Genomic DNA, 57,671 nt, shown 5'->3' on the forward strand with positions numbered 1-57,671 from the left:
TAATGAATAGTGAATTGGCAATTGTGAATTTTTACCACACCGGTAATTGACCATTAACTTGCGTAGCAAAATTGACCTTTCACAATTAAAAGTTTAGTGAATAGTGAATTGGCAATTGTGAACCTTATAACAGTCGTTAATTGACTATTGAATTGCACAGCAAAATTGACCATTCACAATCAATCAGCGTCTCTATTTTCTGCCTTAATGTCCATTTTTTGTATTTGGCAGGTTCTTTGTCAATCAATTCTTTAAATAAATATTGAATTATGGAAAACCAGGATATTAACGAAGAAAGCATCAATAATCAGGAAATAAACAACATTCAGGACGAAGCAGTATCTGAGGACAATGTGACAGCTAAACCTTCTGCAGAAGAACTTTTGGCAGAAGAAAAGGACCGTTATATCAGATTGTACGCTGAATTCGAAAATTATAAAAAAAGAACATCCAAAGAGAAAATGGAATTCTTCCAGTATGCCAACCAGGATATGATGGTTTCTATGCTGGGTGTTTTGGATGACTTTGAAAGGGCTTTAAAAGAAATTGCTAAAAACGGAAATCCATCTGACCTTCAAGGTGTTGAGCTGATCTATCAGAAGTTTAAAAACAAACTCACGGAAAAAGGCTTAAAAGCTATGGAAGTTAATGCAGGTGATACGTTCAACGTAGATTTCCATGAAGCCATTACTCAGATTCCTGCTCCATCTGAAGATCTGAAAGGCAAAATCGTAGATGTTATTGAAACAGGATATACTTTAGGTGATAAAGTGATCCGTTTTGCAAAAGTAGTAACAGGAAACTAATATTAAAATAAATGATAAATGATGATAGATAATTGATTGGCAGCAGGCTTTAAACCATATGCAATAAACATCAGTTATCATTTATCAGTAATCAATTATAATCAACATGTCAAAAAGAGATTATTACGAAGTTCTTGAGATCAGTAAATCTGCATCAGCTGACGAGATAAAGAAAGCATACCGAAAAATGGCCATCAAATATCACCCGGATAAGAATCCAGGAGATAAGGAGGCTGAAGAAAAATTCAAGGAAGCTGCAGAAGCTTATGAAGTACTGAGCGACGACCAGAAACGTGCCAGATATGACCAGTTCGGCCATGCCGGAATGGGCGGTAATGGAGGTTTCGGAGGCGGAGGCTTCGGCGGAGGGATGAACATGGAGGATATTTTCAGCCAGTTTGGAGATATTTTTGGTGGTGGCTTTGGCGGCTTTAGTGGAAACGGCGGAGGACGTCAGCAGGTGAAGGGGTCTAATTTAAGGATCAGAATCAAACTGAATCTTGAAGAAATGGTGAACGGAACACAAAAAACCATCAAAGTAAAAAAAATGAAGATGGCGGAAGGTGCCACCTCAAAAGTATGCCCTACCTGTAACGGTTCCGGTGTTCAGCTTAAAGTGATGAACACCATGTTCGGACAGATGCAGACACAGACTACCTGCAGTACCTGTCAGGGAATCGGTAAAGTGGCAGATAAAATTCCAGCAGGAGCCAATGCACAGGGATTAATAAAAGATGAGGAAGAAATTTCCATCAATATTCCGGCAGGGGCAAGAGATGGCATCCAGCTTAATGTAAGAGGAAAAGGAAATGATGCTCCTTTCGGCGGAATCCCGGGAGATCTTTTAGTGATCATTGAAGAGGAAGTAGATAAAACAATTAAGAGAGAGGGAGATAATCTTCACCAGGAATTATATGTTTCATTTGCAGAAGCAGCTTTGGGAACTAAGAAAGAAGTTCCTACGGTAGGCGGTAAAGTGAAAATTACTGTTGATCCGGGTACACAGTCCGGAAAGATCCTTAGACTGGCAGGAAAAGGCCTTCCAAGCATCGACAGCTATGGAAAAGGTGATATGTTCATTCACATTAATGTATGGACCCCACAAAAACTGACTAAAGAACAGAAAGATTTCTTTGAAAAGCAGATGTCAAGTGGAGAAATGGTTGCAGAACCTTCCGGAAAGGAGAAGACTTTTTTTGACAAAGTAAAAGATTTATTCAATTAATCCGGAGAGGCTTACAAGGCCTCTTTTTATTCAAATATAAAAAAAACTCAGCAGTACTGTATTGCTGAGTTTTTTTGTTGTTATATCTGTAAACAATTATTTTTTAAATGCCAGTGAGTAGATTTTCTTCCCTGCCGTAAAAATAGCTACAGCACCTAATCCTCCTATAAGACCAAGAATAATTTCCTTTAAAATAGTCAGAAATTCATTAGAAGACCAGGAAGGTAAAACATGGTGAAGAAATTCAATTCTATGGGCAAAAATACCACCAGCTACCATAATTAAGGCAATTGTCCCGATAACTCCCAAAGCCTTAATAACGATAGGGAGAGCTTTTACCAACACATGTCCAAGCTTTCCAAAAAATCCTTTATCATTACTTTTTTTGATTAGCTTAAATCCTGCATCATCCATTCTTACGATTAAAGCAACAATTCCGTAAACTCCCACAGTCGCAATAAATGCTACCAAACTGGTTACTAAAATCTGAGTAATGAAAGGATGATTTTCTTCCAAAACTGTTCCTAAAGCAATAATTACAATCTCAATTGATAAAATAAAATCTGTAGTAATTGCCGATTTTACCTTTGCTTTTTCTATCTCTTCATCACTTTTTTCATCCTCAATTATTTCTTCCACAACTTCATGACCTTCTTTTTCGCGGTGAAAAAGAAATTCTATAATTTTTTCAACCCCTTCAAAAGCTAAATATAATCCTCCGAGAATCAATACGTAATTAATTGCAGGTGCATACAGCCAGTTGAGCAAAAATACAACGGGCAGAATGATCAATTTGTTGATAAATGAGCCTTTTGTAATTGCCCACAAAACCGGAATTTCCCGTGAAGAAAGGAAACCTGTGGCCTTCTCTGCATTCACAGCCAGATCATCGCCAAGGATACCCGCTGTTTTCTGTGTGGCTATTTTACTTGTCACCGCTACATCATCCATCAGTGCCGCGATATCATCTAAAATTGCAAAAAAACCAGATGCCATATTATTTTAATGTTTTTTTAATATATGTTAAGTCGAGCAAAAATAATTATTAAAATCTATTTTCAATTTGTTTCTGGATATTAATTTTAAATATTTTCTGATGAGGAGCGGTTTAATTGAAAAAACTCTGCTTACTTTTACCCTGTTAAAAAAAACGGCAATACCATGAACTGTAAACATTATATTTTCTTTTTAGGGTGTATAACTTTTATATCCAGTACATTCTGTTCTCCATTCAAGGCCCAAAATACAACGGATGTTCCCGTGGATAACTTAGAAAAGAAAAAAAAGGAAATAGATGGGATTATCAGGGCTTATTCTGCAATTAATAAATTTAATGGAACAGCACTGATCCATTATCAAAATAAAACCATCTTTGAAAAATCTTATGGCTGGCAGAACGCAGAAAAGAAAATTCCTAATCAAAACAACAGCATTTACCAGATTGCTTCTTTAACGAAATCTTTTACTGCATTAACTATCATAAAGCTAAGCGAAGAAGGAAAACTTTCCGTAAAGGACCCTATTTCTAAATTTATTGCAGGTTATCCCAGAGGAAATGAAATTACAGTCGAGCATCTCCTCACCCACACTTCAGGAATTTATGAACCATTGCGAAACAAGGAATATTTCCGTCTTCTTCATACGGGAGAAAGCATCAGCCCAAATAAGGAAATTTCCTTTTTCAAGGATGAGCCTTTAGATTTTGAACCGGGAAGCCAGTTTTCATATACCAATTCGGGATATATTCTGCTTGGAGTTATTATTGAAAAAATTACAGGCCTTTCTTATGAAGATGCTGTGAGAAAATTCATCTTAGATCCCCTGAAAATGAATCATACGGGCTTTGATTACCCAGCTTTGAAAAGTCCGGACAAAACCGTTCCTTACGCTTACCTTTCAAAAACAAGACAGGAAAAAACAGAAATATGGAATCCTGAATTAACAGCCTCTGCAGGGCAGATTTACAGCACAGCTGAAGATCTTTACAAATACTATAAAGGACTCAGAGATTATAAGATTGTTTCTAAAGAAACGTTCAGGAAAGCAACAACACCTTTTCTAAGCGGTTACGGCTACGGCTGGTTTATTGATGATCTTTACGGAAAGAAAGTGATTAATCACGGAGGAAATATTGAAGGTGCGACAAGTTATTTGGCGATGATTCCTGATGATGACATCTGCATTATACTGCTCAACAATATTACCAGTAAAAAGCTGGAGAAAGCGGGCAATACGATTCTGGGTGCGCTTTTAAATCAACCTTATGAGCTTCCAAAGCCAAAAAAAGAAATACTACCGGACGATTCCATTCTTAAAAAATATGCAGGTAATTATACATTGTCGGAAGATAATACAATCCATATTTTGTATGAAAATGGGCAGCTTTTTATTCAGAATAACAACGAACCAAAAGTAAGAATGCTGGCTGAAAATGACCATTCGTTTTTTCTGCAGGATGACGACAGTGAAATTACCTTTATTTTCAAAGAGGGCGAGAAAGGTGTAATTACCATCAAAAAAGGACTTTCATCAAAGACAGGAGAAAAGCTTTAAGCCTTAATTTTTCTCATCTCTGTGTATGAATATTGGATTCCTGCCTATCAAAAATCATTATCTAAAAACCTTACTTACTATAATTTTTCTGTAATTTTAATTAATGAAAAAGCTCATTCTGAGATACCATTTCTTTGTTGTAGGATGCCTTAGTTTCGTGCTGCAGTCATGCAATACAAAATTCAGGGTTTGGGTAGGCACCGGCGGACAGCAGAAAATATATAATTTAAAATACGGGGAGCATAAAAGGCAGAAAATGGACGTTTTCCTTCCTTTGGATTATGCACAAGATGTACCTGTAGTACTTATTGTACATGGCGGTGCCTGGACTCTGGGGAAAAAGGAACACATGATCCAGGTGCAGAAAATGCTTTTTGAACATAAGATTCCGAGCATCAATATGAATTACAGGCTTGTTTCAAAGCGTAAAAATATCACTTATAAGCAGCAGCTGGAGGATATTGGCGCTGCCATTGAAAAGTTTAATTCCCTGGCTGAAAAAGCAGAGCTTCAACCCAATAATTATATTCTGCTTGGGGAAAGTGCCGGCGGTCATCTTGCCCTACTCTACGGATACAAACATCCTGAACAGATCAAAAAAATTATTTCAATGAGCGGTCCGACGGATTTTTACAGCCCGGAATACCTGAAATCATTTTATTCAAAATATACTTCTCCAACCTTCCAGAAAGTGGTAGGAACAAAATTTGACCGGAAAAATATATCTGAAGCATTTAGAGAAGCGAGTCCGATTGCCAATATATCCAACGTTCCCACATTACTTTTTCAGGGTAATAATGACTTTCTGGTGAATCAGCATCAGGGATTGTCCATGGATTCTGTGCTTACCGAACAGAATGTACCCCATAAACTTGTTTTTATGAAAAGAACAGGTCATGCCCCGAGGTTTTTCAGCAAAATAAAAAGAGACAGCATTATCTATCCGAATATTCTGGAATGGATAAAAAAATAACCTGCCGAAAAGACAGGTTATCTATATTGTTTTATATTTTTTATTCAGGATCTTTGTCTTCGTATTTAGAGAAGTCTTCTTTCTTCCCAAAAACAAATTTGATGATTACCGGAAGTGTTGTTACTAACACGATGATGATGATAATCAGTTCCAGCTTCTCTTTTAAATTGATTCCGAACTGCTCCTGGAAAAGCTTGTCCAGATAATGTCCGGCAAAGATGAGGATGAATGACCAAAGAACTGCGCCGATAATATTATCTCTTAAAAATTCTTTTTTGTCCATTTTCACAATACCCGCAACAATTGGAGTAAAGGTTCTTACCACCGGTAAAAACCTGGCCATGATGATCGCCAGTGCTCCGTGCTTTTCAAAAAAATCGTGGGCCTGGTAAAGGTATTTCTTCTTAAACAGCATGGTATCCTGCTTTTTATATAAAGCGGGACCTGTTTTCACTCCAAAATAATATCCAACCTCATTCCCAATAATAGCAGCAAGTGCTACACAGGAAGCCAGAATAGTCGTGTCTAAAAAGTCGCTCCCAGTGGAGCCAAAAGTCTCTTTGATAATTTCAACAGCGTAAATTCCTGACACAAACAGTAATGAATCTCCGGGCAGGAAAAATCCTACAAAAAGACCTGTTTCAGCAAAAACAATAAATAAAATAAGCCAGAACCCACCCATTTTGATATAAAACTCGGGGTTCAGTAAATCTCTCCAGCTATTGAAATCTTCCATATATAACGATTAACAACAAAAGTAAGCGTAAAAAGTCTTAAACAAAAATTAATTATAAGATTTTAACTAAAATAAGGACATGATATTTTACAAGTCCATATCATCGTCTGAAACAGCGGTACCATCGGCCATGAGGTAAGCTTTCAGGAATGGCGTAAGATTTCCGTTCATGACGGAATCCACGTCTGAAGTTTCGTGACCGGAACGAACATCTTTCACCAGTTTATACGGATGCATCACGTAGTTTCTGATCTGGCTTCCCCATTCTATTTTCATTTTATTGGCCTCTATCTCGTTTCTTGCTTTCATACGCGCCTCAAGCTCCATTTCATAAAGTCTTGAACGAAGGAGCTGCATGGCTTTTTCTTTGTTCTGAAGCTGGGAACGCGACTCTGAGTTTTCAATAATAATTCCGGTTGGTGCATGGCGAAGACGTACGGCAGTTTCTACCTTGTTGACGTTCTGTCCCCCGGCTCCGGAAGACCTCATGGTTTCAAATGAAATATCGGCAGGATTAATGTTAATTTCAATGGTATCGTCCACTAAAGGGTAAACATATACTGAAACGAAACTGGTATGGCGTTTTGCATTGCTGTCGAAAGGGGAAATCCTTACCAGCCTGTGTACCCCGTTCTCGCCTTTCAGATATCCGAAGGCATATTCACCATCAATTTCCAGTGTAACGGTTTTTACTCCGGCTACCTCACCTTCCTGATAGTTAAGCTCACGGATTTTATAGCCTTGTTTTTCTGCCCACATGGTATACATTCTCATCAGCATCGAAGCCCAGTCGCAACTTTCCGTACCTCCGGCTCCTGCAGTAATCTGAAGAACAGCAGAAAGCTCATCTCCTTCATTGGAAAGCATATTTTTAAATTCCAGGTCTTCTATTTTTTCTACAAGCCGTGGAAATGTTTCATCCAGCTCTTTTTCAGAGTCCGGATCTTCTTTGGCAAATTCTGCAAGAACCTGCAGGTCCTCAAACTGGGTACTGATCTCTTCATAATCTTCTACCCATCTTTTTTTGGAACGGAGCTGCTTCAGAAATACTTCAGCTTCTTTTGGATTGTCCCAAAATTCGGGTGCAGCGGTTTTTTCATCATCATTCGCTATTTCTATCTTCTTTTTTTCGATCTGAAGGTATTTATATAAGTCGCCAATTCTGGACTGAACTTCTTTTATCTGGTCGTTGTTGATCACGAATTTGTTATTTTATGCAAAAATACGGAATTCTTTTAGAGTGACGAGATTTTGAATTTTGAGTTGATCGTTTTTTAAAACCCTATAGGTAATATTTATTCACTGATTATTTTAGCATCAAAATTCTTTTCGAAGTATTCTTTTGATTTTTTACTTTCACTTTTAAAACCATACATCGTTAAAGCATAAACAAATAATAACATGAACATAGGCGAAAAAAATTCCAAAGATTTCAAATCTTCCATGACTAGGATGCCTATTAAAAACAATACAACAAATCCACACCAGAAAATTAAGAAAACAAATACAATCCAATGCAATTGCATGGTAATCTTTATCTGTGTTTCACCATTGTTTTTCTGAATGGTTCCGCTTATTTGAGGAAGGAAAGAATTTCTGTTTTTGATAACTCTTTGGATTTCAAAACTGTTATTATTCACAGATCCTTCATATTCCTTTATTGGGTTCCTTCCAAAACCAAATTTTCTGGGTTCAACAAAACTTGAAAGCCTTGTTATTACTTCCTGTTCGGACAAATTTGTTCTATAAATGATCCGTTCAAAAGGTAAATATTTCATTCGTCATAATTTTATATTTAAATCATTTCAGCCATTATTTCTCCTATTTTCGGGGCCAGCGCCACTCCCATTCCTGAAAGTCTTACGGCACAGTACTGTTTTTCTGAAAGCTGTTTTACAATCGGTATTTTTTCTGAACCCATAGCCATAATTCCAGACCAGCGGAGCGCAATCTTAAAGTCTTGCCCTGGTAAAATAACTTCTTTTAAAAAGTTTTCCAAATGTTTCTGTAGAAATTCTGTGGTTTCAAAAGCGGTTGTTTCTTCGGTTTTAAAATCCTGATTTCTTCCGCCGCCTAAGAGAACCCTGTTTCCAAGGTTTCTGAAATAATAAAATCCTTCGTCATAATGGAATGTCCCTCTGAGCTTTAATCCATCAATTGGCTCGGTTAAAAGAATCTGTCCCCGTGCCGGGATAATTTCCTCTTTTTCAAGAAACTTTGCACTGAAAGCATTCGTGCAGTAAATAATCTGATCCGACTTTACAGAAAGATTCTCCGAAAGACATATCTCGATTTCTCCTGTATTCTCATCAATGTTTTTCACTTCTGTTCCAAACAAGAATTCGACTTTCAGTTCATTACATTTTTCTAAAAGCTTCTGCAATAATTTTCCGGAATGCAGACTTCCTTCGCAGGGATTTTCTACCAAAAACTTAGATTTCCCAAGACCGAATTCTTCGATCTTCTTCTGGTTAAGAAAATAGGTTTTTTCGAGACCGGTTATCTCTTTCAGCTTTTCATTGACCGTATCTAATTGTTGTAAAGATTCATCATTATTTAGAATTTCATAGCCTCCATTGAGCTCAAAATCTATTTCGCTGTCCTTAAAATATTTTCTGATCTTCTGGAGCCCTTCAAACCTCATCTTAACAAGAGCAAGGGTTTTTTCCCAGCCCATGTTGCCGGAATCGGCAATGACTTCCGTTAAGCTTCCAAAGCAGGCAAAACCTGCGTTTCTAGTTGAAGCTCCGAGCGGAACGGTATTTCTTTCAATAATTAAAACAGATTTTTCAGGATATTTTTCCTTAGTGGATATAGCAGTCCAAAGCCCGGAAAATCCTGATCCGATGATGACGATATCTCTTTTTCTGTAAAAGGTTTCCAGTTCCCAGATGCTGTTCATTTTTTGTACAATGTAGAATGTATGTATGTTAAAAGAATTTGAACCAAGAGTCAAGAATCAAGAGTCGAGAGTCAAGAGCCAAGATATCAGATTTCAAATTTCAGATTAAAGATTTCCATCCTCAAACGTTATCGCGTTCAAGCTCTCTTACTCTAAAACTCTCCCACACTAAAAACTCTCAAACCCGAATCCCGCATTACCCTTTTTCAGGATCATGTCCCTCTTCACCATTATGCTGAAAACCGATTGCTCTTCTTGGCTCTTCAACGGCTTTATAAGTATCCAGTTCTTTTTTCAGAGCCTGAATCCTGAATTTAAATTCGTCGAAATTATTGATCACAGCATCTGCCAGGAATCTTGCAACCTGATCCAGATACTCCCCGGTCAGCTTTCCGGCAGCATCTCTCAGTGCCGCTTCCAAAAGTTTCTGATCGATCTTAAAATTTTCATTTTTGGTCTGCTGATATCGGTTTTTAAGACGTTTCTTCAGACTCTGCGTAAAATCAATGAGCATTGTATTGCTGAATGCCTTCATTTTAGATGAAATCTCATGCCAGAACGGAACTTTATCGGCTTTGTTATTTTTAAGAATTTTATACAAAAGAGAATCTTCTTCAAGCTCTCTTGTCATCGCATACAGAATAATCTCTGAACGCTCTGCAGCATTGGGAGGGAATATAGGAATCATCACATCAAATCTTCCCGGAGCGAGAATTTCTTCATCAATCTCCGAAACAGAATTGGCGGACCCCACCATCAACAGCTCTTCTTTTTCAAATTTCCCGATATAATGCAGGATTAATTCCTGGGTTTCCAGATTACAGGAAGCAAGGTTTGTTTCCGCTTTTCTCTCCATCATAATCTCATCAAAATCGTCAAGAAAAAGCAGAACTTTTTCTTCTTTCATCATGGTGAGCAGAAAATCATTGAAGTTGGTTTTATTTCCGTCTATGAAAGAGGTTCCCAAATAATGTTTTTTGACTTCTTTAAATTGATATCCGATAATCTCGGAGATTTTGGTCGCCCAGAATATTTTCCCACTGCCGGGAGGCCCGTACAGAATAATGCCTGCCGGTTTGTGAATGCCCCAATCTTTGATCTGCTGAGGATTTAAGAATGGTTCTAAAACAGCCGATATATAAAAGAATAAGTCTCTGTATCCGATAAAATCTCTATGTTGAAGAGTCGTTTTTTGCCCGAAATAATCATAGACAAACTGATAATTGCCACCCAATTTATTATCTATACCATAACTTGAGATTGAGGAACGGAAGAAGCCGTTATCAAAAATATTGGGATTTCCTTCTTTAATCGCTTCTTCGATCTTTTCTTTGGGCTGATTGATCACCTCAGCGATCTGCTCCAGGGTTTTATTTTTGTCCAGATCTTTTTCATAAAGCTTTAAAAAGTCCAGGTTTTCACGGGCAAACTTTTCGAAATCTTTCTTTACTTCAAAGTTTGTACTGATGCATACACCCAGCTCAAGATCAAAATCCTGGATAAACTGTTTGATGGCTTCTGCTGAAACATTAAGCTCCTTAGCTAACTCAATTAACTTCATAAACTACCGATTAATTCTATCAAATTTAATATTTTAATCTTAAAATCTATGGGAAAATATATTAAAGTTTAACATAAACCCACCCTGGTCTTATGAAGAAGAAAAACAGGAAAGCAAGAGCCTTTTACTTAACCGTAACTTTTTTAACCATATCGTTTACAGCTTCTTCTATGATCTTCGGCTGGTCCTGATTAATATAGTGTCCACTTTTTGGTACAATGATCTGTTTACTGTTGGTAGATAAATTCAGCAAATCTTTCTGCATTTTATCCCACGCTTGAAGCATTTCGTTTTTTAATTTCTGATCTTTAATAAAGGTATTATATCTTGTCTTATCACCTGCTGTAATTACACACAAAGGAATTGAGCCAAAAGAATTGATGGCAGCAGCTTCAGCTTTAATAGATTTCATATGATCCTGTTCTTCCAGGGTAGCATCAGCACTTTTGTAAAGCAGCGCAGGCATCACAGAGTTTTGGAATTTATACTCAGTCGTGGCCGGAAACATATTTTCAAACATCAGTCTTGCCATACCGAAAGTATTTGCAAACTGGAGAAATCCTCCCGGAAGCCCTTGATTTACCATTTTATGCATTTCAGGTGACAGGTATTTTTCATCTGCCGGATATTGGCTGTCTACCAATATCACTCCTGCTACATCCGCCGGATATTTTTGTACGAAGAACCGGGTAAGCATTCCCCCGAAGGAATGTCCGACAAGGATATAGGGCTTCGGGGCTTTTGATTTTTCGAGAAGCGTATGAAGTTCTTCTGCCATTTTTTCGCCTGTTTTAGGGTTTGTTCCCCGCTCACTCCACAGAATCCCGGATCTGTCATAAGAAAATGTAGTATAGGTTTTCGGAAGATTTTTCTGGATATGATACCACTGCAGATGACCCGCTGGATCGAAAGCTGTTTCGAAAACGACTGTAGGTCCGCCCTTTCCTTCCTGTAAATAGTGTATTTTATGGTTTTCAACTTCTGCAAACTGGCCATCCGGCTGGATTTTTTCAGCTATTGAACGGGATATTTTTTCAAAAATAAATCCGGTAATTAGTAATAGGATGACGATTAAAAGCAAGGCCATTAACAGTCTTTTTATCCATTTCATAATATTCATAGTTTGTTTTTTTTGTTGTGATAGTTTCCTCAATAGGTCTGTACTCCATAAAAATAGTTACATCTATAAAACAATAAGACCGTGAATCTTGTTACAGTGAGTTTTGGTATTTGGCAAAAATATTATCTAAAAAAACAATAACGCTGTAACAATCCCTTAATTACATAGACTACTACTATGTAAAACAAATTACATGGAAAAAATTTTATCAGTAAAGAATTTAACCAAGAAATTCAAGAGAACTGTTGTCAACAATATCTCTTTTGATGTAGAAAGAGGAAATGTTTATGGCTTATTAGGACCAAACGGGAGCGGAAAATCCACGACATTCGGAATGCTGTTATCTACGATCAATCCAACCAGCGGAGATTGGTATTGGTTTGGGCAGAAAGGAACGGATCCGGATACCTTGAAAAAGATTGGAGCTATTATAGAACAGCCTAATTTTTATCCGTATCTGGATGCTGAAACGAATCTGAAGATCGTCGCTGAAATTAAAGGAACTCCTCACACAAGAATTGATGAAGTCCTGAAAACCGTTGGTCTTTTGGAAAGGAAAAAAGATGCTTTCAAAACATATTCTTTGGGGATGAAGCAACGTCTGTCCATAGCATCAGCCATGCTGAATAATCCGGAGGTGATGATTCTTGACGAACCTACCAACGGACTGGATCCTGAAGGAATTATCCAGATCAGAGATATCATCAGCAAAATTGCCAAGCAGGGTATCACTATTATCATTGCCAGTCATCTTCTGGACGAAATTGAAAAGATCTGCAGCCACGTTATTGTTTTGAAGGAAGGAAATTCCATTTATTGCGGACGGGTGGATGAAATAACGGCTAACAACGGATATTTTGAGCTAAAGGCGGACAACAATACACTTCTTTTAAATGCCCTGGAGGAGCTTCAGTGGTTCAGTGCTGTAAAAGCAGACGGTGACATTATCAAGGCTCAGATTCGAGATGACGCCTCTATATCTGCCTCAACTTTAAATCAGAAGCTTGCCGAAAAAGGGATTTATCTTTCTCATTTAACGAAGAAAAAACTGTCTCTGGAGTCTCAATTCCTTGAACTCGTAAAAAACACGAATACCCATGCTTAAACTATTAAAATTAGAATATTATAAAAACCTGAATTACAAACCGTTCAAGGTTTTCACAATCTTATATTTCGCCATTCTCATCGCTCTTCTTTTCATCGGGCTGGTGGATCTGAATGTTTTCGGAGGAACTGTTAATTTAAAAGAAGAGGGCATTTATAATTTCCCGGAGATCTGGAATTTCACCACCTGGATTGTCGCTTTGCTAAAGATCTTTCTTGGATTAATTATTGTTTTTTCAATCTCCCAGGAATTCACCAACAGAATGTTTAAGCAAAATACGATCGACGGACTGAGCAGAAAGGAATTTATAAGTTCAAAGCTTTTAACAATTACCATCTTTACAACAGTTTCCACATTGATTGTGTTTATCATTACTATGTTTTTGGGACACCAGTATTCCAAGGTTACTGATGCTTCAAAAATTTATGCAGAGGTTTACTATATCGGAAATTATTTTGTAAAGCTGTTTACATTCTTCTCTTTCCTGATGTTCCTTTCTGTATTACTGAGAAAATCTATGTTTGTATTCCTGGGTTTCTTCGCATATTGGGTTGCTGAAAAGATTTTAGCAGGTTTGGAAGCTTACCAGAAACTAACAGGAATGCAGGGCGAACAGAGGAAAGCTGTGTTGGAAAATGATTTTTTCATCACCAGCATGTTACCCTTGGAAAGCATGTCAAATCTGATTCCTAATCCTTTGATGCGTTTGAATATGCTGAAAGTTATGGGTGTAAAATACGATGCTCATTATCCTACGGAAAGTATGATTGCCTGCATCATCTGGTCTGTGATCTTTATTGGGGGTTCTTACTGGATTCTGAGAAAGAGGGATTGGTAGACATTTGAGATTAAAAGATTAAATAATGAAGTGGTCCTTTGGATCACTTTTTATTTGGATAGTGTTAAAAAGTCAAGGGTAATCATCCAGATAATCAATTTTTTATTATTTTTATCAAAAGGACGAAAATGAAAAAGATTTATTATTTTCCGGGACTGATCAGCGCCATTATTATTCCGCTGCTGTTCTGGTATTATGGCAACCGGAAGTTTGAGGAAGTGAATTTTACTGCTATGGATATCTGGCTTCCTGCAAAAACAAAAGCTGGAGAGAAGCCATCCTTTTTAAGTTTTGAACCTTATAGAAACTGGAGTTATAAAAAAATAAAGGTAGCTCCAAATCAAGCAAAGAAAAACACAAAGCTTTACGTTGCTGAAATTAAGAATTTGCAGAAGAGAAATGAGAAAAATTCAGGTATTGAATTTATTCTTGATGACCGCAACACCTATAATGATCTGGTTGCCTTACTTAATGATGTAAAACTTGCGGGACAATTCAGCTACACTCTGGATGTGGAAAAAACATGGCACTTTTTTGTTACCCATCATTATGTTGGTTCGAATATTCAGATACTGGATGATTCTTCATTTACCCGATGTGGTACAGGACTTTTTGCTAATTACCAACCGAACAATGCATGGCTAAAAGAATTTCAAACATTTGAATCGCAGCTTATTCAACTTCCCAAACAATCGTTTTATCTCCTATTCGGATTTTTATTTCTGGTGAACATGTCGATGCTAAGCATTAAAGAGAGGTTTCAAGCTCATTTCTAGGTATTCAAATATCTGCGCTATCAGCGAGAGAACTTTTGCATTTGATCTAAATAAAAAAGACCGCCTTTCAGCGGTCTGTCTTCATATTACTTTTTATCCAGCAGAGAGAGATAATCTCCGTAGCCTTTTTTCTCCATGTCAGCTTTTGGAATAAACTTCAGCGAAGCACTGTTGATGCAGTATCTAAGACCGCCTTTATCTGCAGGACCGTCTGTGAAAACGTGTCCAAGGTGAGCGTCTCCTGTTTTACTTCTTACCTCCACCCTTACCATTCCGGCAGATTTGTCCATTTTCTCATCGATCAGTTTTTTGGTAATCGGTTTTGAAAAACTTGGCCATCCACAACCTGATTCAAACTTATCGGTTGAAATAAACAGGGGTTCTCCTGTGGTGATATCTACATAAATACCTTCACGCGTTTCGTCCCAGTATTCATTCTGGAAAGGTCTTTCCGTTGCGTTTTCCTGGGTTACTTTATACTGTTCTTCAGTCAGCTTTTCTTTCAAAACTTTTTTATCCTGCTTCTGGTATTTTACTTTGGGAAGCGGGTTGGCATTTTTAGCCATTTCAAAAAGGCCTGGTTCAATGTGACAGTAACCTCCCGGATTTTTGCCTAGATAATCCTGATGATAATCTTCCGCTTTATAGAAGTTTTTCAACGGAATTGTTTCTACTACAACCGGCTTGCTGAAATTCTTAGATAATTTCGTAACTTCTTCTTTTACAATAGCCTCTGTATCTTTATCTGTAGAATAAATCCCTGTCCTGTACTGATCTCCCCTATCATTTCCCTGTTGGTTTAAACTTGTCGGATCAATTGTTTTAAAATACAAATCAATCAGCAGCCTAAGATCAACCTGTTCAGGATCATATTTCACTTTTACCGTTTCAGCAAAACCTGTCGTATGACTTACCACCTGCTCATACGTCGGATTTTTAACATTTCCGTTTGCGTAGCCAACTTCAGTTCCTACAACGCCACGAATTTGTTGAAAAAAGTGTTCTGTTCCCCAGAAACATCCGCCTGCAAAATAAACTTCTTTTACATTTTTACTATCCATAATGGTCTCATTTTTTCTTTTAGTTTCAGTGGATTTCATTTTTTTTGAATCTCCACAACTCATTGCAAATACTCCTATTCCCAGAATCATTCCGAGTAATATTAATATATTTTTCATTTTTATCTTTTTATTTGTATTCATTTTTTTTGAAATATCATTAATCCAAATCCTAAAAGCATTAGATCTTTCAGAATAAAAAAATCTGTGACAGGAACTCCATCCACTATTTTCCAGATTCCGGGAGTGGTAAACAGATAGCTCAGTGTTACAAGAAATGTCATAATCATCCCGCCTCCGGCATACTTTCTTAGAGATGCAAATTTCACACTAAATATCAGTAATAAAGCAATGATAATTTCTATCACTCCGATAGCATTTGACACCATCTGGATGCCTGCTATTTTATATACGAAAAAAGTAAGGAAATGGTTTTCGACCAGAGGTTTAATGGCAGCAGCTTCTGTGGGTGTGAATTTAAATACGCCAATCCAGAGTAAAATAAACGCGGCACCAAAAAGCGAAATATAATATCCTGTTTTGTACGTCGGCGATTCTACGTTAAGTTGTAATGTTCCGTTCATGTCTTTAAGATTTTGAATGATCCTTTATTATTGTCAAAAGTATAGTCGGAAACATTTCAAAATCCTGACAGCATTTCTTCTAAAGATTTAATTTTTCTAAAACTTTATTTTTAACACCCTGAATATCAGAATCATTAATTTCAGTATTCTCTTTTTGAGACAGTTTACGTTTTAAAATATCATCCAAAATTTTAAGTTTCTCTTCATAAGCTCTGCACCATTTACAGATCTTTATGTGCATGGAAAGCTGCCAGTCTTCCTTTTGGGAGATCGCTTTGGCATTCCTTTTTTCCATCAGCATTGTGGCTTTGCTGCATGGCAGGAACAGAATATGAATAAATTTTCTCAACATTTTATGATATGGTTATAAGTTGGCAAACCAGTTGGCCTCAAGGCACTCCCTCAGCTGCATTCTGCTTCTCTGAAGAATCTTCCATAGATTGGTCGCAGAAATCTGCAATTCCTGACTCACTTCCGGTGCTTTTTTTTCCTGAAGATAATACATTTTCATCGGAATCTTCCATCTGGCGGGCAAATCCTCAATGCAATCTTCCAGCGTTTTATTGAAATCATTATTATCCAAAAGCTCCGGCTCTTTATCCGAAACATTCCAGTCATTCAAAACACTGTCATTCTTCCAGGAACCTGATTCATCAAAAAAATGATCCAGCCTGATCTCCGGTTCTGATTTATATTTTTTACGGTAAAAATCGGCAGCTTTTCTGTTTAAAATAGCCGTCAGCCAGGTTAGCGGCTGGCTTTTTTCTTCAAAAGAGTCATAAGACGAATAGGCCGCTAAAAACACATCCTGTACCAGATCTTCTGCTTCCACTTTATCTGAAAGCAGATAAGCTGCTCTTTTCAGAAGAGGCCCGGAATACTGTTCTACCCAGCTTTTCAGCACTTCATTTTTCGTCATTTTTTATTCTTTAATATCATAAAAACTCATTTTATCAATTGCGCAGAACATTATATATTGAACTTCGAAATCATAAAAATCTATCAAGGCTTTATTTAATATTAAAACGAATATAAAAAGTTAAATGATAATATACAAAGTTTTATTACGATCGTCATTGCAACTACAGGTAAAGCAATCTCAAAATATAAACACTTCCCGTCCTACACCATTCAAAACATAGCATAAAATTATTTACAAATCGCTTAAAAACATTAAATTTGCATCTTATCAAAAATTTGATAGTTTTAAAAGCAAAGCAATACTATGACATCACAAGAGATACGTCAAAAATTTTTAGATTATTTTAAAAGTAAAGACCACCTTATCGTTCCTTCAGCACCTATCGTTCTGAAAGACGACCCTACCCTTATGTTTTCCAACTCAGGAATGACACAGTTCAAAGATTTCTTCTTAGGCTACAAAACGCCTACGGCACCAAGAATTGCAGATACACAGAAATGCCTTAGAGTTTCCGGAAAGCATAATGACTTAGATGATGTGGGAAGAGATACATACCACCACACCATGTTTGAAATGTTGGGAAACTGGTCTTTTGGTGATTATTTCAAAAAAGATGCTATTGCTTTTGCCTGGGAACTATTGACTGAAGTATTCGGAATTCCAAAAGAAAATTTATACGTAACTATTTTCGAAGGAGATACTTCTGAGAATTTGGAAAGAGATCAGGATGCTTACAATTTCTGGAAATCACACATTTCGGAAGACAGAATTATCAATGGAAACAAAAAAGATAATTTTTGGGAAATGGGAGAAAGCGGACCGTGCGGACCGTGTTCAGAAATCCACGTTGACCTTAGAACTGAGGAAGAAAAAGCTAAAGTTTCAGGACTTGATCTGGTAAATAACGACCATCCTCAGGTAGTGGAAGTATGGAACCTGGTATTCATGGAATTCAACAGAAAGGCAGATAAAAGTTTGGAAAAACTTCCTCAGCAGCATGTGGATACAGGAATGGGCTTCGAGCGTCTGTGTATGGCACTTCAGGGCAAATCTTCAAATTATGATACCGACGTTTTCACTCCGCTTATTGCTAAAGTGGAAGAACTTTCAGGTAAAAAATATACGGGAATTTTAGAAGACGAAAAAGATATTGCAATCCGTGTTGTGGTAGACCACATCAGAGCGGTTGCTTTTGCAATTGCTGACGGACAGCTTCCTTCCAATGGAGGTGCAGGGTATGTAATCCGAAGAATTTTAAGAAGAGCAATCTCTTATTCTTACCGATTCCTAGGAATGAAAGAACCTTTCCTTTACAAACTTGTTGCTGTACTTCAAGAGCAAATGGGACCTTTCTTCCCTGAGATCGAAAAGCAGGGGAAACTGGTTTCCGAGGTGATCAAAAGTGAGGAAGATTCATTCTTAAAAACTATTGAAAACGGACTGATCAGAGTTGAAAAGTTGATTCAGCAGACTATTGCAGATAATTCAAAAGTATTACCAAGCGAAGAAGTTTTTGAATTATATGATACGTACGGGTTCCCGGATGATTTAACGAGAATTATTGCAGAAGAAAAAGGACTTACCATTGATGAAGCGGGATTCAAAGTTGAAATGGAAAAGCAAAAACTCCGTTCCAAAGCTGATTCTGCTCAGAAAGTGTATGACTGGGTAACTTTAGAAACAAAACCTGAAAACTTTGTAGGATATGATCAGATCGAGTCTGAAACCTATATTACCCGATACAGAAAAGTAGAAAACAAAGACGGAGAATTTTATCAGGTAGTACTGAGCAGTTCTCCATTCTATCCAGAAGGCGGTGGCCAGGTGGGAGACAAAGGTATTCTGGAAAATGCCGTTGAAAGCTTTGAAGTTTTAGAAACCAAAAAAGAAAACGGACTGATCATTTCCCTGATCAATGGTCTTCCGAAAGATGCCGGAGCTGTTTTCTATGCTAAAGTTGATGCAACCGACAGGAAAAATTCTCAAGCGAATCACTCGGTAACTCACCTTTTACATGAGGCATTAAGAGAGGTTTTAGGAACACACGTGGAACAGAAAGGTTCTTACGTAGGTCCTGATTATCTTCGTTTCGACTTCTCTCATTTCAATAAAATGACGGAAGAAGAACTGGCATTGGTAGAAGAAAAAGTAAACCACAAGATCAAAGAAAGCATTGCTTTACAGGAGTTCAGAAGCATTCCTATTCAGGAGGCTTTGGATAAAGGAGCTATGGCTTTATTCGGTGAAAAATACGGTGACAATGTGAGAATGATCCAGTTTGGAAGTTCTAAGGAGCTCTGCGGGGGAACTCACGTAAAAAATACAATCGAAATCGGTCATTTCAAAATTACTTCCGAAGGTTCTGCTGCTGCAGGGATCAGAAGAATTGAAGCCATTTCAGGAGATAAATCTGAGGAATACTTCAAAAATCTGGAAAATCAGATTCATGAGCTTTCTCAACTATTGAAGTCTAAAGATGTTGTAAGATCTATCGAAAAACTGATTGAAGAAAATATATCTTTAAAATCTGAAGTGGAAGCCCTTAAAAAAGAAAAAGCAAAAGGCGAGATCGGTGAATGGAAAAATGCTTACGAGCAGAAAGGCAACAAGCAGCTGTTGGTGAAGAAAACTTCCCTGGATGCAGGTTCTGTGAAAGACATTGTATTCCAGCTGAAGAGAGAAATCCCATCTTCGGTAACGATTATTCTTTCCGATGCAGACGGAAAACCAATGATCACCGTTGGAGTTTCTGATGATCTGGCAGCAGATTATCAGGCAGGAGCTATCGTAAAAGACCTGGCAAAAGAGATCCAGGGAGGCGGAGGCGGAAATCCGGGCTTTGCAACAGCGGGAGGTAAAAACCTTGACGGCCTGGAAAATGCTTACCAAAAAGCTTTGAATATTTAGGAATAATCCTTTTATCATAAAACATCAAAACTCCTGAAAATCTCAGGAGTTTTTTTTCTCTATTTTTTCTATCTGAACCTTAGATGAAATCAATGTATTAACAAATCATAAAAACTTTCTCAACACAAGAAATATTACTACTTTTGACCTAATTCTTGCATGAAAAGGTTTTTAGTTTTATTGTTTTTGATGATCAGCTTCTTTGGTTTTACCCAATCAAGGATTAAGGTCATTGATGAAACCGACCAGAAACCAATATCCAACGCCAAAATATCCTGTGATGGAAAGGTTTTAGGCTTTACAGATATCCAGGGCACCCTGGAATTTAAGTCCTCCTGCAGTACCCTTGAAATCCAGGCAGAAAAATATCAAAATCAGACAGCATCTGTTGAAGCAGACATGGAAGTTTTGATGATGAAAAAAATATCAAAAACAACGGATATTGAAACTGTAATCATTGAAGACCGAAGCGATCCCCGGGCTTTGGAAATCCTTAAAAAGGTGAACAGGCTGTTCAGGGAGAATTCGCCAAAAAGTTTAGGCTCCTACTCTTTTAAATCTTACGAGAAAATATCCCTGGATATCGATCAGGACAGTATTTCGCAGTTTAATCAGTTTTTTAATGATACTCAGTTTTTCAAAAAAAAGAGGGAAAAAGATTCATTAAATAATATCTCCGCCAAACAGATCTTTTCAAAAAGCAAACTCTTTCTGTGGGAAAGAGCGCAGGAATTTTTATATTCCAAACAATATGGTGAAAAGATTAATGTCCTGGACAACCGGATTTCCGGTCTAAAGCAGCCGATCTATGAAATGATCGCCATTCAGCAAAGCAACAGAGATAAAATCCCCAACCAGATCAAGCAGGAAAACAGAGGGCTTTACCGGTTTTTTCTTTCGGATACCATTGAAGTGAACGGAAGAAAAACTTTCGTGATCCGTTTTCGTGAGGTGAACTATAAAAAATCAGATAAAAGGAGAAAATACAACGGTGCGATCTATATAGATACCGAAACCTACGGCATCGAGAAGATCGAAAATTTTAGCAAAAACAAGAACGACGGTATTATTACGAGTACCTGGATTTTTTATAATAACAAATGGTTCCTGGCTCAGGAAAAAGTAAAACTGAGAATGAGCAGGGTGGCCATGGAAGAGGAAGGCAAAGGAAAGACCGAAGAGCACCATGGGAAAAAGGATAGAACCAGTTTTGGGACGTATGCTTTTCTCACTTCTACTTATTTTGACTTCAAGTCGCCAATTGAGGAAAACCAGAATGATTTTAAAGGCTATACATTTTCAGTAAAAAATGCAGATGGACACCTTTTGGATCAATACAGAACCGATCCACTGACGGAAAGGGAAAGAAATACATATACTACGATAGACAGTCTGGGTAAAAAATACAATATCGATAGTAAAGCAAAAATCCTGACCGGGCTTATCAATGGGCAGATCCGGATGGGAATTGTAGATTTCGCAGTAGATGAAATTGTAAACTACAACCTGTATGAAGGCTTCAGATTAGGTTTGAAGGCAAAGATTAACGAAACTTTTAATCCTTATTTTTCACCGGATTATTATTTCGCGTACGGCTTCAAAGACGATAAATGGAAATATGGGATCGGTCTTGATATGAAGACCTCTCTGGATAAAAATTCATTTTTCAGAGCTGAATATTATAATGATGTGACGGCATCGGGAGAATTCTATAGACGACTGTGGAATTTCAAGATGAGAACAATGAATTACGGAAATAACATCAACAATGATAAATACTACCATTACAGAGGTGCTTCCCTATCCTATCTGAACGATGTTACAAACGGACTGACACTGGTTTTCGCAGCCAAAAGAAATGTTGAAGAAGCTAAATTTGATTATGAATTCCGGGGGAAAGGCGGTGAGTTTGATAATTTCAATACCTTGTTTACCTTAAAATATTCACCGAATTCTACGAATATCATGACTCCTCAGGGAAAATCCATCATCGATCAGAAATATCCCGAGCTGTATTTCAACTATGAGCAGAGTTACAAAGTTCTGGGAGGAGATTTCAATTACACGCGTTTTGATGCCCTGTTTGTGCACAATTTTAAAACGATGTTCGGAACTACCGGATTCAGGTTGTATGGCGGAATGGTATTAGGTGAAGCGCCTATCTGGAAACATTTTACAATGAATGGGCTGGCCTCTCCAAGAAAGGATTTTAATTTCAACTTTACGTCTTACCTGGGTTTTGCAACGCTGGAGGGTGGAAAGTATTACAATGATAAATTCGTTGCCTATTATTTCACCCACAAACTTCCTTTGTATTTTAAAAGTTTCGGACAGAATATTTCGAGCTTTGATTTTGTACTGAGAGGAACAATCGGAGATATGAAGCATCCGGAATATCATGAGTTCAAATTCAGAAAACTGGATCATCTGTATCAGGAAGTGGGTCTGGAATGGAATAATTTCTTATCAAGTTATTTTAATTTAGGACTATTCTACAGAGTTGGATATTACACCACTCCCAATTTCAAGCAGAATTTTGCCATCCAGTTCAAACTGAAACTATTAGAATTTTAAATAATATTTATAAATACATAAAAACAAAAGATGCAGCGAATAGAAATAAAAGCGGAACAGTTTTTTGAATTATTAAAACTAAAAGACACTTCAATGTGGGAGATTTTCTCGCAGATGATCGATGGTAATGAAAAGGAAATTATATTTCTTAACAATGAAGATAAAGTCCTTTTTAATTATATCCTCCCTGCCGAACAGGAAAAACTTGAGGAAGACAGAAAAGAATTTTCAAAACAGTTCTCAGATAAATTGGCTAACTTCAATTAAAAATTTTAAATGAATAAAAGCTACATATTCTCTCTATTGAGTATTTTCCTTTTCAGCTTTGGGACTGCTCAGAATTATAAAAAGCCTTTAGTTTCTGCCATCAAAGAAGCCGATTTAAGGAAAGACATGTATGAGCTGGCTGCAGATCAGTTCTGGGGACGTGAAGCAGGAACTTTAGATGAATTAAAAGTTTCGATGTGGCTTGCTGACAAAGCCAAAGAAGCCGGAATGAAACCCGCCGGTGACAATGGTACATTTTTCCAGTTTTTTGATATGTATAGGCATCAGGTGACCCCTCAAAGTAGTTTGAAAATTGGAAACAGCAGCCTTAAGCTCTGGAAAGATTTTCTTGTTGCAGAACCCGTCAATGCAGCGATTGATTCCGAAATTGTGTACGCAGGAAATACAGAGCCTGAAGGGCTTTCCAAATTAAATATCAAAGGAAAAGTTCTTGCAGTGAATGCCTCCGATAAAAACATCAACAAGGAAATGACTCTTTTTGTAAGAAGATATCCCGGTTTTGTAAGAACAAAATATTACAATAAAGCTCTTGAACTGGGCGCAAAAGCCGTGATTTTCATCACCGATGATATTTCTGAAAAAAGCTGGGTTGAAGTTCTTCCTCAAATGACAAGAGGAACCTACGGCGTGGAAGGTCTGAGAGAGAAAATAACGGATAATATTCCTGTTGTATGGATCAAGAGAGAAAATGCAGACTGGGTAAAAAACAATCCTAAAATTGCGCTGAACCTCATCACAGAAACCTACAAATATCCTTCTGTAAACATCATCGGAAAAATTGAAGGCACAGATCCTGCCCTTAAAGAAGAATACGTTTTGCTGAGCGGTCACCAGGATCATGACGGAATCAGACATCCTGTGAAAAATGACACCATCTACAACGGTGCCGACGATAATGCCAGTACATGCGTTGCCATGCTAGCCATGGCCAGAGCTTACAAGAAACAGCCCGGAAAAAGAAGCATTTTGTTTGTTTTCCATGGAGCGGAAGAAAGAGGATTACTGGGTTCCAGATGGCACGCTGCTCATCCAGTAGTTCCGAAAGAAAAAATCGTAGCCGTTCTGAACGGTGATATGATCGGCAGAAATGATAATAATGAAGCCGCTCTTCTGGGAGGAAATGCCCCGCATAAAAACTCTGAGGAACTGGTAAAAATGGCTGAAGATGCCAATAATGAAAGTACAAAATTCAAATACCTGAAAGACTGGGATTCTCTAAATCACGCTGAATATTTCTACTTTAGAAGCGATCACTTACCATATGCAAAAATTGGAATTCCAGCCGTATTTTTCACCAGCGTACTGCATGACCAGTACCATACCCCTCAGGATGAATCTGAAAATATCAACTACAAAAAGTTGTATAAAATGACGGAATGGATGTACAGGACATCCTGGAAAGTAGCCAATGAAGCTGAACGTCCGAAAGTGATTTCTAATTTTACGCTTGAGAGATAAATAAAAGTTTCGGCGGCCCTCCGGGCCGCCGAAACTCATTTTTTATGTCATTGCGAGGAGCGAAACGACGAAGTAATCTCTTTATTCTTTATTTTTCAGATTGCTTGCTTACATTCTGCCAGATATTCTACATTATTCTTTTGTCTTGAAACAAAAGAATAAAAAATTCAAGTCCTGGAAACTTCCGCTAAAAATAAATCCTGTTCTCTAAAAATTCTAAAACTTGCGCGGATGTATTATTTCTGCTTCGTTTTCAGTCACAGTCCCGCGCTTCGGACAGTAGAATTTTCTTAACGTTCACAGTATTTATTTTCTTAACGCTCCATTTTCCGAAGCCGGATTATAGTGGCTAAAAAAGCAATATTCAGCAAACATTATAACAAATCAACAATATTAAATTTTATCACAGATAAAATCCTTGCGCCTTAACAACGCATTCTATGAAAAAAATAGCGTCTTTGCGAGAAACCAACACTATACATACACATTTTAAATAAGCAGATTCATCAAAGACGGATCATTATTCAGATAATTGACAAAAAAGTCATATTTCTTCATGTTATCGAGCAGCGGAGTAAAATCTTCACTATCTTTTAATCCAATTCCTAAAACAGCAATTCCTTTCTCCTTTGAGTTCTTTTGCGTGTATTCAAAAAAAGTAATGTCATCATTCGGCCCCAAAACATTCATCACAAAGGTTTTCAAAGCCCCCGGACGCTGTGCAAATCTAACGAGAAAATAATGCTTTAACCCTGCATGAAGAAGAGCTTTTTCTTTGATCTCTTCCATCCGGGTAATATCATTATTACTGCCACTGATGATACAGACCACATTTTTTCCTCTGATCTGATCTTTATATTTTCCCAGTGCAGCCACAGAAAGAGCCCCGGCAGGTTCCACAACCACAGCATCTTTATTGTAGAGGGAAAGAATAGTTTCGCACACCATTCCTTCATCCACTAAAGCCATATCGTGCAGCACATTTTTACAGAGTTCGAAATTAAGATCTCCTACTTTCTGTACAGCCGCTCCATCTACAAAACGGCTGATTTTTTCAAGAAGCACCGGTTGACCTTTTTCCAGTGCCTTTTTCATGCTTGCCGCTGCAGAAGGCTCCACTCCTATAATCTTCGTATGTGGAGACAATTCTCTGAATACAGAACAAACGCCTGCAGCCAAACCACCGCCTCCAACCGGAAGAAAAAGATAATCAATGGGCTCATCCGACTGCTCAAGAATCTCCAGCGCTGCCGTTGCCTGACCATTAATAATATCCTGATCATCGAACGGGTGAATAAATATCCCCTGATTCTCTTTACAGAACTTCAATGCGGCATCTTTAGCTTCATCGAAAGTATCCCCGTAAAGCACAATATCTATATCATCTCCTCCAAACATTTTCACCTGTTCCAGCTTTTGTCCCGGCGTAGGCAAAGGCATGAAAATAGTTCCTTTCACCTTCATCGTACTGCATGCAAAAGCGACCCCCTGAGCATGGTTTCCCGCACTGGCACAAACCACACCTTTTGCAAGATCTTCAGGAGACATCACCGCCATTTTATTGTAAGCTCCCCTGATTTTGTAGGATCTCACCTGCTGCAGATCTTCTCTTTTAAAGCTTACCTTCGCGTCATAAATACCGGAAAGGTTATTATTAATAGCCAGAGGTGTTCTTACCACTACATTTTTGAGTCTTTTTGCTGCTTTATAGACATTGTCCAAAACAGAAGGATATGTTTCTTCCATTATTTTCGTGATTAATTGTTCTCTGGTCTGAGACTTCGGACCGTCTTCCCCGCTCTCCACATTTCGCTTTCTCTAAGCTCAGTCAGTTCTACTTCCAGTTTTTCCCTGTAATCGTGTTTGCTGTTGCTGTCGATGGAACGCTGGGCTTCATCTCCTTTGGCAACACTTTCATATAATTCTTCAAATAATGGGGAAGTAGCATCTCTGAAACGTTTCCACCAGTCCAATGCTCCCCTTTGTGCTGTGGTGCTGCAGTTCGCATACATCCAATCCATACCGTTTTCTGCAACCAATGGCATTAATGATTGTGTAAGTTCTTCAACTGTTTCGTTAAATGCTTCGGAAGGACTGTGCCCATTTTTCCTCAACACATCGTATTGGGCGGCAAATATTCCCTGTACGGCACCCATTAATGTTCCTCTTTCTCCCGCAAGGTCGCTGAACACCTCCTTTTTAAAATCTGTTTCAAATAAATACCCGCTTCCGATAGCTATTCCCAATGCAGTTACTCTTTCTCTTGCTTTTCCGGTGGCATCCTGGTATACAGCAAAACTACTGTTCAATCCACGATCCTGCAGGAACATTCTTCTTAATGATGTTCCGGATCCTTTAGGGGCAACCAGAAACACATCAACCTCAGCCGGCGGAATAATTCCTGTTCTTTCATTGAAGGTAATTCCGAAACCGTGAGAAAAATACAGTGCTTTTCCGGGAGTAAGATGCTGTTTTACTTTCGGCCAGTATTCGATCTGAGCGGCATCACTTAGGAGATAGCAAATAATCGTTCCTTTTTGCAGCGCTTCTTCTATTTCGAATAAGGTTTCTCCGGGTACAAATCCATCTGCTACAGCCTTATCCCAGGATTTTGAGTTTTTTCTCTGGCCCACAATCACATTGATCCCGTTGTCTTTCTGGTTCAGTGCCTGTCCCGGCCCCTGTACTCCATAGCCGATCACCGCTACGATCTCATCTTTTAATACTTCCTGAGCTTTATCTAATGGAAATTCCTCTCTTGTTACTACATTTTCTTCTACTCCGCCAAAATTCAATTTTGCCATTTTTTAAATTTTTATATGTTGTTAATGATATTTGATTGTTGCTTTATTCAGCTTGCGTGTGCAGCTGCGGTCAGGTATGGATTTTTATGGTAATGAACCTCAAGAACATCTACCTGTTTTTCCATCTGCCGGGTAATCTTCTGTACAGATTCTTCAGTTTCCCTGATAACGATGACAAACTTTTTTACTTTTTCAATATCGGAAGGCCCTGCATTAAAATTCACAATAGAAATTCTTCTCCTTGAAAAAATGGCATTGATCCTGCCGATCAGCCCCAGATAATCTTCTGTGTAGGCTGTTATGGTGTATTCCCTGTTTTCTGAATTCATCTTTTTCCTATTTAAATTGTTATGTCTTATTATTGGTCAGTACGATCTCTGATACGCTTTTTCCCTGAGGAATCATTGGAAAAACATTATGTTCTTTCCCGGTCATGACCTCCAGCAGAAAGGCTCCTTTATGATGAAGCATTTCACTGAGTCCTGCTTCCAGGTCTTCTCTCTCCGTCACTTTTCTTCCCGGGATTTTATATCCTTTGGCTACCTGTACAAAATCCGGACTCTGAATATCTACCGAGGAATATCTTTCCTCGTGAAAAAGCTCCTGCCACTGTCTTACCATTCCCAGATAGCAGTTATTAAGAATCAGGATCTTAATATCGGGCTGATACTGCATCAGTGTTCCCAATTCCTGGATATTCATTTGTGCACCACCATCTCCCATCACCGCAATAACATGACGGTTGGTTACTCCATAAGCGGCTCCTATTGCAGCCGGAAGGCAGAATCCCATGGTTCCTAGTCCTCCGCTGGTGATATTGCTTCTGGAATGTTTAAAGGATGAATATCTGCAGGTAGCCATCTGATGCTGCCCTACATCCGTTACGATCACAGCTTCGCCCTGAGTCATATCATTCAGGTGCCGAATCACTTCTCCCATTGTAATTTCTCCTTCGGAAGGATACAATTCGTGGCTGATCAGCTGATGATGTTCAATTTCATAGCAGTCTTTAAACTTTTGATGCCAATCCGTATGCGCTCCCGGTTCTATCAGCTGTGTTAAAAGTGGTAAGGTTTCTTTGCAGTTTCCGAGAACGGGAACCTCAACTTTTACATTTTTATTGATTTCTGCTTTGTCAATATCCAGATGGATGATTTTCGCCTGTTTCGCATATTGATCCAGTCTTCCGGTCACACGGTCATCAAAGCGCATTCCTACAGCAATCAATACATCACATTCATTGGTAAGGATATTGGGACCATAGTTTCCATGCATTCCTACCATTCCTACAGCCTGTGGATAGTCCGTTGGGATCGCACTCATTCCTAAGACCGTCCATGCTACCGGAATTCCTGATTTCTCAGCAAACTGTAAAAACTCACTCTCTGCTTTTCCCAGCATAATCCCCTGTCCGGCAATGATGAATGGTTTTTCTGCATTATTAATGAGAAAAGAAGCTTTTTCAATAGCATCCATATGGGGAACCGGATCGGGTCTGTAACTTCTCAAAGAATCACAAGGTATGTAACCTCTGTTGAACACCTTTTGCAACTGGGCATTTTTCGTAACATCAATTAATACCGGGCCGGGTCTTCCTGATCTTGCAATGTAGAACGCTTTGGCCAATACTTCCGGAAGTTCATCGGCATCGGTTACCTGATAATTCCACTTGGTAACAGGGCTGGTGACATTCATGACATCGATTTCCTGAAACGCATCGGTTCCCAGAAGATGATCAAAAACCTGTCCCGTAATGCATACAATAGGTGTATTATCCAACAGGGCATCAGCTAATCCTGTCACCAAATTGGTTGCTCCCGGACCACTTGTCGCTAATACCACTCCCACTTCTCCGGATACTCTGGCAAGCCCTTGTGCTGCATGGACTGCTCCCTGCTCATGGCGGACCAGAATATGCTCAAGCTGATCTTTATAGTCGTAAAGTGCGTCATAGATTGGGATAATAGCCCCGCCCGGATATCCGAATATTGTTTTTATCCCTTCCTGAAGAAATGCTTCAAGGATGATCCGGCTGCCGCTGATTTCTGTTTCTGTGGATACATTTAGATTCTTCATTGTCTTTTTATTGAGTGATTTCATCTGTTACACAGCCTTCTGCAGCTGATGATACGGTGAGTGCATATTTGTACAGCAATCCTTTTTTTACTTTAAGTTCAGGTTTTTGCCATCCTTTCTTTCGTTGCTCAATTTCTTCTTCGGAAACCTGGAGCTGTATGGTATTGTTGACGGCATCGATTTCAATAAGATCGTTATCTTTCACAAAAGCGATCAGACCGCCTTCATAGGCTTCAGGAGTAATATGTCCCACCACAAATCCATGAGTACCACCGCTGAATCTTCCGTCGGTAATCAGAGCAACACTTCCACCCAAGCCCGCTCCAATAAGAGCGCTGGTAGGTTTCAGCATTTCCGGCATTCCCGGTGCACCCTTAGGGCCTTCATGACGGATGACAATGACATCTCCGTGCTGAACTCTTCCGTTTTCAATTCCTTTGATCAGATCTTTTTCGCCATCGAATACTCTTGCCTTTCCTGAAAATTTTTCACCTTCTTTTCCTGTGATTTTCGCAACACTTCCTTTCTCGGCGAGGTTTCCGTACAATATTCTTAAATGTCCAGTTTCTTTGATCGGATTGGATAAGGGTCTGATGATCTTCTGCTTTGTAAAATCAAGGCTTGGAACATTCTCAAGATTTTCAGCGATGGTTTTTCCGGTAACCGTTAAACAGTCACCATGCAGTAAACCTTCTTCCAATAAATACTTCATGACAGCGGGTGTTCCTCCATGATTATGAAGATCCTGCATCAAATATTTTCCGCTTGGTTTAAGATCTGCCAATACCGGTGTGATGTCGCTCATTTTCTGGAAATCATCCTGAGTAACAGAAACGCCTACGCTTTTTGCCATTGCTATAAAATGCAGAACCGCATTAGTGCTGCCTCCAAGAATGATGATCAGACGAAGTGCATTTTCGAAGGCCTTACGGGTCATAATATCAGATGGTTTGATATCTTTTTCCAGTAATATTTTAATATATTTTCCTGCTTCAAGACACTCATTCTGTTTTTCTTCACTTAGTGCGGGATTGGAAGATGAGTACGGAAGGCTCATTCCTAAAGCTTCTATGGCTGATGACATGGTATTGGCTGTGTACATTCCTCCGCATGCGCCTGCTCCCGGACAGGAATTTTTAATCACTCCGTTGAAATCTTCTTCTGAAATTTCTCCGGCAATTTTTTTTCCTAAAGCTTCAAAGGCCGAAACGATATTAAGCGGTTCGTTCTTATAGCACCCAGGAGCTATTGTTCCTCCATAGACCATAATGGATGGTCTGTTCAGCCTTCCCATGGCGATAATGGTTCCCGGCATATTCTTGTCACAACCAGGTAATGCGATAATTCCGTCATAATACTGTGCTCCACAGATGGCTTCGATGCTGTCTGCGATCACGTCGCGGCTGACCAGTGAATACCGCATTCCGTCTGTCCCATTGCTCATCCCGTCACTTACGCCTATGGTATTGAATATTAACCCTGCAAGACCATGATTCCAGGTTCCTTTTTTTACTACTTTAGCAAGATCATTGAGATGCATATTGCAGGTATTCCCATCATATCCCATACTGGCAATACCGATCTGGGCCTTGTGCATATCTTCTTCTGTAAAGCCTATTCCGTAAAGCATTGCTTTTGCGGCGGGCTGTTCGCTGTTTTGTGTGAATGTTTTTGAATATTTATTTAACATATTATCCTGCATTTGCTGTTCTTATCCTCTCTGTGTGTATCAATAATTTCATTTTTTTGGAATTCATCACTGAAGCTTTTACTTAATTTTGGTCCAAAACTACAGCTTGTAATCTCTTTTTTATTTTCACTTTTAGGAAAACTACAATATTCAACTGTCTGAAAAATAGATACATTTATCTGATTATCAATAATTTAAATTCCTTAAATTTACAATGACAGAACTCTTACCAGTTTCTGATAGGCCTGCTGTACTTTTCCACTTGCTGTATCCTCCCAGTTTTTGGTAAAAGGAACATCATCCAAAGAATCCAGCGCTACAATTTCAGCTGCTGTACCACAAAAGAAAGCGGCATCAGCTCCTCTCATTTCTTCAGGTTTAAAGAAGGTTTCTTTAACGGGAATATTCAATTCACTGCATATTTCAAACACGGTCTGCCTTGTGATGCCCGGCAGTATGCTCCCTTTTGCGGGCGTAAATAATGTTCCGTCTTTTTCGTAGAATATATTGGCTCCCGAGCTTTCAGCGACATTTCCGTTTTCATCAAGTAAAAGGGCTTCATCGTAGCCTTTGTCTTTGGCATCCTGGCAGGCAAGAATAGAATTGACGTAGTGGCCGCCTACTTTGGCTTCCACTTTAAAGGCCTTAGGATTTGGACGTTGAAAACCTGAGGTCATGATTTTCATTTTGTCTGCGAGATAGCCGTTGCTCCATTCCCAGGCAAGCAGAGAGAGGTAGGATTTTTTTCCTTTTGAAAGAGACATATTCGGCGAACAGGTTACCAGTGGGCGGATATAAGCATCGCTGAACCCGTTACGTTCCAAAAGCTCATAGGTGAGATCTGTAAGCTCACTGACTGAATAATCAAACGGGATGTACATCAGCTCTGCTGATTTTTTCAGCCTTTCATAATGTTCTTCTGCTTTAAAAATTCTGGTTCCGTGATCCGTATTGTAGGATTTTATACCTTCAAAAACGGAATAGCCATAATGAAGTGATTGTCCGTAAAGATCCATTCCGGCCTCTCCGGCCTTGAGGAAGTTTCCATCAAAATACACAATAGTTTTGTCGTTGTAATACATTGTATAGGGTTTAAAAATTAACAAATGGGTATAAAAAAAGCCCTCTCACGATGTGAGAGGGCTCAAATATGTACAGTCATACTCTATCCTTCTCACCAACGCAAGGGAATAATAATGACGATAATAATTACTGTTAATAACTGATACATAAATTCTGAAATAAAAAAAGCCGCTTCAATATGAAACGGCTTATATAATTTTAATTAAAATATTTATAATGCCGCTTCTGTACTGTTGTTAATCACAACAATAATGCTAGAAATGACAATAATATTTTTCTGATTTGTAAAATTCATACTGCAAATGTATTCATTTTTTAATATTGAGCAAGCTTTTTTAATACTTTTTATTTTTTTCGCAAAATTGTTTGATGGTTACTGCGGTTTCAGCCACATCATGTACTCTCAGGATTTTAGCTCCCTGTTCCAAAACTGTCCTATGAAGTTTCTGCGTTTCATCATTAATGTCCAAAGGAGTTTTCCCAAGCGGCTTATAGATAAATGATTTTCTGGAAATTCCGATAAGTAAAGGGAATCGCCCAAAACCCAAATACTCCGTTTCATTGATCATTTTCATCTGATCTTCCACCGTTTTTCCGAAACCAAAACCGGGATCAAGGATGATATCTTTTACTCCTTTTTCGAGAAGTTCAGTACTCTTTTTAGAAAAATAACGATTAACTTCCAGTGTAATATCTTCAAATTTCACTTTGTCATGCATCGTCTCATAAGATGGGTTCACATGCATCAGGATGTAGGGAAGTTTTGTTTCACCCGCAACTTCAAACATGTTATTATCAAACTGCCCGCCTGAAATATCATTGATCATGTCAATTCCTTCATTAAACCCAAATTTCACGGTTTCAGCATAGAACGTATCCAGCGATATCAATGCTTCCGGAAATTCTTTTTTGATTTGGGAAATTATGTTTCCGATCCTGGCTATTTCTTCTTTACTGCTTAGAAATTCAGCATTCGGACGTGTGGATTGCGGTCCGATGTCGATGAATTCTGCCCCGTCTTTCAAAAGTGTCTCTGCATGCTCCAACGCTGATTTTTCACTGTTAAATTTCCCTCCGTCTGAAAAGGAATCCGGGGTAAGATTGAGAATACCCATAATCTTTGGGATGTCAAGTTCTACCAGTCTTCCATTGCAGTTGATAGAGTGGAAAGGTTTGAGAGTCGGAGCGTTTGAGGGTCGGAGGGTTTCGGAGTTTAAAAGCATGTCTTATTGATGATTGATAAGTGATGATATCCTGCAAAATTAAGACTTATTGTGGAATGTTGCTATTTGTCAGTTGCTAGTTACTGGTTGTCAGTTGCTGGTTGCTGGTTTCTTATTGGTTGATAAGGGCTTGTTCGGAAACGAATACTCTTTTAGATAGAAATTAAATTTAGAATCTCTTCCTTTCAAAATTTCCTGACAAGAACCAGCAACTGACAACCAGTAACAACTCTCTTACTCTCAAACTCTCCCACCCCGAATCCTACAACTCTAAAACCCACTCACCCTCCAACTCTCCCCACTCTAAAACTCTCTAACCCAAAAACCCAAACTCTGACAAAAATCAATCCCTGATTCCTGCTACCTAAAACCGAATTCGTATATTTGGGAGATTAAGAGAATTTATGTCAAAAACATCAGTACAGTTCGGGAAAGTGATCAGTCAGTGTCGTGATCTTTTCAGTAAAAAATTGCAGGATTACGGGGCAGCATGGAGGGTTTTGAGACCCAGCTCTATTACGGATCAGATTTACATCAAAGTGAACAGGGTGCGTACGCTGCAGATGACGGATAAAAAAATGGTGGATGAAAGTGAAGAGGATGAATTCATCGCGATCGTTAACTATTCTATTATCGGGCTTATTCAACTTGAAAAAGGACTTTCGAATGATTTTAATGAAAATAAGGAAGAGGTTTTAAGTCTTTACGACAAATATGCGAATGATGCTCAGGCTTTAATGGAAAAAAAGAACCATGATTATGGTGAAGCATGGCGAGATATGCGAATTTCTTCCATCACTGATCTTATTTACCAAAAAGTACTGAGAACAAAGCAGATTGAGGATAACCAGGGGAAAACTATTGTTTCTGAAGGGCTGGATGCGAACTATTTCGACATGCTGAATTACGCTGTTTTCTGCCTGATCAAGTTCTCTGAAAAAGAAAATAGTTCTGAAACTCAAAAATAAAATACTATGATCAAAGGTTTATTACGCTTTATTATTGCTGTTATCTTCATTCTTTCAGGCTTTGTAAAGGCTGTGGATCTGGTAGGATTTTCTTTCAAAATGGAAGAATATTTCGCGCCACCGGTTTTCAATATGCCGTTCCTGGAAAAATTCGCGCTTCTCTTCTCGATCATTGTGGTCGTACTGGAGCTTTTCCTAGGATTTATGCTGTTGCTGAAACTGAAGCTTAAGTTCACTCTTTCAGCGTTAATTGCCCTTTGTATCTTCTTTGGATTCCTTACTTTTTATTCTGCTTACTTCAATGTGGTAACAGATTGCGGGTGTTTTGGAGATGCGATAAAGTTTACGCCATGGCAGAGCTTTATTAAAGACATTGTGCTTCTTGCCGGTCTCATTATCCTGTTTATACTTTACAGAAAGGAATTCCGTAAAAAAGACGAATACAGCAATACTGGTACGAAAGAATCTTCCAACAAGTTCAGATATGTTCTGTTAGGCCTTTTTTCTGTGATCATGATCTACATTATGGCTCAGGGAATCATGCATGAACCGCTAATCGATTTCAGGGATTATAAGATCGGGACGAATATAAAAACTGAAAAGGAAAAAATCAATAAAAATCCTTCTGAATACAAGACTTTTTACTCTCTTAAAAACCAGAAGACTGGGGAAGTTTTAAAGGTCAACCAGGATGATTATATTAAAGAAACAAAATACTGGGCAGAGGGTTCTCCATGGAAAATTGAGGAAGGAAAAAATGAATCTGTTTTGACGAAAGAAGGGTATAAATCCGAGATCGTAAAATTCAAAATTGAAGATCCAACGGGTATGGATTTGACGGATGAAATCATCAATGCACCGAAAGCTGTTCTGGTATTCTCTTATCACCCAAAAGAAGTTTCTGCTGATCTTATTAAAAAAGTTGAAGCTAAGGTGAATGCTCAAAAAGGAGCTGTGATCTATGGTGTTTCTACGGATCATAACACTTTTAAAACCATTAAAAATGCTATGATGGACGCAACAGCTATCAAAACAATCGCGAGAAGCAATCCGTTTATACTGATATTGGAGAAAGGGAAAATTGTGGACAAGCAACCTGCAAAAGATTATATAAAATAAGGCCATGGAAAAGAATTTGAGATATATTAACGAAAATTACATTACTGAAGATAAGGTCTGTGCTGTAACAGGTATTACCAAAGATGAACTTAATATACTTATTCAAAACCATTTAGTTCCGGATGCCTCTTATGTGATTTCTCAAAATATAAAAATCACTTCATCTCTGAATGATGAATTCCAAAACGAGATCACTGAAAAATATTTCAGTAAAAATTGTATTCAACTGATTCAGGAGCATAAAAACCTGGAGAATTCTCTACAATATAAAGCTGAATTTAAAGAGAAATTCATTCGTGACTTAATGAAGCATCCCGATAAAAATTTTGCTTATCATCATATTTCGGAAAATGATCTTGAAGATCAACAAAAGATAAATGAAATTTTTGAGGATGAATGGGATGCTTATTGTAAAGGTATTTATGGAATCTGTACTCTCCATTCAACTGAAGAAGAAATCGTAAGAAAGGAAATTATTGTAAAAAAACTCATCCAATTCAACTCCCTGTTTTCTCAAAAAACACTTAGCAATGATGAAAAAGAGGAGCTAATGAAATTAAATGAAGAGTTTAACGAAGTAGCTTCAAAATTTGCACCTTATCAAAGGGAAGCAAGCAGCAGAGGAAAATATCTCGATAAAATTTTAGAACAAAATAATTTAGATCATTTAATAAAGAATTACTAATATGCAAAAATCAAATAAATCAATCGCCGGCTATCATCTTTTAATGATTCTTTCTTCTGTAGACGGAGAATTTGCTCCTGAAGAAGGGATGCTGATTCAACAGTATATGGCTGACGAATTTCCTTTCAGAATGAATCTTGACAATGAACTGGAAACCCTGGCTCTTTTACAACCTGAAGAATGGAAAGACCACTTTGAATTCCACGCAAGATGTTTCTTTGATGATTCTACAGCCGAGGAGCGCGTAAAATTCGCAGAATTTGCTAAAACACTGATCAAAGCTGACAATAAAGTCACCGATGAAGAGCATACTTTCTACAAGCTTCTGAAAAATCTGTGGAATTTGGCATAAGTCCATACCAAAAAAGCAAAATATACTATGAAAAAATTTTATCTGGGAATATTAATTATGAGCGCATCTACGATACAATCTCAAAAATTTCCTGCCCTTAAAGCTCCGATCGCTGAAAAGCAGGAACATATCCGGGAAATTCATGGTGATAAAGTAAACGATCCCTATTACTGGATGATCGATTATTTTAAAAAGGGAAAAGATTCCACGAAAGTCGTTGATTATCTGAAAGCCGAAAACAATTACTGGGAAGGCATGATGAAAGACACGGAACCTTTCAGGGAAAAGCTTTTCCAGGAAATGAAAGCCCGCATCAAGGAAAAAGATGAATCTGTACCTGTTTTTGAAAACGGATACTATTATTATACCCGTACAGAAGCCGGAAAACAATATTTTAAATACTGCAGAAAAAAGGGAAGCCTTACCGCTCCTGAAGAGATCCTTCTGGATGTGGATAAGCTTGCGGAAGGACATGCTTATTATTCTGCAACAGGCTTCAGCATCAGCCCTGACAACAGTAAACTGGTATATGGTGTTGATGATGTTTCCAGAAGGCAGTATACTTTATTCTTAAAGGATTTAAAGACCGGGAAAACGACCGATCTTGGCATTAAAAATACAGAAGGTTCCGCAGAATGGGCCAATGATAATAAAACCATTTTTTACACAGAGAATAATCCGGTAACCCTTTTGTCTGAGAAAATCAAGAAACATACGCTGGGAACCGATCCAGGCAAAGATGTGACAGTTTACGAAGAAAAAGATAAGACCAATTATATTTCAGTATATAAATCCAAAAATCACAAATACCTTCTGATCTATTCCGGTGCTACCACTTCTTCTGAAACGAGATATCTTGATGCTGACCAACCCAACGGAACATTCAAGGTTTTTCAGCCGAGAATGAAGAATGTATTGTATACGATCACGCCTTTGGAAGACAAATTCCTGATCAGAACGAATAAGGATGCGCTTAATTTTAAAATAGCGGAAACTCCTTTGGATAAGACAGGTGTAGAGAACTGGAAAGATTTCATTCCGCACAGAAGCGATGTTTTAATGCAATCTGTAAGTGCCTTTAAAAATTATCTGGTTTTCAGTGAAAGACAGAACGGGCTTACCCAATTGGTTATTTATGACAGAAAGACCGGTAAAAAGGAAGCACTGACATTTGAGGAGCCGGCTTACACCATTTCTTCACTGGAAAATCCTGAATATGATACAGACAATTTCCGTTTCGGGTATACTTCAATGATTACGCCTGTTTCTCAGTTTGAGCAGGATTTAAAGACTGGTAAAAGAATACTACTGAAACAGCAGGAAGTTCTTGGTGGTTATGCTAAAGATGATTATACTACTGAAAGACTTTTTGCAACGGCAAAAGACGGTACGAAAATTCCAATCTCCATTGTTTATAAAAAGGGATTCAAGAAGGATGGAAACAGTCCGCTGCTTCTTTATGCATATGGATCTTACGGAAGCTCGATGGATGCTTCTTTCAGCAGTACTAGACTGAGTCTTCTGAACAGAGGTTTTGCTTTTGCCATCGCTCACATCCGTGGCGGACAGGAAATGGGAAGACAATGGTATGAGGACGGAAAAATGATGAAAAAGAAGAATACTTTTACCGATTTCATCGATGCCGGAGAATATCTTGTTAAGGAAAAATATACCTCTCCAAAGCATCTTTATGCACAGGGCGGCAGTGCCGGAGGCCTTTTGATGGGTGCTGTAGTGAATATGAGCCCGAATTTATGGAATGGCGTTATTTCGCAGGTTCCATTCGTTGATGTTGTCAATACCATGCTTGATGAAAGTATTCCGCTGACTACCAATGAATATGATGAATGGGGAAATCCGAATAATAAAGAGGCATATTTCTACATGAAATCATATTCCCCCTATGAAAATATTGAAAAGAAAAACTATCCTAACATTTTGGTAACTACAGGGCTGCATGATTCTCAGGTACAGTATTTTGAGCCTGCAAAATGGGTATCCAAGCTTAGGGATATGAAAACTGACAAAAACGTATTATTATTAAAAACTGATATGGATTACGGCCACGGTGGTGCATCGGGAAGATTTGATTATCTCAAGGATATTTCTCTGGTGTATGCTTTCATGTTTAAACTAGAGGGAATTACTAAATAATATCGTGCAGATTATTACTTAATAAATTTGCAATATAATATCAACAAATAACATTTTAATAAGACTATGAGAAGAAAAATAGTTGCAGGAAACTGGAAAATGAATAAAAATGTCATTGACGCACAACAGTTGATGATTCAATTACTGAGCTATAAAAACAATAACACCACCAACTGCGAAGTATGGATTGCACCGCCTTCCTTATATCTGATGATGGCTAAAGATATCTTCGAAAAGGATGAGATCGGTGTATTTTCTCAGGATATGAGCGAGCATGAAAGTGGTGCTTATACCGGTGAACTTTCTGCAGATATGCTGGAATCTATTGATGTAACCGGTTCACTGATCGGACACTCTGAAAGAAGACAGTACCACGGTGAAACAGATTCTCACTGCAACAGAAAGATAAAATTAGCGCTTGATAAAGGTCTAATTCCCGTTTATTGTAATGGTGAAACGCTTGAGCAGAGAAAAGCGGGACAGCATTTCGAGGTGGTGAAAAACCAGACTGAAGTTGCTCTTTTCACCCTTTCTGCTGAAGAAATTAAAAAAGTAGTGATCGCTTACGAGCCTGTTTGGGCGATCGGAACAGGTGAAACAGCTTCTCCGGAACAGGCTCAGGAGATCCACGCACATATCAGAAGCATCATTGCCGCAAAATACGGACAGGAAGTTGCTGACGAAGTTTCTATTCTTTACGGAGGTTCTGTGAAGCCGGATAATGCCAAAGAGATTTTTTCTCAGCCTGATATTGATGGCGGATTAATCGGAGGTGCGGCTTTAAAACTGGAGGATTTCTCTAAAATTATTGAGGGATTCAATTCATAGGTTTTGGCTAAATTCCTATTTAATTTACAAATATACAATCAAAAGCGGCGGCATCTTCGATGCCGCCGCTTTCTTAAAAAAATCTAATTATTGAATATCGACTACATACATTGTTCCTTTGTCTACTTTCCCTGTTTTAGGAAGAATCTTGGCTTTTGGATTTCCGTTTCCGTCATCTAAGATTCCAAAATCATCATCATTGAAGACGGCCAGTTTATTATTTCCCAAATAAACGATTCCTTCAAATTTATCATGCTCATATCCTAATTTTGCCACCAAATCCACAGCTAAAATTTTGGACACCGGCTTGATTCCAGCATTTGTAATTTCATCCCAGGTAGACTGTTCTAAAGTTTTATTGTTAATCTTCATTCCGTCAACCGCTGTAATATCGGTTCCGTTTACATCTGAAGCGCCGGCTATATTAATCCTGTATACTTTTTTAGTGCCACCCTGCGACCCGTAATTCCCGTCTCTTTCGATCACAAGGAATTCTGTACTGCTGATGGCCGTAATATCGCATACCGAGTCTGATCCACCGCCATTTTGCTTATACAGATACTGTTTTGTCTGTCCTGTCGCAATATCGAAGGTGACAATTCTTGTTAAAGTTGTATTGGTTGCCAGAGCCTTTGTTGGGACATACATGGTAGACTGTATTGTTCCTACCAGTGTTTTTCCGTCCGGAGTGATGCACAAGCCTTCCATTCCTCTGTTAGCTCTTCTTTTGGCTAAAACGGCAGGAAGTTTACGTGGTCCTGTATTGACTCCTATCGGACTTATTCTTTCCAGTTCTACCCCATCTGCATTGTAGTGAACAATATGTGGTCCATATTCATCCGAAACCCAGAACGTTCCGTCTGCTGCTGCCACAATACTTTCGCTGTCCAGTCCGTAATTATCTGTTCCTAAAACATTTCCTGATGAATCATAGGCCGTTTCACCAGTACTTCCCATTCCTGCAGGATTGGGTAAGCCTGTAATCGGTTGGCCGGAAGGGTTTTTCAGCTTAATATATTTAATGACCTCGATATTTCCTTCTGCATTGATCTTAAAATGCATGATGGTAGGCGTAAAATTCGGGGCAGAAAATTTCTTCCCATTCAGGTAGTCTGTATTCGGGCCACGATCGGTGATCACATAAAACTCTCCTTTTCTGGTCGGATGTGCCGCTGCACCTGAACCAAAGCCGCCGTTAATTACATCTACACCATTGACCGTTACTAATTTGGAGAAGGGAAATTCCTGAGGAAGTTTAGCATAATTGATATCCTGGTTATTCATCTGGTTGTCATCATCTTTACATGATGCAAGCACTGTGAATACGATCGCCGATAACAGCAGTTTTTTCATAATTACTTTTATGCCGCGAAAATATACATTGATTGTAAACTGATCTTGAATTTAATAATAATTGTATTTTAACAATACATTCTAAAGAGTATTCATTGTTAATCGTTTTTAACCACCCCGTAAAAAATTCTCTGAATTTTTGCCACCCCTCCAGTGGAAGGGAATGTGATCCGACGAATTTTTCGTCAATATCAAAATCTTTGATTTTCATAAGAATTAAGTGATCTTTTCTTCAAAGCTTTTAAACTTAAAACAACTAAAGTGTTTAAAAACTTTTGTCTCTTTTGTGGTAAAACAAAAAAACGCACCGAATCAGTGCGTTTTCAATTATTCCTAAAAAGGAAATTATTTTTTCTCTGTAGATCTCTGTAAAACTTCGTCTACCATTCCGTAGCCTTTTGCTTCTTCAGAAGTCATCCAGTAATCTCTGTCAGAAGATTTCTCTACCCATTCGTAAGTCTGCCCTGAGTGGTGACCAATGATTTCGTAAAGCTCCTGCTTCAATTTCAACATTTCTCTTAAGTTGATCTCCATATCTGAAGCTACTCCCTGAGCACCTCCTGAAGGCTGGTGAATCATTACTCTTGAATGCTTAAGCGCAGAACGTTTTCCCTTTTCTCCTGCTACAAGTAAAACCGCTCCCATTGAAGCTGCCATTCCTGTACAGATTGTAGCCACATCCGGCTTAATGATCTGCATCGTGTCATAGATTCCTAAACCTGCATAAACGCTTCCGCCCGGAGAATTAATGTAGATCTGGATATCTTTCGATGGATCTGCACTTTCTAAGAATAAAAGCTGTGCGGTTACGATGTTCGCAACCTGATCGTCAATTCCGGTTCCTAAGAAGATAATTCTGTCCATCATCAGACGCGAAAATACGTCCATCTGGGCAACGTTTAATCTTCTTTCTTCCATGATATATGGCGTAAGATTCGTTGGACCATACATTCCCATATACTGATCGGTAACCAGACCGCTGTTTCCTAAATGTTTTACAGAGAAATCTCTGAAGTCTTTTTTAATGTCCATATTTCTATTATGTATTATTAAATATTTTTTTCGAAGTTTAAATTACAACTTTTATTCCTAAAATTTTATAGGACTTTTTGTCACAGAATAGCCGTCTGATCATCAGTATTATGTCTGTAAATTTATCGTTTCCTATCAATGTAGATTCCTTTGATTGGTGAATATTCAATAATATTGCTCAATCTGATAGATGCTTGTTTCAACAGGGTAATCTTTTTAATCAGTTCATAATATTTTGTCTCATCAGAGCCTCTGTATTCATCCAACTGTCGTGCTGTTTCTTTAATCAGATAATCTATATACCTGTATTTGTGCAACAGAACATCACCTTGCACCTGTTCTGCTATTTTATCGCCGTAATTAGGAGGATAAATGTTTCTGGAACCCCAGTTCTCCAATTCATCAGGAGGCATCAGAGCATCCACTACTTTAGTGGTGATCTCTTCATCCATGAATGTCACAAAAAAGTTTCCGCTTCTCAGCTCGTCTTTCTGAATACCTTCCTTTACCTGATCAATGATAATTTCATTGCCTTTTACTAAAAAACTGTACTGCTCTTCTTCAAAATGCATCAGGATTTCTTCAATAACCGTGATCTGGTATTCCTCATTTTTTTCATTGGTTCTTTTCAGAACGATATCTCCGAACATCAGCATATGGTCTACAAGTTTGCTTTCCATAAACAGAACATCGTACAGATAAGGATCTTCCTTTTCCTCATTCAAAGGTACAATCTCCAGTTTTGGCTGAACCTTTTCTTTCTGTTGCTGAACATGCTGATGCTGGTTCTGTGTGATCTGTTTCTGAACATCCAGCTCATTGAAAAGACTCTGCTCCGAAAGTCCGAATTTATTGGAAACCTCCTTCAGATAAACTTCTCTTTTTAAAGCATTCTGAACAAAACCTACGGATTTTACAATATCTCTGATCGCTTCAGCTTTTTTAATCGGATCATTTCCAACTTCCCTTAAAAGAATTTCAGCTTTAAAATCAATAAAATCCTTCGCTTCATTTTCAATGAATTTCTCAACATATTCCTGCGGATGTTTTCTGGAAAAAGAATCCGGGTCATCACCATCCGGAAACAGCAGGACACGGATATTCATACCTTCGGTCAGAAGCATGTCAATACTTCTGAAACTGGCTTTGATCCCCGCATTGTCGCCGTCAAAAAGAATCGTTACATTCTCAGTAAGTCTTTTGATGAGTTTGATCTGCTCCGTTGTCAGAGACGTTCCGGAGCTCGCCACTACATTCTCGATCCCTGCCATATGAAGGGCAATCACGTCCATATAACCTTCTACAAGAAGGCAGATATTTTTTCGTGAAATAGCCTGTTTACTCTGATTTAGGCCATAAAGTACATTAGACTTATGGTAAATTTCCGTTTCCGGAGAATTCAGATACTTGGCCGTTTTGACGTTATTTTTAAGAATTCTGGCTCCGAACCCTAAAACCCTTCCCGAAAAACTGTGAATCGGGAAAATAACCCTTTCCCGGAAACGGTCGATCCCGGAAGGTGTATTCTCAGGAAATATGGAAAGTCCTGATTTCTCAAGGATTTCCTTCGAATACCCTTTTTCTTCAGCATACACTGTAAAGGCATTTTTCTTTTCCGGTGAATATCCGAGCTGGAATTTCTTTATGATATCATCCTTAAGCTCACGTTCTCTGAAGTAAGCCAGACCAATATTTTTTCCTTCTTCCGAATCCCAAAGAATATCCTGATAATAGGAGTTGGCAACCTCATGAATTTTATACAGCTGATCTTTTTCCGTCTGTGCATGTTTTGCCTCTTCAGAAAATTCCCGCTGATCTTCTTCAATTTCAATTCCATATTTTTTAGCGGCGTGACGAAGGGCTTCAGGATAGGTGAAATTCTCGATTTCCATAAGGAAAGAAATGGCCGTTCCCCCTTTTCCTGTTGAGAAATCTTTCCAGATCTGCTTACTGGGCGAAACGACAAAACTCGGAGATTTTTCCTCATGAAAAGGACTGAGTCCTTTAAAATTAGACCCTGCTCTTTTCAGCTGAACGTACTCTCCCACTATTTCTTCTACCCGTATCGTTGAGAAAATTTTATCTATGGTCTGTTTGGAAATCATAGTGTAAAAATAAGTAAATTTATAGAGATGGAGAAAGTGTTTTGCATTCGAGTCGGAGTGTTTTAGAGTCGGAGAGTTTTAGAGTTGGAGTGTAGGAGAGTTTTAGGGTTTGAGAGTTTTTCAGAGTTTAACAATGACTATATTAAATATGAAAAACAAATATTTCTACAATTAACAAACAAAAAACCATATTTCCCACAACAACCGGCCACTCTATCATATTCCTACACTCCCACCCTAAAACTCTCCCACTCTCAAACCTTCCCAGTCTCCAACTAAATTGCTTATTTTTGCACAAATTACTTTTATGCAGTTCACTATACAAGAGATCAAAGACTGGCAGGAAGTTGTCGATAAGATTATTCCTGACTTAAAGCATAACATTCTTCTTTTAAAGGGAAACCTGGGCGCAGGAAAAACAACATTTACTCAGTTTCTTCTTAAAAATATGGGAAGTAATGATGAAGTCAATTCTCCTACCTACTCTATTGTCAACGAGTACAGCACACCGGAAGGAAAAATTTATCATTTTGACCTTTACCGTTTAAAAAACATTGAAGAAGCGTACGACATTGGCATCGAAGAATACCTGGATAATGCTTTTTTATGTATCATAGAATGGCCGGAAGTGTATGAAGAAGAGCTCCACGGGCTTAACTACCACACAATGAGCATCGTGAATACAGGGGACGAAAGAGAAGTTTCATTCGAGTAAATATTATGTATCTTTGCTTATTAATTCATTGTAAAATAACAACCTGTAAGACCTAATTTAATTAAAGAATGAGTACTACAAATATTTTTACTCCTTTCACTGAAGAAGAATTGATGCCGAAGGAAGAAAAGTTGGAGGTTATAAAGAAAGGAAAACAGTTCAGCATTGGAATTCCTAAGGAGACCTGTCTTAACGAAAGGAGAACATGCATTACTCCGGATGCAGTACAGGTATTGGTAGAACACGGTCACGAGCTTATTATAGAAGCAGGTGCCGGAGAAGGTTCTTTTTTTACAGATCTTCAGTATTCTGAATCCGGGGCAAAGATCACCAATGATCCCAAAGAGGCTTTCGGACAGGATCTTATCTTAAAGGTCAACCCTCCTACAGAAGAAGAAATAGACTATATGAAACCCAATACGTATTTGGTTTCAGCTCTTCAGATCAACCTGAGGGACAAAGATTATTTCTTAAAACTTGCAGAGAGAAAGATCAATGCCATTGCTTTTGAATTTATCGTAGATGAGTATAAGCAGCTTGCCTTAGTAAGACTGATCGGTGAAATTGCAGGGACAGTTTCTATTTTATACGCGTCAGAACTTCTTGCTCTGTCAAACGGCTTAATGCTGGGTGGCATTACAGGAGTAAGACCAGCAGAAGTTGTTATTTTAGGAGCCGGTATCGTAGGCGAATTTGCCACGAAAGCTGCTATCGGGCTTGGAGCCAGTGTAAGGGTTTTTGATAATTCACTTTCAAAGTTGAGAAGGCTTCATACCTTAGTAGACAGCCGTGTTCCGACTTCCATTATTGATCCGAAAGAATTGAGTAAAGCTTTAAGACGTGCAGATGTTGTTATCGGTGCTCTTCCAAGATTGAATATGACCCCGATCGTTACTGAAGAAATGGTCGCAAAAATGAAAAAAGGAAGTGTTATTATTGATATTACGATCGACAACGGCAAGGTAATCGAAACCTCTGAGCTTACGACTATGGATAATCCTTATATTATCAAACACGGCGTAATCCACTGCGGGCTTCCGAATCTTACGTCCAGAATGCCGAGAACGACAACAAAAGCCATCTCCAATTTTTTCCTTTCCTATATCCTGAATTATGATGAAGAAGGAGGTTTCGAAAATATGCTGATCCGCAAAAACGAAATGAAGCAGAGCCTGTATATGTACAAAGGAAGACACACCAAAAAAGTGATCTGCGACCGTTTCGGACTTACTTACCATGATATCAATCTTTTAATTTTCTAATGAAAAAAGTTAAATTCTTTTTAATAGGCCTTATTCCGGGTCTGATTCTTGTATTTTTTATTCTAAACAAAAAAGGGGCGAGCTGCAGCGGATATCTTCCCAACAGCCGTGTGATTGCAGAAACCCTGTCCAAAGAATTCAAGTATTCTGAAGACGTTAAAAACGGGATGAGTACTTATAAAATTGATGAAAAATTTATAAAAGACAGTATCATTACCAAAGGAAAAATAGATTTCGACAGAAGTCACGCACAGAAGAAGCCTTGTCCCGACTATGTTCTAACCTATCCTGAGAAAAATCCTTCTTATGAGATCACCTTTGAAAAGTGTGAGGAAACGGTTAATGTAAACAGTCTGAAAAAACTGAAATAATCCTAAAGATCTTTTACTAAATTTGTATAAGATCATTAAAGCTATTTTTATGGAAGGCAATTACTACATGATCCACGATTATCTGATATTCATTGGAGTTTTTGCTATTTTCTTCCTGCTTACGGTCAGTATTTACCTTTTCAGCCAAAACAGCAGGATTAAGAAGAAAAATATCCGCCTTTCCGAAACCAACAGGATTATCGAACAGAAACTGAATGAGGTTCAGCTGGAACATATCGGTACGAAACTGAACCCCCATCTGTTTAAAAATATTCTTAATTCTGTGCAGTCGCATGCTTACCAAACCTATATGTCTCTTGATAAACTTGCGAATGTTCTGGATTATATCCTGTACGAAAGCAACAATAAATTTGTCAGCCCCAAAGAAGAACTAAACTTCGCCCTAAGCCTCATCGAAATCAATAAAATAAAGATCAATCCCCTTTTTGATTTCAGGATCAAATCAAAGATCAATAAGTCTGATGTGGTATATGAAGAAAAAGTCTTTGCCCCGCTGATCTCCGTTGATCTTATTGAAAACGCCTTTAAACATACTGATTTTCTGGCCCAGGATTCTTTTATTTCAATCTATCTGGAGCTTGAAAACAGCATTTTCACCATGAAAGTAAGCAACAAAGCTTCATTGAAAAATATTCTTGAAAAGGAAAACAGCGGTTTCGGAAGCCAGTCACTGGATCAAAGGCTTAAAATGATTTACAGCAATCATTACCAGCTGGAAAAAAGTTCGAAAAACGGTATCTTCACGGCAGAATTACAAATCAATTTAGGAGAGTTCTATGATAAAATGCGTTATTCTCGATGATGAACTGCTGGCAATCAGCTATTTAAAACTTCTATGCGAACAGATCGAAAATGTAGAAGTGGTAAAAGCATTCAATGATCCTAAAATTTTCCTGAGCGAAATAGACAATATCGACTGTAACCTCTGCATCCTGGACATTGAAATGCCGGGGATGACAGGACTCCAAGTGGCAGAGCTCATTTCCGGTTCCAAAAAAATCATTTTCACGACCGCTTACAAAGAATATGCAGCAGAAGCTTTCGACCTCAATGTAGTCGATTATGTCAGAAAACCCATCAAAAAAGAAAGACTGATCCAGGCCTTTGAAAAAGCAAAAGAACTGGTAGACATTCCTCATAAAAAGGATTTGATTGAATGGAACACCAACATCGGCAGAACCGTGATTTTTACTGAACAGATCGCTTATATTAAAACCTCAGAAATCGATAGCCGCGACAAAGATATTATTCTGAATGACGGAACCACGATCGTCTTAAAAAACCTCAGCTTTAAAAACCTCCTTGAAATGCTTCCTCCAAAGGATTTTGCACAGGTGAATAAAAAAGAGATCATTGCCCTGTCTTCCATCAAAGTGTTTTCTACCAACGAAATTATTACTACAATTCAATCGGATGGCGATAATTTTCTTAAGCTCCAGATCGGAGAAGCTTATAAACATTCATTAATGGAATTGTTCCGAAAGTAGATCTTTCAGACATTTAAGGTTTCATTGCAGAATCTGGTGGTTTCATTACACCCTCCCACTTTACATTAGCTGTACAGCGTATTTTTGTTGCAGATTAAATGATTTTATAATGAAAAACATTATGTATGCAGCAGGAATTCTCATATCCGGACTTTGCTTTTCCCAAGAATCTGGTCCAAAGGTCAAGGCCTCCTTTTTTGATGGAATTGTAGTGGCCGGATATGTAGATCATGGAGCTTTTATCAACTTTACAGGCCCTAATGTGAATTTTAGCCATAAAGGCCTTAAACTTATCGCCGGAATGCTTCCTTCACTCCGGATCAAAGAGGACCATTCTCCCGGAACCAAAAACAGCCCGGTTACGCCTAATCTGGGAGCTGGTCTTACGGTAGTTTATAAAAAAATTGCTCTTCAGATACCCGTCTATTATAATACAAAAACAGCCGCAGAAAACGGAACCTGGAAAGTTGGAATCGGATTGGGGTATTCGTTCAGATAGACTTTTTTGAAGTAAAGAAGATGGAGGCCCGAAGAGTGAAGTTATTGAGGTCTGAAACATAACTGAAATACAGTTTTATTGATTTCCAGAGTTGCTTTATACTAGCTACCCTTGTCAAGGATTTGAACCTTGACAAGGGCAGGAAATCAAATTTTAAAATAGATATTAAAATAAGTTCTCAACAATAACGTCCGACCTCCCTTTTCCAGCTTCCCAACCTCTTCCGGTTTTTATTACATTTTTTAGAACATTTATTACATTTTAAAAAGAATAGTATTTAACATCAATATATTCTTATCAACTTTGCATTAAAATATTAGGAATCATGAACTGGGGAAAATACAGAAATTTAATTTTTTACATAGCCACCATCGCCTTTTTTTCCTGTCTGATGTACTTCTTCATTATAGAGGGACAGACGCTGGAGATCAAGGAAAATATAGTAACAAAAACCAACACGGGCTCTACCTGGGAAAATTTCCAGGAATCTTTTAAAGCGAATCTTCATCATCCGCTCGCACTTCTTCTGGCACAGATCGTCACCATTATTCTTGTAGCCAGGCTTTTCGGGTGGATCTGTATGAAAATCAAGCAGCCTACGGTAATTGGTGAAATGATCGCGGGGATTGTTCTAGGCCCTTCATTGCTGGGTATGTACTTCCCTGAGTTCTCAGCTTTTCTTTTCCCGAAAGAATCTTTAGGTAACCTACAGTTTTTAAGTCAGATAGGCCTTATCCTGTTTATGTATATCGTAGGGATGGAGCTTGATCTTAGTGTGTTGAGAAAAAAAGCACATGATGCAGTAGTAATCAGCCATGCAAGTATCATTATTCCTTTTGCACTGGGTATCGGGCTTTCTTATTTTGTATATCAGGAATTTGCACCGGAAGGTATTCAGTTTACCTCATTTGCCCTGTTCATAGCAATTTCAATGAGTATTACCGCATTTCCGGTGCTCGCCAGGATCGTTCAGGAGAGAAATCTTCAGAAAACCAAACTGGGAACAATCGTTATTACCTGTGCTGCTGCAGATGATATTACAGCATGGTGTATTCTTGCAGCCGTTATTGCCATTGTAAAAGCAGGCTCTTTCGCCAGTTCCATCTATGTGATCATTATGGCTGTCGCTTATGTCTTTTTAATGATTAAAATTGTAAGACCATTCCTGAAAAGGATCGGAGATCTTCAGGCGGGTAAAAACACCATCAGCAAGCCAATGGTCGCTATTTTCTTCCTGACACTTATTCTTTCTGCATATGCTACTGAAGTTATTGGTATCCATGCATTATTCGGGGCATTTATGGCAGGAGCTATTATGCCGGAAAATGCAAAATTCCGTACCCTTTTCATCGATAAGGTTGAAGATGTGGCTTTAGTGCTTCTTCTTCCATTGTTCTTTGTATTTACAGGTCTCCGTACACAAATCGGGCTATTAAATGACAGTCATTTGTGGATGACGGCAGGGTTTATCATTTTAACAGCTGTTACCGGTAAATTTATAGGAAGCGCACTTACCGCACGGTTCGTCGGAATCAACTGGAAGGAAAGTTTAACGATCGGTGCATTGATGAATACCAGAGGATTAATGGAGCTTATTGTCCTGAACATCGGGTATGATCTTGGAGTATTAAGTCCGGAGATCTTTGCTATGCTGGTGATCATGGCTTTGTTTACCACTTTTATGACAGGACCGGCTTTAGACTTTATTAATTTTATTTTTAAATCTAAAAAAAGCTCAGATGAAGATAGTCCCGGCAATAACGATTCAAAATACCGTGTACTGCTGTCTTTTGATAAGCCTGAATCCGGAAGCACACTGCTGAAGCTAGCCCATGATTTCACCAACAAAATGAACGGCAACAAAAGTATCACAGCCATGAATATTGCTCCGGTAGATGAAATGCATGCTTATGATATCAATGAATATGAAGATGCACAGTTTAAAAACGTTATTGAAACTTCTCACGACCTAAAACTTGAAGTCACTACTCTTTTCAAAGCTTCCACGGATATTGAAAGTGACCTTACAGGCATTTCAAATAAAGGAAATTACGACCTTCTTCTGATTATGCTCGGCAAATCTATGTATGAAGGAAGTTTACTGGGAAGGCTGCTAGGATTTACGACAAAGATCATTAACCCGGAAAAACTTCTGAACACGGTAAAAGGTAAAGGAAATATTTTCAACAATTCTCCTTTTGACGATTTTACCCTCCAGATCCTTGATAAGACCCATATTCCGGTAGGAATTCTGGTAGAAAAAGATTTCAAATCTGCAGATAAAGTATTTATCCCTATGTTCAACCTCAGCGATTTTTATCTTTTGGAATATGCTAAAAGACTGATCAACAATAACAATTCCCAGATCATCATCCTTGATGCGGCCGGACAGATCCGCAATAATATCGAGGTGAAAGAACTGATCAGAAGCATTGAACAGGTAGCCCCGAATCATATCACGTTATATAACGAGAAAAAGATCGAGAAAGAATTCCTGAACTCGCAGGATCTGATGCTGGTCAGCAGCAAAAGCTGGAAAAATCTGATCGATACTAAGAGCCTTTGGCTGTCTGATATTCCTTCGACACTGATTATCTCGAACCCATAGAATTAATGTAACAATGTAGTAGTATAACAATGTAACAATAGGATAATCCCAGGGTATTATAATAGATATTTGTAGTATCCGGCCTGATTAAATGATTGATAAACTGGTACATTGTTATATTGTTACATTATTTTTCCTTCCTGAGTTTTAGAAGTTTTTGAAATGCCTCAAAAATTCTTTTCTGCTCTCCTTCAATATAATCACTGCTGAAAGGTGCACCACAATCCAGACTATTGGTTACATGAACCAATTTTCCTTTTTCAAAATAATTCCGGTTTTCTTCAACCTCTGATTTTTTAAAGTCAAAAGCTTCCGTATCATGATTTTCTTTCATGACTTTGACATCATAAAACATCGGACGGTTGTAGGTATATATCTTCTCAAAAACAGAAGACAAATGTCCGTTAAATAGATAATATTCGGTAAGTACCTGCCCCCATTTCTCCGTAAAGTCTTGCCGTTATTTTTTCTAAGCGCCCTTTCTGTTCATAAAATACAGCTTCCCCGCCTTCTGCGGATTCCCCTTCTATGTCTTTCTTTTTGATGGAACTCCATTGAGTAATGGAATTGATCCTTTTAAAATTGGCGCGGATTGGTTTCAGCCTGTCTGTTAAATATTCGTTGACGGCAATATCATTTTCCCTGAAAGATTCTTTGATCTTTACCGTATCAGATGATATGACCTGTAAAGAAGCAGGAAGCTGATGCTTTCCAATTTCGGGTGTGAAAGTTTCCGCATCACTCCAATGTATGGCAGCAATTACTACCAGTAAAGTATAAAAACAATTCTTCATGATCATTGTATTTTGCTGTGATATTGATTTACTGCTCTGTAACAAAGCTAGTTAATCTTCATGATAATGCAACTATGTAGGGAGGCTCATTGGTGCATTCTATAATAAAAGCCAACTTTTAAAAGTTGGTTTTTATTTTTACAAGAGTGATTCAATAAGTTTGTTTTGCGTTAATTCACCAATCTATTTTACTTTAAGAAAAGTTCCATCTAAAGTTGCATTCAGTCCAAACTCACAATCACGCGACTGCTCAGATGGGACTGATGTAATTGATATAAATCCATTATAAAATGTAGCGAGGAATGAACATGATTTATTGATTTCAATAGTAAACTGATTATTTTTAATCATCACTTCTCCTGACGCATCTGCAATATTTCTGCCCGGAGCCCTGGTCACAGAGCCAATATCATAGGAATACATCTGACCTTTTATCTTTTTAATAGTAATACTTCCCTGATACCCATTTTCTCCATATTGATAGGTAAACGTTCCTTCAAAATGATCAGACGGAATAGATGAAAATATTTCCGGCTTCGGATTTACGTTAGTTTGAACATCAAGTGTCATGGGATAAACGGCGTCAGACTTTGTGGAAGACCAGTCTCCCTCTAATTTTCCATTTTTTAAGACCCCATCAATAATTCCGCTGATATTCCCATCGTTTTCAAATTCCTCCAGATGATAATGATTTCCAGAATTCAGCGTTCCTATTATTTTAATGGGTTTCTTTTCTTTAGTTTTTACATATCTGATGTTCCCTAAAACGACATTCTTTGAAACGCTGACATTTAGTTCAACAGGAATTTTTTGGTCAATAAGACCGCTAAAACTATAATCCGCATCAGTATTCTTTTGCTGAGCTTGGCAGATGCCTGCAGCAAAGCATATCATGAATGATATTTTTTTCAGATAATTCATATTATTAGATTTTAATGATAAAATGGATACGATTCAGTGAAATCATTTTTTTCACAAAAAGGCCTCGTTATACAAAAGTACAAAAAGGTGGCCTAGTATCCATCAGGTATAAGGTTCTCTAGAGAAAAACAGATATTGAGTTTCAGTTTGAAGGTTAATCCGGGCAAAGAAGCACCATAATAATTTAAGTCAAAAATATCCTGAGTTTAAAAAATATTTTATACCTTCGCTCTGTGAATTTCAATAACAGAACATATTATTATAGAATTTTTAACTCAAAACTGGGCTAGGATTCTTATGAACATAACTTAAAAACCTCGTCCTTGACGGGGTTTTTTATTTTAAAAAAATTTAAAAGATGAAAATAAGTATTATTGGTACAGGGTTAATCGGAGGCTCAATGGCTTTAAAATTAAAGGAAAAAGGCATTGCAGATTTTATCTACGGAATCGACAATAATCAGCAGCATATTACGGAAGCATTGAATCGTCATATTATCGATGCCGGCACGGATCTAGAATATGGAGTTAAAAATGCAGACTTCATCATCATTGCCGTTCCTGTAGATGCGGCCAGAAAACTGCTTCCGGAGGTTCTGGATCTTATATCAGACCAACAGACCGTTATGGATGCGGGATCAACCAAAGCCGGAATTGTAAATGCTGTCAAAGACCATCCGAAACGTTCCAGGTTTGTAGCATTTCACCCAATGTGGGGTACAGAAAACAGTGGTCCAGGATCTGCTGTTTCTGACAGTTTTTCGGGAAAAGCCGGAGTGATCTGCAATAAAAAGGAATCTGCCCCTGATGCGCTTCAACTGGTTGAAAAAGTGGCAGAAAACCTGGATATGCACCTGATCTATATGAATGCGGAAGCTCATGATATTCATACGGCCTATATTTCACATATTTCACACATTACATCATATGCTCTGGCCAATACTGTTTTGGAAAAGGAACGGGAAGAAGAGACCATTTTTCAGCTTGCCAGTTCCGGTTTCTCCAGTACAGTACGTCTTGCAAAATCTCATCCTGAAATGTGGGTGCCTATCTTTAAGCAAAACAAGGAGAATGTTCTGGATGTTCTGAATGAACATATCACACAGCTCCGAAAATTCAAAGCCGCATTAGAAAAAGAAAATTATGAATACCTTGAAGAACTGATCAGCAATGCCAACAGGATCAGAGGTATTTTAAGATAAAAACAAGCCTTTTTTAAGGTATTAAAAGTACTAAGCTGAGCTTGGTTTGTCCTTAACAAACAATTGATTTTGTCTTAATTTCCTTAATCGTTTCATAGCTCTTAATGGTTTAAAATTATTAAGCTTTAAATACATCATAAAAAATCCTTAGATTAATTTCTAAGGATTTTTTATATAAAACAGTATCGTTTTCTTCTTAACATTCAGGAACATTGACCGCAATGGCAAGTCCACCTTCTGAAGTTTCCTTAAAACGGTCACTCATTGATAAAGCCGTTTCCCACATGGTCTGAATTACTTCATCCAGTGTTACTTTTGCTTTAGCAGGATCACTTTCAAGAGCAATATTAGCCGCTGTGATCGCTTTCATGGCCCCCATTGTATTTCTTTCAATGCAAGGAATCTGCACCAATCCTTTGATCGGGTCGCAGGTAAGTCCAAGGTGATGTTCCATAGCTATTTCAGCCGCCATCAATACCTGGCCGATACTTCCGCCTAAAATCTCTGTAAGTCCGGCTGCTGCCATCGCTGATGAAACTCCGATTTCAGCCTGGCATCCACCCATTGCAGCAGAAATGGTTGCATTTTTCTTGAATAAAGTTCCAATTTCTCCGGCAACCAGTAAAAACCTTACGATATCATCTTCGCTGATACATTCTGTAAATGCCTGCGAATACATTAAAACTGCCGGAATAACACCGCTGGCTCCATTGGTAGGTGCTGTAATGATTCTTCCGAAGCTCGCATTTTCTTCATTCACTGCCAAAGCAAAACAAGCAATCCATTTATTGATATTGGTAAAATTCTCTTCTGCATCGACCACCAATTTAAACCATTCATCGATATTTCTATAGATCTTGTCTCCTAAAAGCTTTCTGTTGATGCCTGCAGCTCTTCTGGTCACATTTAAACCACCTGGAAGAATGCCTTCTTTATTGACGCCTTTGTAGATACATTCTTTAATGTTCTTCCAGATATTCAGTGCTTCCTGCCTGGTTTCTTCCTGGGATCTCCAGCTTTCTTCATTAATCAGGATCAGATCTGAAAATCTTTTAAATCCTAATTTTTCACAGTATTTCACAATATCCGAACCGTGATGGCAAGGATATAATGTTCGGACGCAGTGCTTTTCTATGGAATTTTTTTCCTGGCTGGCAATAAAACCGCCTCCTACAGAATAAAAATCCTGAACAAGCTCGGTGCCGTCTTCAAAAACAGCTTTAAAGATCATTCCGTTTGGGTGAAAATCAAGTGATTTTTCCATATTCAGGATCAGGTGATGTCCGTACACAAAAGGAATTTCTTTTTCGCCACCCAGATTCAGGATCTGGGTATTTTTTATCTTATCGACTTTCTCATCGATCTTTGTTGTGTCTATTGTTTTGAAATCTTCTCCATTCAGTCCAAGCATTCCGGCAATATCCGTCCCATGTCCGATTCCGGTTTTAGCTAAAGAGCCAAAAAATTCAAGGAAAACTTCCTTTACTTCCTCGATGGATCTTTCCCTTTTTATAATTCTAATAAATGCAGAAGCTGCATTCCATGGGCCCATCGTATGCGAACTGGATGGCCCTATTCCTACTTTAATAATCTCAAAAACCGATATTGATTCCATAGATAATTCTTCATTTTCCTCTTAAAACAAAGATACGCGATAAATCCCAATAAAAGCGTTCCCGGATCTCAGAATTAATAACAGTTCATAAATCATGGAATGCCTTTATAATAGGTATTTTTGTAAATTAGCAGTTATAGTGGTCACCTCAATCCATTATATAAGTTTCTCTCCTTTTAATCACTTCAAATGGAAACATTAATTAAGAATATTGCACAGCATATCAGGTTAAGTCCCGAAGAAGAAGCTGTTTTCAAAAGCTTCTGGACAGAAAAAACATTGGAAAAAGGTGAATTTCTTTTAAGAAACGGAGAAACCTGTCGCTATGACAGCTATATTGTTTCGGGTGTTTTAAAAGCGTTTTGCATCAATTCAGAAAACGGAAATGAGGAGATTCTTTTTTTAGCTATTGACAATTGGTGGGCAACCGATATCTCCAGCTTTTCTAAACAAAAGGCTTCCATTTACAATATACAGGCCGTAGAAAAAACAAACCTTTTACAGATCAGTCATCAGTCTTTTCAAAAAATGCTGCAGGAAATTCCTTCCCTGGAAAGATACTTCAGGATTATTTTAGAAGGCTACCTGGGAACTCTTGAGAAAAGAATTGTATTTAATAACATGTACAAAGCTGAACAGAAATATTATGATTTTCTAGATACTTATCCTGATATTGCCTCCAGAGTTCCTCAATATTTAATTGCATCCTATTTAGGCGTGTCAGCTGAATTTATAAGCCGAATCCGGAAAAAAAATAAATCCTCTTGAACTAGATCAATTTTTCAGAAATGAATAATCAGGAATTTTGCTGTTATAAAATTCATCATAATGAAAGTATTGATTATTAACGCCAGTGTAAAAAATGAAAGATCTTACAGCCGAAAATTAACCCAACTTTTTGTTGAAAACTGGAAAGCCAAATATCCCTCAGATGTATTTACGTACAGAGAAACAGGTATTGACAGTATTCCCAATATTGACGAATCCTGGATTGCAGGAGCCTTTAAAAAGCCTTCAGAGAGGACAGAAGAAAACCAAAAGGCATTACGGCTAAGCAATGAGCTGGTACAAGAGCTTAAAGAACACGATATGTATGTTATTGGAACTCCAATGTATAACTGGGCTGTTCCAAGTGGGTTAAAAGCTTATATAGATCAGGTGATGCGCATCAATGAAACCTGGAAATTCAGATCAGGGGCTCCCGATGGCGACTACGTAGGTTTGCTTGAAAACAAAAAAGCATTTATATTATCTGCCCGGGGCGATACAGGATACGGAGAAAATGAAAAAAACGGACATATCAATTTTCAAACAACCTACCTAAAACACATTTTCGGAATCATGGGAGTCAAAGATATTACCATTTTTTCATTAGATAATGAAGAGTTTGGGGGCGAAGTATTTGAAAAATCAAAAAACAAAATTTTCAGCGCCATCCAATCCATTGAATAAGCTTGGGAAAAATCCCTTTTGAGTATTTATCAGGGCATTCAGCTTTACTGCCTATGCCCTGTTTTTTTTAGTAATCATCACTTGAAACTTTCTTCATGCTGGGAAAGATCCAGCCCAATAGATTCTGCTTCTTCGGAAACTCTAAGGGTAATTATGGAATCTGTAATTTTATACAATAGCAGCGAGCCAAAGAATGTAAAAGCTGAAACAAGCACCAGAGCAGCCATATGATGGGCAAAAACTTCAATACCACCATGAAGAAGGCTGGCATTTTCACCATGGGCAAAAACAGCGGTCAGGATCATTCCCATAATTCCCCCTACTCCATGACAGGCAAAGACATCCAGGGTATCATCTATTTTTTTCAACGCTTTCGAGTTTACCATAAGATTGGAAACAATAGCGGCTGCAAATCCTATAAAAAGACTTTCCGGAATGCTTACAAAACCACAGCCGGGGGTAATGGCTACCAGCCCCACTACAGCCCCGATACAGGCTCCCAATGCAGAAACGCTCCTTCCATTGATCCTGTCAAAAAATATCCAGGTCATCATAGCAGAAGCAGAAGCAATGGTCGTTGTCCCGAAAGCCATTGCAGCAGATGCATTTGCGCTCAGAGCGGAACCGGCATTAAACCCAAACCACCCGAACCACAGCATTCCTGTTCCAAGAAGTACGTAAGGAATATTGGAAGGCTCATGGTGTGGATTTTTCCTGTTTCCCAGGACCATAGCTCCGGCTAAAGCTGCAAAACCGGCACTCATATGGACTACAGTTCCACCGGCAAAATCTTTTACTCCAAAAAATTTATTCAGAAGCCCGTCCGGATGCCATACCATATGGCAAAGCGGTGTATAGATAAAAATG

53 protein-coding genes (1 of these 53 running past the window's edge) are annotated in these 57,671 nt (G+C 38.2%); 27 read left to right on the plus strand and 26 right to left on the minus strand.

Annotated features, from left to right (window positions below; all coding sequences use genetic code 11):
• Positions 1-269 precede the first annotated feature (269 nt).
• Together V6R96_RS19950 and dnaJ are read left to right on the plus strand one after the other, a co-directional pair.
• Positions 270-806: a nucleotide exchange factor GrpE gene (locus tag V6R96_RS19950; RefSeq protein WP_111956213.1), complete on the plus strand. Its 537-nt coding sequence runs from the start codon at positions 270-272 to the stop codon at positions 804-806.
• A gap of 106 nt (positions 807-912) precedes the next feature.
• On the plus strand, positions 913-2,031 hold the full coding sequence (gene dnaJ, locus V6R96_RS19955) for a molecular chaperone DnaJ (protein ID WP_336380015.1): 1,119 nt from the start codon (positions 913-915) through the stop codon (positions 2,029-2,031).
• Between the two features lie 96 nt (positions 2,032-2,127).
• Here dnaJ and V6R96_RS19960 read toward each other — a convergent pair whose 3' ends face one another.
• Entirely contained in the window at positions 2,128-3,027 is a 900-nt protein-coding gene (locus tag V6R96_RS19960) for a DUF808 family protein (protein ID WP_336380016.1), read from the minus strand.
• Positions 3,028-3,192: 165 nt separating this feature from the next.
• On the opposite strand from V6R96_RS19960, the gene V6R96_RS19965 reads away from it, so the two are divergent.
• Positions 3,193-4,584, plus strand: coding sequence for a serine hydrolase (locus tag V6R96_RS19965; RefSeq protein ID WP_336380017.1), 1,392 nt, complete (start codon positions 3,193-3,195; stop codon positions 4,582-4,584).
• Between the two features lie 103 nt (positions 4,585-4,687).
• A complete protein-coding gene (locus V6R96_RS19970; RefSeq protein WP_336380018.1) occupies positions 4,688-5,557 on the plus strand; it encodes an alpha/beta hydrolase in 870 nt (289 codons plus the stop codon).
• Positions 5,558-5,597: 40 nt separating this feature from the next.
• Here the strand turns inward: V6R96_RS19970 and V6R96_RS19975 are convergent, their stop codons facing one another.
• The 6 genes from V6R96_RS19975 to V6R96_RS20000 all read right to left on the minus strand — a co-directional run bounded on the left by V6R96_RS19975 (position 5,598) and on the right by V6R96_RS20000 (position 11,867).
• Positions 5,598-6,293 carry a DedA family protein gene (locus V6R96_RS19975; RefSeq protein ID WP_111956203.1) on the minus strand — a complete coding sequence of 232 codons (696 nt, stop codon included), beginning with the start codon at positions 6,291-6,293 and terminating at the stop codon, positions 5,598-5,600.
• A gap of 87 nt (positions 6,294-6,380) precedes the next feature.
• A complete protein-coding gene (gene prfB, locus V6R96_RS19980; protein WP_336380019.1) occupies positions 6,381-7,493 on the minus strand; it encodes a peptide chain release factor 2 in 1,113 nt (370 codons plus the stop codon).
• A 95-nt stretch (positions 7,494-7,588) separates the two neighbouring features.
• Positions 7,589-8,071 (minus strand): hypothetical protein, encoded by a 483-nt coding sequence (locus V6R96_RS19985; RefSeq protein ID WP_111956199.1) that lies wholly within the window; start codon positions 8,069-8,071, stop codon positions 7,589-7,591.
• Positions 8,072-8,088: 17 nt separating this feature from the next.
• Complete coding sequence (locus tag V6R96_RS19990) at positions 8,089-9,195, minus strand: FAD-dependent oxidoreductase (protein WP_336380020.1); 1,107 nt, start codon at positions 9,193-9,195, stop codon at positions 8,089-8,091.
• 196 nt (positions 9,196-9,391) lie between these two features.
• Positions 9,392-10,756 carry an ATP-binding protein gene (locus tag V6R96_RS19995; protein ID WP_336380021.1) on the minus strand — a complete coding sequence of 455 codons (1,365 nt, stop codon included), beginning with the start codon at positions 10,754-10,756 and terminating at the stop codon, positions 9,392-9,394.
• A 124-nt stretch (positions 10,757-10,880) separates the two neighbouring features.
• Entirely contained in the window at positions 10,881-11,867 is a 987-nt protein-coding gene (locus V6R96_RS20000; protein WP_336380022.1) for an alpha/beta hydrolase, read from the minus strand.
• A 202-nt stretch (positions 11,868-12,069) separates the two neighbouring features.
• Between V6R96_RS20000 and V6R96_RS20005 the strand changes: the two genes are divergently transcribed.
• From V6R96_RS20005 to V6R96_RS20015, 3 genes are all read left to right on the plus strand, one after another.
• Entirely contained in the window at positions 12,070-12,981 is a 912-nt protein-coding gene (locus V6R96_RS20005) for an ABC transporter ATP-binding protein (RefSeq protein WP_111956192.1), read from the plus strand.
• Positions 12,974-13,819, plus strand: coding sequence for an ABC transporter permease subunit (locus V6R96_RS20010; RefSeq protein ID WP_336380023.1), 846 nt, complete (start codon positions 12,974-12,976; stop codon positions 13,817-13,819). Before V6R96_RS20005 ends, V6R96_RS20010 begins: the two co-directional genes overlap by 8 nt.
• Before the next feature lie 128 nt (positions 13,820-13,947).
• Complete coding sequence (locus V6R96_RS20015) at positions 13,948-14,595, plus strand: hypothetical protein (protein ID WP_336380024.1); 648 nt, start codon at positions 13,948-13,950, stop codon at positions 14,593-14,595.
• An 86-nt stretch (positions 14,596-14,681) separates the two neighbouring features.
• Here V6R96_RS20015 and msrB read toward each other — a convergent pair whose 3' ends face one another.
• The 4 genes from msrB to V6R96_RS20035 form a co-directional block, all read right to left on the minus strand.
• Entirely contained in the window at positions 14,682-15,773 is a 1,092-nt protein-coding gene (gene msrB, locus V6R96_RS20020; protein ID WP_336380025.1) for a peptide-methionine (R)-S-oxide reductase MsrB, read from the minus strand.
• Positions 15,774-15,793: 20 nt separating this feature from the next.
• Positions 15,794-16,237 carry a DUF417 family protein gene (locus tag V6R96_RS20025; protein ID WP_223558655.1) on the minus strand — a complete coding sequence of 148 codons (444 nt, stop codon included), beginning with the start codon at positions 16,235-16,237 and terminating at the stop codon, positions 15,794-15,796.
• Positions 16,238-16,316: 79 nt separating this feature from the next.
• Entirely contained in the window at positions 16,317-16,589 is a 273-nt protein-coding gene (locus V6R96_RS20030; RefSeq protein WP_223558654.1) for a hypothetical protein, read from the minus strand.
• A 12-nt stretch (positions 16,590-16,601) separates the two neighbouring features.
• Positions 16,602-17,156 carry a sigma-70 family RNA polymerase sigma factor gene (locus V6R96_RS20035; protein WP_336380026.1) on the minus strand — a complete coding sequence of 185 codons (555 nt, stop codon included), beginning with the start codon at positions 17,154-17,156 and terminating at the stop codon, positions 16,602-16,604.
• A gap of 306 nt (positions 17,157-17,462) precedes the next feature.
• On the opposite strand from V6R96_RS20035, the gene alaS reads away from it, so the two are divergent.
• From alaS to V6R96_RS20055, 4 genes are all read left to right on the plus strand, one after another.
• Positions 17,463-20,066, plus strand: coding sequence for an alanine--tRNA ligase (gene alaS / locus V6R96_RS20040; RefSeq protein ID WP_336380027.1), 2,604 nt, complete (start codon positions 17,463-17,465; stop codon positions 20,064-20,066).
• A gap of 159 nt (positions 20,067-20,225) precedes the next feature.
• Positions 20,226-22,640, plus strand: a complete 2,415-nt coding sequence (locus V6R96_RS20045; RefSeq protein ID WP_336380028.1) for a hypothetical protein — start codon at positions 20,226-20,228, stop codon at positions 22,638-22,640.
• A 30-nt stretch (positions 22,641-22,670) separates the two neighbouring features.
• On the plus strand, positions 22,671-22,907 hold the full coding sequence (locus V6R96_RS20050; RefSeq protein ID WP_111956178.1) for a hypothetical protein: 237 nt from the start codon (positions 22,671-22,673) through the stop codon (positions 22,905-22,907).
• Positions 22,908-22,916: 9 nt separating this feature from the next.
• Positions 22,917-24,386 carry a M20/M25/M40 family metallo-hydrolase gene (locus tag V6R96_RS20055; protein ID WP_336380029.1) on the plus strand — a complete coding sequence of 490 codons (1,470 nt, stop codon included), beginning with the start codon at positions 22,917-22,919 and terminating at the stop codon, positions 24,384-24,386.
• 489 nt (positions 24,387-24,875) lie between these two features.
• Here the strand turns inward: V6R96_RS20055 and ilvA are convergent, their stop codons facing one another.
• The 7 genes from ilvA to folP form a co-directional block, all read right to left on the minus strand.
• Positions 24,876-26,132, minus strand: a complete 1,257-nt coding sequence (gene ilvA, locus V6R96_RS20060; protein ID WP_336380030.1) for a threonine ammonia-lyase IlvA — start codon at positions 26,130-26,132, stop codon at positions 24,876-24,878.
• An 11-nt stretch (positions 26,133-26,143) separates the two neighbouring features.
• The gene (ilvC, locus tag V6R96_RS20065) at positions 26,144-27,190 is read right to left on the minus strand and encodes a ketol-acid reductoisomerase (protein ID WP_072922848.1); all 1,047 of its coding nucleotides are present in this window, start codon (positions 27,188-27,190) and stop codon (positions 26,144-26,146) included.
• Between the two features lie 47 nt (positions 27,191-27,237).
• Positions 27,238-27,519: an ACT domain-containing protein gene (locus V6R96_RS20070; protein WP_336380031.1), complete on the minus strand. Its 282-nt coding sequence runs from the start codon at positions 27,517-27,519 to the stop codon at positions 27,238-27,240.
• Positions 27,520-27,538: 19 nt separating this feature from the next.
• A complete protein-coding gene (gene ilvB, locus V6R96_RS20075) occupies positions 27,539-29,266 on the minus strand; it encodes a biosynthetic-type acetolactate synthase large subunit (protein WP_336380032.1) in 1,728 nt (575 codons plus the stop codon).
• A 7-nt stretch (positions 29,267-29,273) separates the two neighbouring features.
• Positions 29,274-30,956: a dihydroxy-acid dehydratase gene (ilvD, locus tag V6R96_RS20080; RefSeq protein ID WP_174772293.1), complete on the minus strand. Its 1,683-nt coding sequence runs from the start codon at positions 30,954-30,956 to the stop codon at positions 29,274-29,276.
• Between the two features lie 209 nt (positions 30,957-31,165).
• Entirely contained in the window at positions 31,166-32,038 is an 873-nt protein-coding gene (ilvE, locus tag V6R96_RS20085) for a branched-chain-amino-acid transaminase (RefSeq protein WP_111956168.1), read from the minus strand.
• 336 nt (positions 32,039-32,374) lie between these two features.
• Complete coding sequence (gene folP, locus V6R96_RS20090) at positions 32,375-33,154, minus strand: dihydropteroate synthase (protein WP_336380093.1); 780 nt, start codon at positions 33,152-33,154, stop codon at positions 32,375-32,377.
• 512 nt (positions 33,155-33,666) lie between these two features.
• Here folP and V6R96_RS20095 point away from each other — a divergent pair.
• The 6 genes from V6R96_RS20095 (at position 33,667) to tpiA (ending at position 39,368) form a co-directional block, all read left to right on the plus strand.
• Positions 33,667-34,230 (plus strand): DUF1599 domain-containing protein, encoded by a 564-nt coding sequence (locus V6R96_RS20095; RefSeq protein ID WP_111956166.1) that lies wholly within the window; start codon positions 33,667-33,669, stop codon positions 34,228-34,230.
• Positions 34,231-34,236: 6 nt separating this feature from the next.
• Entirely contained in the window at positions 34,237-35,349 is a 1,113-nt protein-coding gene (locus V6R96_RS20100) for a BT_3928 family protein (protein ID WP_336380033.1), read from the plus strand.
• Positions 35,350-35,353: 4 nt separating this feature from the next.
• The gene (locus V6R96_RS20105; protein WP_336380034.1) at positions 35,354-36,034 is read left to right on the plus strand and encodes a DUF6058 family natural product biosynthesis protein; all 681 of its coding nucleotides are present in this window, start codon (positions 35,354-35,356) and stop codon (positions 36,032-36,034) included.
• Between the two features lies 1 nt (position 36,035).
• Positions 36,036-36,386, plus strand: coding sequence for a TerB family tellurite resistance protein (locus V6R96_RS20110; RefSeq protein ID WP_223558645.1), 351 nt, complete (start codon positions 36,036-36,038; stop codon positions 36,384-36,386).
• A 27-nt stretch (positions 36,387-36,413) separates the two neighbouring features.
• Positions 36,414-38,540: a S9 family peptidase gene (locus tag V6R96_RS20115; protein WP_336380035.1), complete on the plus strand. Its 2,127-nt coding sequence runs from the start codon at positions 36,414-36,416 to the stop codon at positions 38,538-38,540.
• A gap of 66 nt (positions 38,541-38,606) precedes the next feature.
• Complete coding sequence (tpiA, locus tag V6R96_RS20120; RefSeq protein WP_111956156.1) at positions 38,607-39,368, plus strand: triose-phosphate isomerase; 762 nt, start codon at positions 38,607-38,609, stop codon at positions 39,366-39,368.
• Positions 39,369-39,455: 87 nt separating this feature from the next.
• Here tpiA and V6R96_RS20125 read toward each other — a convergent pair whose 3' ends face one another.
• The 3 genes from V6R96_RS20125 to dnaG form a co-directional block, all read right to left on the minus strand.
• Complete coding sequence (locus tag V6R96_RS20125) at positions 39,456-40,721, minus strand: esterase-like activity of phytase family protein (RefSeq protein ID WP_336380036.1); 1,266 nt, start codon at positions 40,719-40,721, stop codon at positions 39,456-39,458.
• Positions 40,722-41,066: 345 nt separating this feature from the next.
• Positions 41,067-41,753 (minus strand): ATP-dependent Clp endopeptidase proteolytic subunit ClpP, encoded by a 687-nt coding sequence (gene clpP, locus V6R96_RS20130; RefSeq protein ID WP_047487818.1) that lies wholly within the window; start codon positions 41,751-41,753, stop codon positions 41,067-41,069.
• A 122-nt stretch (positions 41,754-41,875) separates the two neighbouring features.
• Positions 41,876-43,858 carry a DNA primase gene (dnaG, locus tag V6R96_RS20135; RefSeq protein ID WP_336380037.1) on the minus strand — a complete coding sequence of 661 codons (1,983 nt, stop codon included), beginning with the start codon at positions 43,856-43,858 and terminating at the stop codon, positions 41,876-41,878.
• Positions 43,859-44,165: 307 nt separating this feature from the next.
• Between dnaG and tsaE the strand changes: the two genes are divergently transcribed.
• From tsaE to V6R96_RS20170, 7 genes are all read left to right on the plus strand, one after another.
• Complete coding sequence (gene tsaE, locus V6R96_RS20140; RefSeq protein WP_111956150.1) at positions 44,166-44,573, plus strand: tRNA (adenosine(37)-N6)-threonylcarbamoyltransferase complex ATPase subunit type 1 TsaE; 408 nt, start codon at positions 44,166-44,168, stop codon at positions 44,571-44,573.
• A gap of 68 nt (positions 44,574-44,641) precedes the next feature.
• Complete coding sequence (locus V6R96_RS20145) at positions 44,642-45,835, plus strand: alanine dehydrogenase (RefSeq protein WP_111956148.1); 1,194 nt, start codon at positions 44,642-44,644, stop codon at positions 45,833-45,835.
• Entirely contained in the window at positions 45,835-46,206 is a 372-nt protein-coding gene (locus tag V6R96_RS20150; protein ID WP_111956146.1) for a hypothetical protein, read from the plus strand. Before V6R96_RS20145 ends, V6R96_RS20150 begins: the two co-directional genes overlap by 1 nt.
• Positions 46,207-46,255: 49 nt before the next feature.
• Positions 46,256-47,029 carry a histidine kinase gene (locus V6R96_RS20155; RefSeq protein WP_111956144.1) on the plus strand — a complete coding sequence of 258 codons (774 nt, stop codon included), beginning with the start codon at positions 46,256-46,258 and terminating at the stop codon, positions 47,027-47,029.
• Positions 47,004-47,714: a response regulator transcription factor gene (locus V6R96_RS20160; protein ID WP_336380038.1), complete on the plus strand. Its 711-nt coding sequence runs from the start codon at positions 47,004-47,006 to the stop codon at positions 47,712-47,714. The genes V6R96_RS20155 and V6R96_RS20160 overlap by 26 nt, the downstream gene beginning before the upstream one ends.
• A 109-nt stretch (positions 47,715-47,823) precedes the next feature.
• The gene (locus V6R96_RS20165) at positions 47,824-48,213 is read left to right on the plus strand and encodes a hypothetical protein (protein WP_336380039.1); all 390 of its coding nucleotides are present in this window, start codon (positions 47,824-47,826) and stop codon (positions 48,211-48,213) included.
• 325 nt (positions 48,214-48,538) lie between these two features.
• Positions 48,539-50,821: a cation:proton antiporter gene (locus tag V6R96_RS20170; protein ID WP_336380040.1), complete on the plus strand. Its 2,283-nt coding sequence runs from the start codon at positions 48,539-48,541 to the stop codon at positions 50,819-50,821.
• Between the two features lie 127 nt (positions 50,822-50,948).
• Here V6R96_RS20170 and V6R96_RS20175 read toward each other — a convergent pair whose 3' ends face one another.
• The 3 genes from V6R96_RS20175 to V6R96_RS20185 form a co-directional block, all read right to left on the minus strand.
• A complete protein-coding gene (locus tag V6R96_RS20175; RefSeq protein ID WP_336380041.1) occupies positions 50,949-51,155 on the minus strand; it encodes a hypothetical protein in 207 nt (68 codons plus the stop codon).
• Between the two features lie 70 nt (positions 51,156-51,225).
• Complete coding sequence (locus V6R96_RS20180; RefSeq protein ID WP_336380042.1) at positions 51,226-51,615, minus strand: hypothetical protein; 390 nt, start codon at positions 51,613-51,615, stop codon at positions 51,226-51,228.
• A 183-nt stretch (positions 51,616-51,798) separates the two neighbouring features.
• Entirely contained in the window at positions 51,799-52,536 is a 738-nt protein-coding gene (locus tag V6R96_RS20185) for a hypothetical protein (RefSeq protein ID WP_336380043.1), read from the minus strand.
• A gap of 358 nt (positions 52,537-52,894) precedes the next feature.
• On the opposite strand from V6R96_RS20185, the gene V6R96_RS20190 reads away from it, so the two are divergent.
• Positions 52,895-53,737, plus strand: a complete 843-nt coding sequence (locus V6R96_RS20190; protein ID WP_336380044.1) for a prephenate dehydrogenase — start codon at positions 52,895-52,897, stop codon at positions 53,735-53,737.
• Positions 53,738-53,933: 196 nt separating this feature from the next.
• Here the strand turns inward: V6R96_RS20190 and V6R96_RS20195 are convergent, their stop codons facing one another.
• Entirely contained in the window at positions 53,934-55,352 is a 1,419-nt protein-coding gene (locus V6R96_RS20195; RefSeq protein ID WP_336380045.1) for an L-serine ammonia-lyase, read from the minus strand.
• A 189-nt stretch (positions 55,353-55,541) separates the two neighbouring features.
• On the opposite strand from V6R96_RS20195, the gene V6R96_RS20200 reads away from it, so the two are divergent.
• Positions 55,542-56,120: a Crp/Fnr family transcriptional regulator gene (locus V6R96_RS20200; RefSeq protein ID WP_336380046.1), complete on the plus strand. Its 579-nt coding sequence runs from the start codon at positions 55,542-55,544 to the stop codon at positions 56,118-56,120.
• A gap of 60 nt (positions 56,121-56,180) precedes the next feature.
• Positions 56,181-56,804, plus strand: a complete 624-nt coding sequence (locus V6R96_RS20205) for an NAD(P)H-dependent oxidoreductase (RefSeq protein WP_336380047.1) — start codon at positions 56,181-56,183, stop codon at positions 56,802-56,804.
• A 77-nt stretch (positions 56,805-56,881) separates the two neighbouring features.
• Here V6R96_RS20205 and V6R96_RS20210 read toward each other — a convergent pair whose 3' ends face one another.
• Positions 56,882-57,671, minus strand: the 3' portion of a protein-coding gene (locus tag V6R96_RS20210) for an ammonium transporter (RefSeq protein WP_111956126.1). 554 nt of this gene lie beyond the right edge of the window; 790 of the gene's 1,344 nt are visible here — the last part of the coding sequence; the start codon falls outside the window, past its right edge; the stop codon is at positions 56,882-56,884.

This window comes from Chryseobacterium sp. CCNWLW53, from assembly GCF_037083525.1.
GTDB lineage: Bacteria > Bacteroidota > Bacteroidia > Flavobacteriales > Weeksellaceae > Chryseobacterium > Chryseobacterium lathyri.

Excerpts from the sequence above, each read along its gene's own strand:
- dnaJ (WP_336380015.1), top strand. The coding sequence starts at position 913 with ATGTCAAAAAGAGATTATTACGAAGTTCTTGAGATCAGTAAATCTGCA.
- ilvC (WP_072922848.1), bottom strand. The coding sequence starts at position 27,190 with ATGGCAAAATTGAATTTTGGCGGAGTAGAAGAAAATGTAGTAACAAGA.
- V6R96_RS20015 (WP_336380024.1), top strand. The coding sequence starts at position 13,948 with ATGAAAAAGATTTATTATTTTCCGGGACTGATCAGCGCCATTATTATT.
- clpP (WP_047487818.1), bottom strand. The coding sequence starts at position 41,753 with ATGGACATTAAAAAAGACTTCAGAGATTTCTCTGTAAAACATTTAGGA.
- V6R96_RS20070 (WP_336380031.1), bottom strand. The coding sequence starts at position 27,519 with ATGAATTCAGAAAACAGGGAATACACCATAACAGCCTACACAGAAGAT.
- V6R96_RS20195 (WP_336380045.1), bottom strand. The coding sequence starts at position 55,352 with ATGGAATCAATATCGGTTTTTGAGATTATTAAAGTAGGAATAGGGCCA.
- V6R96_RS20005 (WP_111956192.1), top strand. The coding sequence starts at position 12,070 with ATGGAAAAAATTTTATCAGTAAAGAATTTAACCAAGAAATTCAAGAGA.
- V6R96_RS20145 (WP_111956148.1), top strand. The coding sequence starts at position 44,642 with ATGAGTACTACAAATATTTTTACTCCTTTCACTGAAGAAGAATTGATG.
- V6R96_RS19975 (WP_111956203.1), bottom strand. The coding sequence starts at position 6,293 with ATGGAAGATTTCAATAGCTGGAGAGATTTACTGAACCCCGAGTTTTAT.
- msrB (WP_336380025.1), bottom strand. The coding sequence starts at position 15,773 with ATGAAAAATATATTAATATTACTCGGAATGATTCTGGGAATAGGAGTA.
- V6R96_RS20150 (WP_111956146.1), top strand. The coding sequence starts at position 45,835 with ATGAAAAAAGTTAAATTCTTTTTAATAGGCCTTATTCCGGGTCTGATT.
- V6R96_RS20100 (WP_336380033.1), top strand. The coding sequence starts at position 34,237 with ATGATCAAAGGTTTATTACGCTTTATTATTGCTGTTATCTTCATTCTT.
- V6R96_RS20180 (WP_336380042.1), bottom strand. The coding sequence starts at position 51,615 with ATGAAGAATTGTTTTTATACTTTACTGGTAGTAATTGCTGCCATACAT.
- V6R96_RS20030 (WP_223558654.1), bottom strand. The coding sequence starts at position 16,589 with ATGTTGAGAAAATTTATTCATATTCTGTTCCTGCCATGCAGCAAAGCC.
- V6R96_RS20205 (WP_336380047.1), top strand. The coding sequence starts at position 56,181 with ATGAAAGTATTGATTATTAACGCCAGTGTAAAAAATGAAAGATCTTAC.
- alaS (WP_336380027.1), top strand. The coding sequence starts at position 17,463 with ATGACATCACAAGAGATACGTCAAAAATTTTTAGATTATTTTAAAAGT.
- V6R96_RS20035 (WP_336380026.1), bottom strand. The coding sequence starts at position 17,156 with ATGACGAAAAATGAAGTGCTGAAAAGCTGGGTAGAACAGTATTCCGGG.
- V6R96_RS20170 (WP_336380040.1), top strand. The coding sequence starts at position 48,539 with ATGAACTGGGGAAAATACAGAAATTTAATTTTTTACATAGCCACCATC.
- V6R96_RS20025 (WP_223558655.1), bottom strand. The coding sequence starts at position 16,237 with ATGAACGGAACATTACAACTTAACGTAGAATCGCCGACGTACAAAACA.
- ilvD (WP_174772293.1), bottom strand. The coding sequence starts at position 30,956 with ATGTTAAATAAATATTCAAAAACATTCACACAAAACAGCGAACAGCCC.
- V6R96_RS20185 (WP_336380043.1), bottom strand. The coding sequence starts at position 52,536 with ATGAATTATCTGAAAAAAATATCATTCATGATATGCTTTGCTGCAGGC.
- V6R96_RS19985 (WP_111956199.1), bottom strand. The coding sequence starts at position 8,071 with ATGAAATATTTACCTTTTGAACGGATCATTTATAGAACAAATTTGTCC.
- ilvB (WP_336380032.1), bottom strand. The coding sequence starts at position 29,266 with ATGAAGAATCTAAATGTATCCACAGAAACAGAAATCAGCGGCAGCCGG.
- V6R96_RS20095 (WP_111956166.1), top strand. The coding sequence starts at position 33,667 with ATGTCAAAAACATCAGTACAGTTCGGGAAAGTGATCAGTCAGTGTCGT.
- V6R96_RS20200 (WP_336380046.1), top strand. The coding sequence starts at position 55,542 with ATGGAAACATTAATTAAGAATATTGCACAGCATATCAGGTTAAGTCCC.
- V6R96_RS20045 (WP_336380028.1), top strand. The coding sequence starts at position 20,226 with ATGAAAAGGTTTTTAGTTTTATTGTTTTTGATGATCAGCTTCTTTGGT.
- V6R96_RS20000 (WP_336380022.1), bottom strand. The coding sequence starts at position 11,867 with ATGAAATGGATAAAAAGACTGTTAATGGCCTTGCTTTTAATCGTCATC.
- V6R96_RS20125 (WP_336380036.1), bottom strand. The coding sequence starts at position 40,721 with ATGAAAAAACTGCTGTTATCGGCGATCGTATTCACAGTGCTTGCATCA.
- V6R96_RS20175 (WP_336380041.1), bottom strand. The coding sequence starts at position 51,155 with ATGAAAGAAAATCATGATACGGAAGCTTTTGACTTTAAAAAATCAGAG.
- V6R96_RS19965 (WP_336380017.1), top strand. The coding sequence starts at position 3,193 with ATGAACTGTAAACATTATATTTTCTTTTTAGGGTGTATAACTTTTATA.
- V6R96_RS20055 (WP_336380029.1), top strand. The coding sequence starts at position 22,917 with ATGAATAAAAGCTACATATTCTCTCTATTGAGTATTTTCCTTTTCAGC.
- V6R96_RS20115 (WP_336380035.1), top strand. The coding sequence starts at position 36,414 with ATGAAAAAATTTTATCTGGGAATATTAATTATGAGCGCATCTACGATA.
- dnaG (WP_336380037.1), bottom strand. The coding sequence starts at position 43,858 with ATGATTTCCAAACAGACCATAGATAAAATTTTCTCAACGATACGGGTA.
- V6R96_RS20050 (WP_111956178.1), top strand. The coding sequence starts at position 22,671 with ATGCAGCGAATAGAAATAAAAGCGGAACAGTTTTTTGAATTATTAAAA.
- V6R96_RS19950 (WP_111956213.1), top strand. The coding sequence starts at position 270 with ATGGAAAACCAGGATATTAACGAAGAAAGCATCAATAATCAGGAAATA.
- V6R96_RS20160 (WP_336380038.1), top strand. The coding sequence starts at position 47,004 with ATGATAAAATGCGTTATTCTCGATGATGAACTGCTGGCAATCAGCTAT.
- V6R96_RS19970 (WP_336380018.1), top strand. The coding sequence starts at position 4,688 with ATGAAAAAGCTCATTCTGAGATACCATTTCTTTGTTGTAGGATGCCTT.
- V6R96_RS19960 (WP_336380016.1), bottom strand. The coding sequence starts at position 3,027 with ATGGCATCTGGTTTTTTTGCAATTTTAGATGATATCGCGGCACTGATG.
- folP (WP_336380093.1), bottom strand. The coding sequence starts at position 33,154 with ATGGGTATTCTCAATCTTACCCCGGATTCCTTTTCAGACGGAGGGAAA.
- V6R96_RS19990 (WP_336380020.1), bottom strand. The coding sequence starts at position 9,195 with ATGAACAGCATCTGGGAACTGGAAACCTTTTACAGAAAAAGAGATATC.
- tsaE (WP_111956150.1), top strand. The coding sequence starts at position 44,166 with ATGCAGTTCACTATACAAGAGATCAAAGACTGGCAGGAAGTTGTCGAT.
- ilvA (WP_336380030.1), bottom strand. The coding sequence starts at position 26,132 with ATGGAAGAAACATATCCTTCTGTTTTGGACAATGTCTATAAAGCAGCA.
- V6R96_RS20010 (WP_336380023.1), top strand. The coding sequence starts at position 12,974 with ATGCTTAAACTATTAAAATTAGAATATTATAAAAACCTGAATTACAAA.
- ilvE (WP_111956168.1), bottom strand. The coding sequence starts at position 32,038 with ATGTATTACAACGACAAAACTATTGTGTATTTTGATGGAAACTTCCTC.
- tpiA (WP_111956156.1), top strand. The coding sequence starts at position 38,607 with ATGAGAAGAAAAATAGTTGCAGGAAACTGGAAAATGAATAAAAATGTC.
- V6R96_RS20155 (WP_111956144.1), top strand. The coding sequence starts at position 46,256 with ATGGAAGGCAATTACTACATGATCCACGATTATCTGATATTCATTGGA.
- V6R96_RS20105 (WP_336380034.1), top strand. The coding sequence starts at position 35,354 with ATGGAAAAGAATTTGAGATATATTAACGAAAATTACATTACTGAAGAT.
- V6R96_RS19995 (WP_336380021.1), bottom strand. The coding sequence starts at position 10,756 with ATGAAGTTAATTGAGTTAGCTAAGGAGCTTAATGTTTCAGCAGAAGCC.
- V6R96_RS20165 (WP_336380039.1), top strand. The coding sequence starts at position 47,824 with ATGAAAAACATTATGTATGCAGCAGGAATTCTCATATCCGGACTTTGC.
- V6R96_RS20110 (WP_223558645.1), top strand. The coding sequence starts at position 36,036 with ATGCAAAAATCAAATAAATCAATCGCCGGCTATCATCTTTTAATGATT.
- V6R96_RS20190 (WP_336380044.1), top strand. The coding sequence starts at position 52,895 with ATGAAAATAAGTATTATTGGTACAGGGTTAATCGGAGGCTCAATGGCT.